This window comes from Sulfolobus acidocaldarius SUSAZ (assembly GCA_000508305.1).
GTDB classification, from domain to species: Archaea; Thermoproteota; Thermoprotei_A; order Sulfolobales; family Sulfolobaceae; genus Sulfolobus; species Sulfolobus acidocaldarius_A.
In genome coordinates this window covers 1,782,988-1,840,658 of the sequence record CP006977.1, presented here as the reverse complement: position 1 = coordinate 1,840,658, position 57,671 = coordinate 1,782,988, and the positions used below count along the sequence as shown (strand labels likewise).

Below are 57,671 nucleotides of genomic sequence, written 5' to 3'. Positions count from 1 at the left end.
TAACTTTCTATCGCGTCGTTTTCTCCTTCACTCTATTTATTAGGAAACATTATAAACCATTGTGTGAGGACAATAATTTTGTTATTTTGATATAAATTGAAATTTCTTTTTTGTGGAAAAGTATGTTTAGGACAAGTTCGTTAGTAAGAGGACATTAGCATTCAGAAGCTTAAGACTAGCAAGCTTGGAACTCAATAACAAGTTAAAAAAATATTCTTCCATATTACAGTTTACTCGAAATTGAATTTTATGGAGGTGAATGAAATTCTTGTTCACACTCAAATCTATAGGTGTTAGTTTGAATAAAATTATGGAGGTGAATGAAATTGTTGTTCACACACATAAGCTGAGTTATACTGATTTTTATACCCATATAACTGCACTCACGTTACATGAATTATTCCCATCAGACTGTAATACAATCTTTATTAATCTCTCAATCACCAATAATATCATGAGCTCTCAATCTTTATGTATCGTATACATTGCAGGTGATGTTAGTAGCTATAGGGTTGTTGACTACATTTTTAATGGAAATACATATACCAGCTTCTTTTCAGTACACGCACTATGGCTTGCCTTAAACCCAAAGAAAGTTATAGCGCTAGTTCCGGATAGTCTAATGAGGTTCGAATGTGACGATAAAGAAGTTAGTACTACTCAGGCTATTGAGGACACATACAAAAAATTGTTAAGCAATAAAGCCACCAATGTATCGTCACTAAATTCTAGATTTCAAATTTCTAGCTTTAACCAGCTACTGAATTATATAAAAGTAGAATACATACCTAACGTAGGTATTGGACGGACTTCAGTTGTCAATTGTCAAGGTCAAATTATCAAACAAGTTGACTATAGAGAATCAAGAGATCCAACTTTTATCTATAACGTAGTTTACGCAATATTGAACAAATACCATTCAGAGGAAGGATGTGAGAAGTTTATCGTAGATTTAACTCATGGCACAAACGTTTTAGTATCTACCCTTCTAGCTGCTGCTGCACATTTCGACGACTCAGATTTTTACGCAGCGCCTATAATGGGACTTCCTACGAATACTCAAAATATTCAAGTTGAAATAGTTGAACTAACAAATTTGGTAAAAGCATTAAAAGATTCGCTTAAGATAAGATTATCAATAGATAAGCTTGATGAAAGATATTCAGTCGACTATACTAAAAACTTAGGGAGTTTAAATCCAAATAATTTTAATCAGAAGCATAAAAATCTTATCGAAAAAATAAAAAGTACTAATATAAACAAGGTCAATAATCTTCTATGGTATTTGAGAAACGGCTACGTACCTAAAGCGTTAGAATCCACGGATGAGCTTAGCAATTACATAGAAAATCTTCAGAAAGACGTTAAAGATCTCACTCAGATTTACCTGAACTGGAACAATCCAGACAACGCTAGTTTTCAGAATGTGAGGTATATACTCCTTCCCAACTTCTACTCTACTCTTAAAGTTAGAGAGCTAATAGATTCAATTAAAGGCAAAAACGATATAGAAAGCATGAAAAATATATTGGACAAATATAAAGAGGTCGAGTATTATGATAAAGCCCTATCCTTAGCTAGAGAGTTGCCCGTAGTAGAATGCTTGGATAAAAAAGGAGGAGGAACTATTGATGATGATGATAAGAACTATAAGAAATGTCAAAAATCTGTTGATAATTACATAAAAGAACGTCACAATAGGATAATGACGTTCAGAAACTATCTAATGCACAGCGGGCTTTCCACGGACCTAAAGATTAAAGTTAAGGATGGAAAACTTGGGCCAAACACCGCTGGAAATAATTTTCCTGATAAAAACCGTATTAGTAATTACGTTAGAAATGAACTTAAAAAAGATGTAGAAGATGTGATAAATAATTGTTGCGCGAAAAATTCAATTTATATCAAAATAACAAAATTCTTGTCTGCACTCAAGAAGTCAGCTTCTTAATCCTTACGATAAAATACCACTCTTTTAAGTATTCATTTTTCTTGCTTTCATATTTCTATTTGTGCCTAGATTTATTTCAACAGTCTTTTGCCTAGCAGTTACTTGCCTATTGCAGATCGCTTTTCTGATATTCCTCTTTAATTTAGAAATTCTCTTTTTAATACTCCTTTCGTGGTCCTCCTCTATCCCCTTAAATACCTCAGAATAACGTCCATTAACCAGCTTACGACGTATTCCAAATCGTTCTTAGCCTCCCATGTTTTTATGCCTTGAAAGCTCAAATCCATGCTCATAAGCAACTTCAGAGCGTAATTTGTTAGCTCGTGAACGTCAATACCAATCTTCAAAGAGAGCGCGTCGATGCTGAACGTCCCTTTCTTAATAACTTTCTCTCTTCGTCTGCAGTTCACCTAACTTTTCTTCTTTCCAGCGCGAATGCGTGTGTGGACAAGAATTTCATTCTACAATTTTATTCTGACAAACGCTCATGGTTTCGAGTAATTTATGTTATATAAAATGATTTTCAATAATCTAGTTGTTGAGTTCCATGGGAAGTCCATACTAGTCTATGTTTTAAGCTTCTGAACAATTCTACTCTCTTACAAAAAGAGAGCCTCTTTTTTCCTCATAGCGATCTTGCCTAGGATTAACTTCCTCTTTCCAATAACCTGGTGGTAAGACGTGATTGGTGACGGTAATTTTTCCCTTGCTTTAGTGTGTGTGGACAACAATTTGGTTGCTTTGATATAAATTGAATTTTCTTTACTGCAAATGTATTTTTTAGGTTAGGGGCAAAGTTTTTTCATGGAACTCAACAAGAAACACAATAACAAGATGAAAGTCTTCTTCATAATATACAACATAATTTACTCGAAATCTATAAGTATAAGCCAGAATAAAATTGAATTTTATGGAGGCTAATGAAATTGTTGTCCACACAGGCTTTAGTAACGAGAAGAATGATGACCAAGTCTCATTGTTCTTCTCCAGTACAGCTTGCGCACTAACTCCTAGAATCTTCTTGTACTTTTCATAATACTTATCCCACGTGCCTCTTAGATCTACTTTCTTTTCTTGAAAGAATTGCTGTCTTCTCTCGTAATTTGTCTCATTCCACAGCTTTGAAGAATCTTCTGCTAACTTCCTCAATTTCCTCTGTTGGTATCCATTAGGAAATAGCCTTATAACGATGGTTTTGACGCTCTGGCGGGGTTAATCGGCTCTCGCTCCTCATCCTTAGTTCACCAGAAGGACATGAAAGTTGTTTTTCATGTAAAAATATTACCACGCCTTAAAAGGCGAGGTTTGTAGTTCTTTTATCAAACTTTTTCAGGCAAACTAATGCGTATACATAGTCTTTGTATACCTCATATTTCCAGTCGTTTACTATTTAAATATATATTGCTTCTTATATATGATGAACAGAATTAATCTAGCTGGCTATCTAGTTTTAATAGGCGTAAGTGAATTCCTCTTACTAATGTTATTATCAGAGTTCCTTTATCCAAATTATTCTGTAAAATATAACTACATAAGCGATTTAGGAGTAGGCAGTACGGCAATAATTTTCAATTCATCAATAATTTTCATGGGCATCTTAATAATTATTTCTGCTATACTAATAAGAAAGGAGTATCATTCAGTATCTTACATAATACTATTAACCGGATTAGGCTCCGCGCTAGTTGGAATATTCCCTGAGTATACTGGTTTCATTCACTCGATTTCAGCACTCATAGCATTTCTGTTTGGAGGGATTGGTGCGATTCTTACTTCGTTGAAGAGAAATTACTTTTGGGCAGTATTAGGAATTATAACTCTATTCAGCATTGTCCTTTACGTCTTAAAAACTTATGGACCATTAGGACCAGGTGGAATGGAGAGGTTAATTGTTTACCCAGAACTGATCTGGGGAATAAGCTTTGGAACTTACCTAATAGCTTCTAAGTAATCTTCCTATTAGCTTTTCTGCTGGGCAATGTTTTTCCTCATTTCTTACTATCCATGATGCCTCTTCTAGATGATAAGGAAAAGACAAACCTCGCTTTTTAAGGCGGGGTAAAAGTTTTTAATCAATAAAAACAATTTCCTTTTATGACGCTTCCCTCCGGTCAACTAAAGATGAGGAGCGGGAGCCGATTATTACTCCCGCAATACCAGAGGCAAGCGTCAGAACAGTCGTTATGAGGCTCTTCCCTAATGGGCATCAACAAAGAAAATTGAGAAAGTTGGCAGACCTATCTGCTAGGCTGTGGAATGAGGTAAACTACGAGAGAAGACAGCAATTCTTTCAACAAAAGAAAGTGGACTTCAAGGGCACTTGGGATAAGTATTATAAAAAGTACAAGGATGAGTTAAAAGTTAATGCTCAAGCAGTTTTACAGAAGAACAATGAGACTTGGTTATCGTTCTTCTCGTTACTAAAACAAAAACCACCATTTATTAACCACGTTACACCGCCAGGCTACTGGAAAGAGGAAGGAAAGAGGAAACTGATCCTAGTCATTAGGCAAGATCGTTATGAGGTTGATGAGGAAAAACACACTCTCTTTTTGAAGGATTGGAAGATGGAGATACCCTTTGAAGGTAGGTTAAGGTGGTTTGGTGTACAAGGTAGGCTGGAAATTCACGTTGAGGGCAACAAGTTTTATGCTCACATTCCCGTTGACGTTGGTAGGATTAATGCAAAGAAGAGTGGTAAGTCAATGAAGGACTCTCTTATCATTCACGGTTTGAGGAGTAAGATTCAAGTTGAGAAGCCTAAGGGTGAGAAGGTTGCATCAGTTGACCTTGGTATTAACATGTTGGCTACTGTTGTTGTTGATGATGGTACTATTCTATTTTATCGGGGTTCTGTAGTGAAGAGTGATTATTTCTATTTTCAGAAGAAGATTGCTGAGCTTGATAAGTTGAAGAGTGAGGCTGAGAAGGTTAATGAATTAAACGCTAGGGAAAAAGTGTTGAGGGAAAAGCTTTTCTTTAAGCTTCACCGTAGGCTTGTTCATTACTACAGAACTTTAGCCTCTCATTTGGCTAAGTATTAGTGGGATCTTGGTGTTTCGATAGTGTATTTGGGTTATCCCTATTTTATTTCTCAAGATAGGGGTAACAAGTTTACTGTGAACATTTGGTCTTATCGTAAGTTAACGCTATAGTGAATAAGCTTTACGAGTATGGTATAAAGACGTTTCTAGTTGTTGAGTATAATACTTCGCGTTTCTGTGCTTTCCATGGTGTTAAAGTTGATAGAAGGCCTAGGGGAGTCATTAATTGTCCTTTTGGTCATAAGTTACATAGTGATGTTAATGGAGGGTTAAATATTATGAAATTGGGAGTGAAGAAGATTATTAACGCGTTGAGTAAGCCTCTTTCTTTTCTTGTAAAATCTAGTGGAGTATCTCCCATAAAGGGGAGTAACGCCTTAGACCTAAGCAGAATCCTCGCAGGGCTGGGAGGGGGTCAGTTATTTAAGTGTCTGCAAATTAGTATACTATGTATTATCTTCTAGAAATACATTATGGCAAGTTAATCTATATATTTCTAGATTTTTAATATTAAAGATATTTAATTTCAAATCATATTAGAAAGGTTTTATAGTGAAAGGTTTTATAGTGACTCCCAGTATTTTATTTTATGTATTTCCCTTCTAAGCAAAAAAAGATTGTGGCCATCTTGAATCTTATAATTTCAATTTCAGCTTTAGTTGCAATAACCGTAATTACAAATACTGAATATATCCTTCCACCACTTTTAGCTACTGCTGCTACAAAATATCCTGATCCTGATTGGAGAATGCATAGAAGTATAGTAATATTATTTTCATATGTATTATGTGGGATAATAGGCGTAGTTTTCTCTCTGTTTAACCTTTATGGTATAGTTATGGCTACTATAGCATCTTTTATAGCATTTATTATAAGTGTTAGCATAAATGTTGAACATCCTCCAGCGATTTTAGCATCTTTTTTGGGAGTATTAGAAAAAGTTAATCCTCTATATATTATACATCCTATAATTACTGGCGTAATAGTAATAGAAGGGTTAAATTATCTTCTTACTAAATATGTTGAACCAAAGATAAAATAAATCTCTTGATACGCATCTTCCAATATTCTATTTGCCAAATCTTCTGGCACCTTGACCTTTACTTTGTAATTCTCATGTATTACGTTTACGAGTATGGACAAGAATTTCATTCACCTCCATAAAATTCAATTTTATTCAAACTAACACCTATAGATTTCGAATAAATTGAGTTGTAAATTAGGAAGAATATTTTCAACCACCTCATTATCGTGCTCCTTGTTGAGTTCCATGAGAAATGGAAGTCCATGCTTGCTATGCTTTAAGCTTCTGAAAATCTACCAAGTTCCTCTTGCCAAACGTTTCAACCTCATGCTTTATATTAAACCAGTTGAACGCCTTGTATGCTGATGCCTTGTCGTGTACAAAGATAACCTTATCCCTCCAATTCTCCAGGTTAACATCATTTAATATAACATATAATTATTATTGTGATAGTTATCTTACTTTTGATAAGGCGTAGATAATATCCTGAATTTTTGAGTCAAATGAAATTATTTTACTAAATTCTGAAACTTTATGACAAAACTTTAAAAACTAGTTTAGCTATATCTTTAAATAGCCATGAACAGGAGAGACGCTATTAAGATTTTAGGTGCTGGTGCAATAGCAGGCGCATTAGCTACGAGAATCCCGTTAAGTATATCACAAACACCGCCTCAAATAAACTACTCCAACTTGGTTCCCAAGGAGTTCGGCTGGGCTCCAGTAAACAACATACATATTTACTATGAGATATATGGTAGTGGGGAGCCACTTATAATGATCATGGGCTATCTGGGAAACTTAGAGAGTTGGGGACCTATAATTGTAAATGGTCTAGCATCGCAGTATGAGGTCATAATTTTCGATAATAGGGGTACAGGAAGAAGTGGTACAGTGGGTCAAGATCCTCTTCATGATGCACTAACTTATACTATTCCGTTATACGCCAGTGATACCATAGGTCTGCTGAACTATCTAGGTTACTCCAACCTAAATGTTCTAGGCTGGTCAATGGGTGGTTTCGTAGCCCAACAAATTGCCATTGACTACCCCATTTATGTGAACAAACTGGTATTACTATGTACTGCACCTAATATTTACTTATATCCTCCGAAAGTCTCCCCTCAGTCTATTATAACTGGATTTACGGCCTCTGACCCAACTGTTACGGTCGAGACTATAATTCCTTATTTAGTGCCAAGTGATTGGCTACAGGCTCACCCAGACGTAGCGAAGTATGTCTTATTTACACTGGAGAAATACCCGATAAGTTATGCAAGCGTTCTAAAGCAGACTTATGCGTTAGCTACGTTTAACTCTGTGGGACAACTTCAAAACATTACAGCACCAACACTTGTTATCGGTGGCGACAGTGATCTTTTACTGCCTCCTCAAAATAGTCAGTATTTAGCTGAGAACATACCAAATGCGCAGTTATACATCTTTAGCCCTGATGCAGGTCACGGACTAATGTACCAGTATCCTACTCAATTTATTAACTTAGTGACGTCCTTCCTGGGATAAGAGGAGATGTTTGGAAAAAAGTCAAAAAAAAGTTAAATGTATACGTTTTTTATCTCAAAAACAAGGTTATTCTTCTACACCTATATCTCTCAAATGTAGTCTCCTTACCTGTTCTGGTTTCATTTTCACTGCTCTCTCTATAACAGCATATCTCTGCTGGAACATCCTGGTGGCAAAGCTCATCACATCTTGGAAACCTTCTTCACTTTCCACGAAGTATTTGTAGAGAGGTCCCTTATCTTCTTCCGTCCAGTTATACGATAACTGGATTTTTCTATTAGCTTCAATTAATGGAAATCCTATCTCTTGGGTTAACTGCCCGAAATACCTATTGAACTCATTTAACACACTATCACCGTGCATTGCTATCATCAGTGCAGCTACATATGCACCAAATGAAATATGTCTAGCTTCATCCCTCGTGATTAACTTGACCATCTTATACAGTCCAGGTAAAACAGGTAAGATTTTCTCATAACCTTTCACATAACCGTAATATCCTGTTTCAGCTAATATGCCTTCAGCCACAAAGTTATAGGAGACTACTGCTCTTACGATATTTTCAGGAGAGGGATCATTATATAATTTTCTCATGTCTGTTGGTATTATCTCGTAGAATAGTCTCCTGTAAGGCTCATTCTTATAGGTGAAGTCATATATTCCTTCTGTCTCACCTACACTCTCAAACCACTTTCTAAAAGCTACAGTGTGATTAGCTTCGTCTCTTGCAAACTGTGTAAGATAAAGGGCTTCTTCAATTAACCCCAATTCCTCCATTGCGTTTGCTAAGGGTAATATATCTCTGGCTACGCACTCCTCTCCTGCTAGGAAATAAGACGATATAATTTTGTTCTGAGTTCTGTCAGATGGCTTCAGCTTTTTCCAGTCCTCTCGGTCTTTAGAAAAATCTAGCTCATATGCAGTCCACCTGAATTTCTCTCCAATTTCAAATAATCTCATGGGAAACGTGTTCCAGTCTAATCCCTCTACAGTTGATTTAAACTTATTGTGAAGTATTTTTCCTTCCTTGGTAGTATTTCCATACTCTGAATTAATCATATCTATTTCACCCTTAATTAATATAACTGTATTACTTCCTATTAAAAAATTTTTTCCTTTATTTTTAGCTATTTATTTTCTTTAATAAAATCAATTAAACGTATCAAACTAATAAATGAAAATTGGATAATCAATAATGTTATTGACATGGAAACTTACAATTAATATTTCACATTAAATATATAAAATTGCTAAATCTATTATACATTATGATCGATGGAGCTAAATCCACTACAAACGATGATTGGCAATTGAGCGTCCATAAAATTCTTGAATACGCGGGGAAAATTCATCCTACAACGGAGATTATTTCCGATCGGAGACTTCAAGGTGGAGAGCTACATACTCTAAACTACGGAAAGGTCTTAGACAGAGTGCGTAGCATGGCTAATGCTCTGGAGAGAGAACTCGATGTAAAACCCAGTGATGTCGTGGGTATAATAGACTGGAACGATCACAGGTTCTTTGAGTCGTATTTTTCAGTTCCTTCCATAGGAGGAGTCCTATTAGAGCTTAATTTCAGGCTTCACCCCTCTGACTTAATTTATATTGTAAAACACACTAAGGCTAGAGGTCTATTTATAGACGACTCACTGTTACTCCTTGCACAGATCTTATCTAAGGAGTACAAATTTGATTTCATTGTGGTAATGAGTGATAAGTCACTTGAGGAGATAGAGCCCCTAAAAGGGATGGATCTGTCATCTAAAGTTTACGGATATGAGGAATTAATAAAATCTCACTCGCCAAATAGAAAGTTTGAAGAAGTGAATGAAAAGAGCGCCGCTTATGCTGCTTTTACCTCAGGAACAACAGGTCTGCCTAAGGGAGTTTTCTACTCGCACAGGTCTGTAGTGCTTCATGCAATGACGGTAGCTCATGATATGAGACCCACAGACACATTACTTCAAGTTGTTCCAATGTTTCACGCCAATGGATGGGGAACTCCTTTTGCTGCCGCAATGCAGGGATGTAGACAGATATATCCTGGAAGGCCTACGCCTGAGAGTCTAACAGACTACATCTTGAACTATAAGGTCACTAGAACTGCCGCAGTGCCTACTATAATAATTGAGCTACTTAAAAGACTGGAAAAGATGGATCCTAAACCAGACCTCAAGGGCTTAAAGATCTCTATGGGAGGTCAGGAACCACCATCCAAACTAGTTTCAGAACTTGCTAAATATGGTGTGGAAGTTTATCAGGGATATGGTGCAACTGAGACTAGTCCAGTGGTATCCGTGGGTTTCGCCAAGTCAGAAATAGATAATTTACCTGCTGAGGATAAGTTCCTTAAAATGAAACAGGGATTGATCGTCTTTGGCGTTGAGGTTAAGGTTGTTGACCCAATTACTAATCAGGAGTTGCCATGGGACGGTAAGAGTGTAGGCGAGATCTGGATTAGAGGACCGTGGATAACCAGAGAGTATTATAACGACCCCAGAACATCACAATCTTTTACCCCTGATGGTTGGTGGAGGAGTGGTGATGTTGGTGTTGTTGATCCTTTGGGTTATATTAGGCTTGTTGATAGGTTAAAGGATGTTATTAAGAGTGGTGGTGAGTGGATTAGTAGTATTGATTTGGAGAACTTTTTGATGGCTCATCCTTATGTTAGGGAGGCTAGTGTTGTTGGTGTTCCTCATCCTAAGTGGGGTGAGAGACCTTTGGCTATTGTAGTGCTTAAGTCAGACTACGAGAGTTTGCCTAAGGACGAGGTAAAGAAGTTACTACTTGATCACTTGTCTAAGAAGTTTGCAAAGTGGCAGTTACCAGATGATATTGTCTTTGTTGATGAAATACCTAAAACAAGTACAGGAAAGTTTGATAAGAAATTATTAAGGGACAGATATAAGGACTTATATAATTCTTCTTAATATTACCATTTTTAAAAAAGAGGTAAAAAATTTAGTTTTTAAATTTAGTTTTTTATTACCATTTTAGCTCCTTAAGCCTAAGTTCTCCTTAACTCATATGTGATATAACCTTCAGGTTCCCTCTTCGCTACGGATAACTTAACCTTCATTCCAACCTGGATATTTTTGGGATTCTCATTTACCCATGCCAAGACATTAATTCCTTCCTTTAGTCTAGCTATACCTACTATGTAATCTTGATAGTGCATGAAACTCAGAGGTTTAACTGTTATAATAGTGTATGTTAGTAATTCTCCCTCTCCAGATAATTCTACGGTAGTGAGCCCAGACAATCTACAACTTGTACAATCGTCTTGTGGAGGGAAATATATGGTACCGCATTTTGGGCACTTTGTGCCTATTAATTTCCCTTGGTTCAAGTACTCAAAAAACTTGTATATTTTTCCAATTGGAATGACGTAACGTTGTGTTAAATCCCTAACATCAACCCACAATGGATTATTTGTTTTTGGTTCTCTTATTATGGGCATTCCAGATGTTTTAATAAGTTGATCAATCTGCTCTAACATTCTCTTATCTATTTCATTGAACTGCTTTTCCTTAATCTCTACTGTTCCCATACAAATCACGCAGATGGTTTTCTGGTTGAGTATATTGTTATGTATGCGTAGTGTCCTGTTCCTCCTACGTTGTGTGTTATTCCCATTCCGTTTCTTATATCTGCCTGTGTTCCCTTGTGTGCCCTGTATAGTAGTTGTCTTGTTATTGATACTGCCATGCTTACTCCTGTTGCCCCTATTGGGTGTCCCTTAGCCTTTAATCCTCCGTCAACGTTTACTGGTATCTTTCCCCCAATATATGTCTCCCCATTTCCTGCCATCAAATGACCTTCTCCCCTTTTTGCAAAACCCAAGTCCTCATAAGCCATTATTTCAGCAATTGTGAAACAGTCATGGACATCTGCGACATCAAAATACCTCCAAGCGTCATTAAAATCGATCTTAGCCCTCCTATAAGCCTCCTCTGTGGCAACTCTTGAGGCGTCTATAGTCAGAAACTCCTCTCTTTTAGACAAATTGATTGTACCTGAGGCAAATCCTTGTGATACTATCCATACTGGTGAGTCTGTTATCTTTCTGGCTACTTCCTCAGAGGCTAATATAAGTGCAGCTGCACCATCAGTAATTGGGCATGCATCATATAATTTTAATGGATATGCGACAACTCTTGATTTCGAATAGTCCTCCATCTTTATCTGCTTTTGGAATGTTGCATAGGGATTATAACTTCCATAATAATGATTCTTCACAGCAACACTACCTAAATCCTCTTCTTTCATTCCATACTTAGCCATTCTACGGGTCGCATACAGTGCATAGTAACCTGGGAATGTTAAGCCGAAGTTTTCGAATTCCCAGAAGTAGTTCCCAGCTCTCCCCATCATCTCTACTGCTACAGGATGAGGTGACTGATTCATTTGCTCCACTCCTATTACTAAGGCTACTTTAGCCTCACCAGACTTAATTGCCTGATAAGCTATTCTTATTGCTGCGCTTCCTGTAGCACATGCAGCCTCAACCCTCATAGTTCCCTTGGGGGCTAAATTGCAGTATTCTCCTATTGCTATTGCTGAGAGGGGTTCAGAACTCCATCCACCTGCATTACCTACCACAAACATTTCTATGTCTTTTTGTTCCAAGTTAGCTTCCTCAAGAGCTTGCTTAACTGCTTCCCACGCAAGCTCCTGAAGGTTGACATCTGTTCTTACTCCGAATTTTGTATGTCCAGTACCTACTATAGCAACATTGGACATAATTAATATTTTATGCTTAACTTAATTAGTTTTGTGGTTCAAACTAAATTTTAATATCTCACTTATTTATTTAATAATAATGTCACAAATCCTAAAAGTGGGTGTAGTAGGAGCAGGAACTATGGGTCATGGAATAGCCGAAGTTGTAGCTATAGCTGGTTTTAATGTGGTTTTAACAGACGTAAATGAAGATATCTTGAGGAACGCATTGGAAAAAATTCGATGGTCGTTAGAGAAGCTAAGGGAGAAAAGGCAAATCAAGGAGGATCCAAACACTGTGTTATCGAGAATTAAGACAACTGTTGATTTTAGGGATTTTTCTGATGTAGACTTTGTCATTGAAGCTGCAGTGGAAAGATCAGAGGTTAAAAGAAAGATTTTTTCGGAATTGGACAGAGTTGTAAAGAAAGATGCCATATTCGCAACTAATACATCAACAATTCCAATAAGTTATCTAGCGGAAGTTACTGGAAGGCAAGAGAAGTTCATAGGTTTGCACTTTATGAATCCGCCTGTATTAATGCCCCTTGTGGAAATAATTATGGGTAATAAGACTACTGAAGAGACCTTGAAGACCACTATTGATCTTGCCAAGAAGATTGGCAAGGACTACGTAGTAGTTAGGAAGGACGTGCCTGGATTCTTAATTAATAGAATAAATGGCAGGACTTTTCCTGAGGCGGTATTACTCTATGACGAGGGGTACTCCAAGGAAGATATTGATGCCATGAGCAGGTTTAGATTAGGTATGCCAATGGGATTTTTAGAGCTCATGGACTTCACAGGTATAGATGTAGCATATAATGCAGGGTTAGAGGCTATAAAGAGGGGGGAAGGGGAACCGCCACACTTTAAGGTATTAAAGAAGTTAGTTGAAGAAGGCAGATTAGGGATAAAGAGTGGCAAAGGTTTCTACGTTTACACAAGTAAGACTTATGAAAGAGCAAGAGTAGTCCCTACAGATAACATGTACTATGTCAACCCTTTGAGGATTATTGCGCCTGCTGTTAACGAGGCAGCTTGGATACTCAGGAACGATGTCTCTTCAGCTCAGGACATTGAAAAGGGTATGGTGAAAGGTATGAATTGGCCACAGGGTCCACTGACCTTTGCAGACAAATACGGTATTGACAATGTGTTGAAGTTCTTAGAGGAGAGATACGAGGTCACAAAGAACGAGTACTATAAGCCTGATCCCCTTTTAACCGAGATGGTCAGTAAGGGAAAGTTGGGTGTGAAGAGTGGAGAGGGGTTTTTCATGTGGAACTATGAGAAGACTAACTTTGGTCCTGTTAAGTACGAGAAATTACACGATTACGCTAAAATAACCATGTCAAGGGCTGATAAGCTTAACGCTTTGAATGAAGCCATGTGGAGTGGTTTAACTGAAGCCTTTAGGAAGGCTAAGGACGACTCTGAGATAAGGGCTGTGGTAATTACAGGGGAGGGAAGGGCGTTTTGTGCAGGAGACGACATCGAGATGATGAATTATTGGGGAAGTGTGGCAGGTGCCATGGAATGGAATGAGAAATTCTCTTCTCCGTTGATAAATCTACTTCTGAACTATCCTAAACCTGTAATTTCAGCGGTTAACGGTTTGGCATTTGGAGGAGGAATGGAGCTTAACATATTATTCGATATAATAATAGCAAGTGACGATGCTATGTTTGCTATACCAGAGGGTTTAATCGGTGCATTACCACCTTTAGCTTCCTCAATGGGTGTAGGTTTTCTAAGTAGGAAGATCGCTAGATATGCACTGACCGGAGATTGGATGAGTGCTAAGCAAGCTAAAGAGTTAGGTTTAGTCGACATTGTAGTACCCCATGACCAATTGGAGATTGCAACTGTGGAGATAGTTGAAAAGGCTAAGAAGATTGCGCCATTATCAAGTATGGCAATAAAGAGAGCTGTAAATTCCATAAGGAACAGCTATCTTCAGCAATTACAGTCTGCCTCTCAAGACCTTTTAATATTGTCAGCTACTGAGGACTTTAGAGAGGGAATGAGGGCGTTTGTGGAAAGAAGACAACCGAGGTACAAGGGGAAATAATTTTTTCCAATACTCCGCATAAAGACTTTTTAATTTTTTATAAAAAATAATATTATGGATATATGGTCAAAGTTTTACCCTGAAAACCTGAGTAATCTTAACATCCCTGAGATTCCAATTCATGAGGTGTTGAACAAATCTGTGAGAGAGAAAGGCGATTCAGTGCTCTTGGTCTTTGAGGGAAAAGAATTCAGTTACTCAAGTTTATACTCCTTCGCTAAACGCTTCGCAAGTTACCTAAAGGAACATGGACTGAAAAAGGGAGATGCTATCTCACTTATTATGTCTAATGCTCCACAGATTATCCCAGTGTTTTTTGGTTCCTCAATTTTAGGAGTAAGGGTAGCCTTAATTGATCCATTGTCATCAGGGAAGGACCTTGAATACCAACTTTCATTGACTGATCCAAAGATGATAGTTACTGAGGAGGAAATATACAAGAGGGAGAAAGAGGTGATGTCACGTTACAATGTCTTTTCATTTAATAGCCTAAATGAGTTAGATTCTTCCTCTAATGCTGACGAGGTAAAGATTAACCCTAAGGAAGATATAGCGGTGTCCATGCATTATGCAGGAATTATAGGAAGAACATATGAAGTTTATCATACTCATTACGGACTAATCTCCTCAAACTATGTTAGTTCCTTGGTCAGAGTTGGTGAAATAGGAGAGGAAAACACAATTCTGATATCTCTCCCCATCTCCCATATATTTGGGCTTGACGCGCTGTTAGAAACTATTATGGAGAGGGGAAAAATTGTTTTAATGAGGAGATATGATCCAAATAGGGCTCTAGATCTGATTCGAGAATATAGGGTTACTACATGGCCTGCCCCTCCTATGGTGTTTAAGGAAATATTACCAAATCTTAGGAAGGAAAAGTTTTCGCTTAAGTTATGTATAACCGGAGCAGCCCCTGTACCTCCAGACCTACAGAAGGCTTATTTTGAGGAGTTAAACCTTCCATTAGTACAAACTTATGGTCTTACAGAGGGACTAATTGTTACATACCAACCTGCAAATCTCAAGGTGTATGGTAGTGTAGGAATTCCTCTTCCTGGAGTTAAGATAAGAATTGTTGACAAGGAGACGGGTACAAGGGATGTGCCCATAGGTCAGGATGGCGAATTGATAGTCAAATCTCCTTGGAATATGAAGGGTTATGGTAGTCACGGTATCTTAGATATTCAAGAGAGCTCTAAGGCTATTAAGGACGGTTGGCTTTATACAGGGGATATCTTTATGATGGACCAGAACGGTCTCCTATACTTTAGAGGTTTAAAGAAAAGGTTCCTGAAATACAAAGCTTATCCAATATTTCCAAGAGATCTGGAGCTACTCCTTGAGGAACATCCGGCTGTAAAGAGAGCTTATGTTGATGGTGAATGGGATCCGGAGGTCGGTCACAAAGTCTTTGCTAAGGTCTTACTAAAGGAAGAATATAAGGGAAAAGTAAGTGAAGAGGAGATCATGAACTTTATCAATGATAAGGTAGCCTTCTATAAAAAAATAAGAAAAATAATCTTCGTGGATACTCTTTAGCTGAAGCTTTAATTTGGAATATGCTTCCCTATTCATTTGTGTAGTTGTTGTTTGGCATTATCTATAGCTCTAATGATCGACTCCACTATGTCATCTACTTTGACCATTGGCATCTCGAAATTCTTACTGGTGAACACACTATTTACAGTATTTGAAATCTTTTCCTTATCGTCTAAGGGGATTCCCTTAAGTTTTTGTTCAAGCTCAAATAAGTACTCTGATGGAGAGCAGTAAAAATCTCCACTTATCATGATGTCTTTAATCTCTTTACCATCTGTCAGTAAATGCGTAACTACCAACTTCCTAGCCTTATATCTGGAGAAGCCTACGACATACCCTTGAGGAATATTAGAGAATCTCTTTCCACTGGATCTAAGGAATAGGTTTTGGTCTGATTTAGCCATCTCCTTATACTTGTTAAATATTGCTTTAGCCTGATCCGAGAACTCATGGGGTTCTAACTTTATCCTTAAGGTCTCCTCTAAACTGGTTTTAAAGGCTTCATAGACTTCTTCGTCAGAGGGCTTTCTTCCCGTCTCTTCCTCTACAGACGTTAAGTAATCTTGGACGTTCTTTGAGGTTTTATCCGAGAACTTTTCGGGAGGGACTTTAATCACATTTATCATCTCCTGTACGTCTATTTTGCCTGCACCTATCACCATATTAAGTACCAGTATATCCTCTATCGTAGTGAATCCAAATCCTGTAATTTTCCTATAGGCTCTCGGGGATCCTACCCTAACATCGCCAATATGATCGTACCAAGCACCCTTTACACCTAACTTGAAATACGCATGAACGGCTGCTGATCCTATTTGACAGAAGGCTTTTTCCATATTGGTGAAGAAGTCCTTCGGGAATGTCATGAACATTGCCATACTAGATCCCTTAGAGGCATATATCGTACCACCTCCTACACCTAATCTCCTTATTACATCTACTCCCCTTCTCCTCGCCTCATCTAAGTTCACTTCAGTGTCAATATCTTGAAAGTAGCCTAAGCTAATTCCACTCTTACCCGTGCTTGTGACCACCAAAACAGGTTCATTCAGCTGCTTTGTTTCATAGATTATTGCTGCTGGTATTGCTACTGTGTCAGCTAACTCACCTTGGCTTATGAACATTGTTTTTCCTATTACACTGCTTATAGATGCCATATATAGTATAGTATTTACTCTAACTATAATAACTTTGTATAATAACTTAGAGTACCAATATTATGAGTGAAATACATGGAAAACTAATCTTCAAGTAAGTGGTATTAAAACGCCAAGCCATAGAGATATTGAAAAAGTATCATGAATTTTCGTCGAATAAAAAATATTATATACCATTTTTTATGACTGCGAGAAGGAGATAGTTAAGTATTATCTTAGTTTCAATACTGCCCTTCCAAATATCTCCCTATTGGCTAGCTTTCTATAAGCTTCGTTGATCCTCTCCAGTTCATAACTCTCATATATTATTTTAATCTTATTCCCACCAATTATCCTTATTGCCTCTTCATATTCTTCCTTAGTATAGGCTGCTGATCCTACTATTTTCTGCTGTCTCATGACAGTTAAGGCTGGTCTCAATAACGTTATTGGCTCTCCTTCCACATTCCCAATTAACACTAAAGTTCCCTCTTTCTTTAGGGATCTAAGAGAGTCATTTATAGTCTTTGAGCCCACAAGTTCAAATACCGCATCGAACTTTTCGTTCTTTATCTGTGTAATAGGAGTTACTCCAAGCTCTTTAAGTTTGTCCACCTTAGAAGTTAATCCGTAAACCTCCTTTACACCTATGTGCTTTAAATATTGAACTAAGTGAACTCCCACTCCTCCTCCTGCTCCTGTTACCAATACTTTGCTGTCCTTATTTAGATTGGCTAACTTGGCTGAATGTATAGCAGTGGCTACAGGGTCCAGTGCAGCAGCATACTTCTCCATCTCCTCAGTGGGTAAAGGTATTAAGTTCTTTTCAGGCGCGATCACTTTTTCTCCATAACCACCCGTAATCTCTCCTTCTCCTATTATTTTCGCATTTTCGCATAAGTTTTCTTTTCCAGCTTTACAATATTCACAATTTCCACAGGATAAGTTAGGATAAACAGCTACTGGTTTTCCCTTATAATAGCCTACTATCTCATGACCTAATATCAGTGGTAATTTCAGATTTCTGAATCCTCCCTTCCATACCACTAGATCTCGTCCACAAATACCTGTAGCTGCTACATCAACTATAACTCCTGATCCATTTGGCTCCACATCTTTTCTGATTTCAAAAGGCGAGTTATATGCGATAAGAACAGCTGCCTTCATACACTCTTATACTCCTAACAAGTTAATAAACTATTTATAGAGTTTTAAGAAGTTAGGTGATAAAAACCATCTAATTGTGGATCCGATGTTATTTAAAGATTTTTAAACCTAATAATTTTTCTTTTAGCAAGGATAAATCTTTGAAATATTTTTGAAACTACCTGTTGTAAATAAAAATGATATTTACCGACTTAGCCTTAGTATTGTAAATTTTTGAAAGCCATGATAATTCTCAAAAAATTACATTGCTTAAGATTGTTTTTGTTTAGCATAGATGTTCAGCGCCTCTATTAAGGCATCCTTTGGATCGGTTCTCCCGTTCAGAAGTAGTTGTATGACCTTCTCTTTAAAGTGCTTTGGAAGAAGTTCTATGGAATTGGTTGTGCTCCTATCCACTTTAGCATTTGGAAGTACTTCCACAATTCTCTTCACTATTTCCTCCTCTACCTCAATTTCCAACCTCTTCATACCTCCAAGCACCTCTTTACCATATCTGATACCAAGCTCCTCTAACTTTTTTGCAACCTCTTCACTGAGCCAAATATACACTCTCATCATACATCACTTAATTCAAATATACTCTCTCTCCTATTTAGGTATTCCTCTGTAACGAACGGTGTTCCAAATCCATACTTTTTAGCTGACTCCATGAGCACATCATAAACTTCAGATCTCATAACCATCTTTGTTGGTTTAACCTCGTCCATAATTATACTCCTTATTAGGCTTCCACTAAACTCCTGCTTATCTGAATCATGGTCACATAAGATATCATTTTCTATAGTTCCACACTTTGGACAGTAGTAATTTTCCCTTATGAAAATAGGTTTAATAAGAAGATCATCCTCATTTATTTTATCAAATATTTCATGAGCCTCGTATGGTGAATAATAATTCCCTACCCCTGCATGGTCCCTTCCAAATATGTGGTGTGTACAGCCCAGGTTAGTCCTAATAATTGCATGAAGCAAAGCCTCTCTAGGTCCAGCATATCTCATATCCCATAGCGTGAATGAGAGCTTATGAACTCTCTTGCTGATGTAACCCGCATCAACAAGTGCTTTATGTGTTAATAGTATTGCCTCATCAATGTAGTCACCTATCCTCTTCTCGCCTATGACCACATTGACCAATATTCCAGTTCTAGGCTCATCAACTCTTAATCCATCATTTGCTGCAAACCAAGCAAACTTCATTAAGTACTCATGTCCAGTGTGAGGTACATTTCTGGTCTGAAATGCAACTACTTTTTTCCATCCCATCCTTTCGAATAACTCTCTATGTTGCCTAGGTGTCAACCAAAAATCTGAATAAACTGAGGTAAACTTAGGCACGTTCACAAGGTAAACTTCACCTGAAACGAATTTCTCCTTATACGAGAGAGTTCTTTTTACTCCCGGATGCTTTACATCTCTGGTTTTATAAACTTTCTCAGCCATCTTACCCTTATCGTAACTGAATTTCTCTTCAACCTTCATTATAGCTAAAGGTTTACCCATATACGTGAATCCAATTACATCACCCTCCTTTACTTCCTCAGCTTCGCTCTCATTTAGGTCTAAAACTATTGGTATAGGCCAAAGAACACCATTTGGTAACCTCATCTCCTCTACTACACTGTCTACCTCTTCATAATTCATGAAACCTCTTAATGGCGATAAAAAGCCGTAACTTATGCTTATAATTTCATGAGCTATCTGTCTTTTCACTTCAACAGATTTTAATTCCTTAAAATCATTAATTTTTGTAATTCTCTCACTAATTTCAATCTTTCCATGCCCAATCATTACACTAAAACTACAATACATATTTATATTTCTAGTTACTTGTGCAAAAGTTGCATATATCGAAATACTAAAATTTAAACTACACTATTTTATCAGTAGTCGTTTGTAGTATGTTTAACCAGAAAGAGATCGAGGAACTAAATAATCACTTTGAGAATAGTGAACCTTTAGAAGTATTAAGATGGAGTATTCATGAGTTTTATCCAAGGATTGCACTAGCCTGTAGTTTACAGGCAGAGGATATTGTAATTCTGGATATAATGAATCAAATTGCCGATAAGCCTATAATTTTCATTATAGATACGGGAAGATTAAACCAAGAGACATATAATCTTATTGACGAATTAAGAACTAAGTATCCAAAGACTGAAATTAGGATATATTTTCCTGATAAAGAAGACGTTGAAGATATGGTGAATAGATATGGCGTTAATTTATTTTACAAGAGTGTAGAGTTTAGGAAGCTCTGTTGTGAGGTAAGAAAAGTTAAACCTCTACAAAGGGCTTTAAAGGGTTTAGATGCTTGGATAACGGGGCTTAGGAGAGAGCAGAATGTGACCAGAACTAAAATCAAAAAGATAGAGGTAGATGAGGTGAACGGTGGTATAATAAAAATCAATCCTTTAGCTGACTGGACATGGGAGCAAGTGTGGGAGTATATTAAGAGGAATAATTTGCCCTATAACAAGCTTTATGACATGGGCTATAAGAGCATAGGTTGTGAACCCTGTACTAGGGCTGTCAAGTCATGGGAGCATCCTAGAGCAGGAAGGTGGTGGTGGGAGCAGTCAGGAGATAAGGAATGTGGTTTGCATTTCAGGGAGAGGTGAACTAACATTCCTATCGAACCCCAATTTAAAACAGATCCAGGGAACTACTCTGAAGAAGAGAAGATAAAAGCTAAAACTAGGGGTCTAAAAGAAGATACCATAAACGTTAAGAACGCTCTTAAAAATTTGACGAGAGAGGATCTAGAGAATGAAGTGTCCCTAATAGCCAAAAGCTTTGGTATTTATGTGGAGTTCCACAGGGAGAAGGCTAGGATCAGTCAGGTTAAAGACTGGATCTACATGATAAGGGTTTCAATACCTGGAGGAGGTCCAATATCCTCTAGGCAATGGAGAATGTTCGATGACATAGCAAATAAGTATACTATTAGTGATGCTTACACTGCGTTCAATCAACCCAGTATAAAGTTAACAACAAGGCAAGATATACAGTTTCATCATGTTAAGAAGAGAGATTTAGTAAATGCGATTAGGGAGATAGCAGAGACAGGATACTTTACGCTTAACGGCTGTGGAGATAACGTAAGGAACACTGTAGGTTGCCCCATATCTAGTTACTATGGGATATTCAATTCCAACGATTTAGCACGTAAGATAGCTAGATATTTTAGACTTCCGTCTAATCTGTACATCCAAGTTTTTGAATTAAGTGAAGAGGCATCATCAACTTTACGAGAGGAAAATCCTGAGGGACACTACGAATATGCAGATAACTTGCTACCTAGGAAGTTCAAAATAGGAATTGCTGGAATAATGAAAATAGGAGAAGATTATTATGTGGATGACTGTATAGAAGCTAAATCCAACGACATTGGAATAGTCCCCCTTGTCTCCAGAAGTGGAAAGATAGATAAATATCAGTTATATGTTGGTGGAGGAATGGGCGAGAATAATGGTTATCCGACATTTTCTGCTTTAGCACTTCCTTTGGGTACGGTAAGCGAGGACGACCTATTGAAAGTTTTAGACTCTATAGTTAGGATACAACAGGATTGGGGGGACAGGAAGAATAGGCATTGGGCTAGGTTGAAATACGTTGTTCATAAATTTGGAATTATTTGGATGAGAGAGAGAATAAAGGAATATAGTGGTGTGGAATTAGGCCCAGTAGTTAAGGTGAATCTAATAAGGGATTTACACTTGGGTTGGCAAAAATTTGGAGATAAATGGATTTTTGGTATCTTTGTAGAGAATGGTAGACTCATAGATAACCAAAACGGTAGAATTAAATCAATGGTAAGATATATCGCTGATAAATTTGAGAACCTTAAGTTCTTTATCACTCCAAACCAGCATTTAATTATTTCGGAAATATCAGATGAGGACAAACATGAAATAGAAAACATTTTGAGGGAATTTGGTTATGGTTTAAGGAATGGCAAACCTTACTCGAAATTAAGAACTATTTCAAGTGCGTGTGTAGGTTTTCCGACGTGTAAGATGTCCTTTACAGATTCTGAGAGATTTCTACCCAAACTTATTGACGAATTAGAGGGGAGAGGATGGGGTAATAGTGATGTATCCATTGGTGTCTCTGGTTGTGTAGCACAATGTTCCAGACCCGCGTTACATCCAATAGGATGGATTGGCAGTGGGTATGAGCTATATATGCTTAAGATTGGTGGGGACAAGGAAAGAGTGGGGGAACCTCTAATTGACCACAACGAGAACGTAATTTACCTATATCAAGTTCCAGCAAGTAGATTAGCAGATGTGAATGTGGCGTTATTCCAGCTCTATGAGATGAATAAAGATTTAGGAAAGACTCCCGGTGAGGTATTTAGGAAACTAGGTAACGATAAAATAATTGAGTGGTTGAAGTCTCATGAAAAGGTCAAAGACCTAATGAAACCACATAAGTTTGATAAAAAAGTTGAGGGATATACTGAGTACCATAAGCTCCTATCCATGAGACTTGAGGAGGTGAGCAAGTTCAGTGAGTCTTAAAAAGAAAGTAATTGTAATTGGTGCAGGTCCTGGAGATCCTGAGCTATTAACCCTGAAAGGTTTAAAGTGTTTACAGGCGGCAGACGTTGTAATATATGATAAGTTGACTATTCAGGCTGTAATTTATGCTAGGGAAAACAGCGTAAAGTACATGTTGTCTTCTGACGAAGATGAAATTGAAGTGATTAGAAGGTATCTAAGAGGATATGACGTTATTGTAAGGCTAAAAAATGGGGATCCATACGTATTTGGTAGAGGTCCTCAATTATGTTACAACATGATTGCTGAGGGAATTCAGTGCGAAGTTATACCTGGAGTTTCTGCAGTAAACTCAGTTCCAGCTTATGCTGGTATACCTTTAACCTCGAATGGTTTCTCTGACATGGTTACGGTTCTTTCAGGGGTCACAGAGGGAGGAAACTTATTTGACTTCAGTAAAGTCCCAGATAAAGGGACATTAGTTGTATTAATGGCTGGTAAAAGATTGGAAGAGGTAAGTAAGGGTCTGATGTCAAGGAGATCATCTTTAGATGACGTTGCAGTAGTAGAGCATGGAACATATGTTGACCAAAGGGTTAGCGTGATGAAGTTGAAGGATTTAGTTAATGTTAGACCTTCTTCTCCGTCAATGTTGATATTAGGAGACGTTGTTAAAATGAGAAGCTTGTTATGGAAATTTTCTTAAAGTGAAGTTTAAAATCAAAAGATATTTAGTCTCTTCAGACAAGTTACTAGTATGACATGGAAATTAAAGGATAATAAAATTCTTTCTACCCCGACTGAGAGTAAAGGGTGTACGGTAGACGAGGTAATTGATAAGTTAAGGACGAAGTATAAGGGAAAGATAGACGATCAAATCCTTGTTGGTATTACCTACGATGTTCTTATTAAACATATGACCGAGAAGAAGATCAGTTTGGATGAGATAAGGAGAAAGTATAGTAGTGTTAGTAATATTGACGAGGTAATTAATGAAGTTCTGGTTTTAGCCAAAGGCAAATAATAACATAAGATTACTTTCAATGGTTAAGGTAGATAAAGGCTGAAATTTTTAGAAAAGATACAATATTTCCTAGACTTGCACATTTCTTAAAGGATTTAAACTCAGGACTAAATATTTATACTTGATCAGTATGACACAAACTACAACACAAGTAATAGTAGATTATAAATGGGTTTTAGATCATCAAAAGGATCCTAAAGTTAGGATAGCAGAGGTAGACTATGATCCAAGTACTGCATACAATGTTTGGCACATTCCTGGAGCTGTACTAATTAGGTGGAGGGAGGATCTCAGACACCCAGTTGTAAGAGACTTTATTGAGCCCTCTCAATTTGAAGAACTAATGGAATCAAAGGGGATAAACAACGACACAACTATTGTGCTTTACGGGGACTATAACAACTGGTTTGCTGTTTACGCATTCTGGCTATTCAAGGCTTACGGTCATGATGATGTAAGAGTGCTTAACGGAGGGAGAACCAAATGGGCGAAAGAAGGCTTACCAACTGAGCAAGGACCTAAGGAGCCACAATATCCTAAGGGTAGTTATAAGGTGAAGAAAGTCGATTGGGGTAGCCATAGAGCGTTCTTCTGGGAACTGTTACAGAGATTGAATAAAGGTGAGATTGGTAAATCACTAGTGTTAGTAGATGTTAGATCTCCAAAGGAATTTACAGGTGAGATAAGGGCACCACCAGAGTATGCTGATGAGCAAACCCAAGTTGGAGGTCACATACCAGGTGCTGCAAATATTCCATGGGCTCAGGCTGTGAATCCTGAGACCGGTGAGTTTAAGTCAGTGGACGAGTTAAAGAAAATATATCAAAATGCTGGTATAACACCTGAGAAGGAAGTTATAACTTACTGTAGAATAGGGGAAAGAGCTGCCCACACTTGGTTTGTGTTAAAGTACATACTGGGATATCCAGCAGTCAGAGTATATGACGGGTCATGGGCTGAATGGGGTAATGTTGTGGGTTCACCAGTGAAGAAAGGATCTGAACCATGAGAATAATAGAGACCGTAAAGTTGGATAAAATAGACAGTTGTGGAAGTAAAAGCCCCTTAATGATAATGCTAACAGCTATAAAAAAGATCCAGGAGTGTGGAGAGGCAGTAGAGATACTTATGAATGACTATGACTGGTATGTTAGCCTAAAATACATCTTACAGGTAAATGATCTTAACCTCAAGATAGAGGATAAAGGTAAAGAAAATGGTTTCATGAAAGTTGATGTAGTAAGAGAATGTTAATTTTTCCTTTCTCTCTTTCTTCCTTTTTTCTTCCTTCTTTTCTCCTTTAGACTGCTTTTCGTACATTACTGTTTCCGATCCTCAGTACTAAAATCTCATTCTACTTCATATTTTTTTATTGCCTCATCACTTACCTCTAGTCCTAGACCTCCACCCTCTGGTAGAATAGCGTAACCATCTTCTATTGTTATCTTGTTCTTTGTAATAGCAAAAAGTACATCATTGAACCACCACAGTGGATCCAAGGGAGTTTCTATATACTTTGTCAGAGATTCAGGTAGAGAGGCCGATAAGTGAAGGTTAGCCACCCAACCCATTCCTGGATCCCATGCATGTGGTAAGAATTCCAAGTTATGGCTCTCAGCTAAAGAGGCAACAACTCTACATTCTCTTATACCGTTTGAGTAAACGGCATCAGCCTGAATTATATCGAGAGCCTTAGAATCCACAAATGCCTTAAACCTACTCAAATCATATTCCAGTTCTCCCCCGCTGATCTTGATATTACTTCTCTCTCTCAGCCATCTATATCCCTCTATATCCTCCCTGTAAAGGGGTTCCTCAAGCCACTCCACATGGTACTCCTCCAGCTCTTTAGCGACCTTAAGCGCTGTCATTCTATCCCAGTATGGTGGAGTGAAACTCCATGCTTGATTAGCATCTACTGCTATTCTTATACTATCGCCAAATGTCTTCCTTATTTCTCTCAGGAGTGCCAAATCGTCCTTTATAGAATTTCTCCTAAACCTTATTTTCACAATGTCAATTCCCTTACTATAATAATCATTTATTAAGTCAATAGTTTCCTTTACATCCATTAATCTCCCGGTACTAGCATATACCTTTACTTTCTTCCTCTTTCCTCCTAACATTTTATATAGAGGTAACTGATTACTTTTAGCTATTAAGTCCCAAATAGCAACTTCTAATGCACCAGTCCTTTGTATTAGCCATGAGCCTATTTGTAAGAATCTATCGGGTATTAATTCAAGGTCTATCTGAAGATTAACCAAAAGTGGTCTCACATAGGTGTTTATAAATGCTTTGTACGTACTTCCAAGCTCTATGGCTGAATAACCTTTTACTCCATTTTCCCCTTTTAGCTCTATTAGACTGAACGTATAATCTTGATGGGGTAAAGGCTCCCATGAAAACTGTATTGGTTCAGGTAAGGGTACCTTAAGTACGTGAACCTTGACATCTTTTACCTTCATAATTTATGATCAAATTTTAACATATTTATTTTTATGAGTATACGTGGTAATGTAGGTTATGTCACCATAATTTACACATGATAATCGATATTACTGATTTATGTTGATGAGATATGATTACTGTATTTTTATTTACGAAATGAGGAAAGCTTCACCTTCAGGGCGGGGAGGAAGTCAGCTAGGTTTAGAACTTCAATGCTGTAGACGAATATGATTTTAGAAGTAGATATGATAAATACACATACTAGGACCGTAAAATGTAATTTATAATTTATAAAGTATATAATAATAATTGATGGAGTGGATACTATGCTAAAGCTAAGAACTTCAGCTGATGTATACTTGGAGGAGGCTGATGAGTTGTTGTCTAGGGGTGATGTTGTTCAGGCTTCTGAGAAGTATTATAAGGCTGCTGAGGAGTCAATAAAAATCCTATCAAGTGTTTTAGAGCTCGAAGTCATCAATAAGACCAATAATGAAGGATGGAGTGGAGAGCTATTGAACAAGTGTGTTTTCTCGTTATCGTCAATCTTAGGGAAGTGGATTATCGAGAGCTGGGGATCGGCGATCGCACTTATAACTGTAAACATGGACAGCCAACAGGTTAAAGCTTATAGAGAAAATATTGTAAAATTAGTACAGGTTGCTGACGAAAGACTCAATAACAAAGTTGCTAAAAGAAGCTGATGAGTTGTTGTCTAGGGGTGATGTTGTTCAGGCTTCTGAGAAGTATTATAAGGCTGCTGAGGAGTCAATAAAAATCCTATCCTTAAAAAATAATGTAAGCGTAGTCAGAAGAGTTAAGTCATTAAATCATTGGACATCTAAGCTCTATTTCGAGGCTGTCAGTGAGCTGGAGAAATTCTATAGTAGTATATCGTCCTTATGGTTATCAGCCTGGATATTACATATAGAAGGTTTCCATGAAGTTAATCTCTCCCAAGATCAAGTTAGGTTGCTAAGGGAGGATGTAATAAGGTTAGTTAATTTAGCTCTTGTATAATTGGTGAAACTTCAAATTAAACAATTATCTTAAACTTTGATTCTCCTTACCTTGAATTTTTATCTCCTCAAACACATTACGCTTCAACATGTTTATTATCAGGAGGAATCTTAGAGTTAGGTCACTTATTCGTAAGTTAACTATAAAGCCTTATACGAGATTTCATTCATTTTCTTTAACCTTGGCTAATATAAGTAGTTTTGTCTCGTTCATCACATCTAATTATCTAAAAATCTATTGGATGGATCACAAGAAAAAGAATATCTCTCATTGTTCCATATTCTCCAGCACAGCCATAATAGCGTCATCAGACGACATTCTATAGACCTTTAGTTCAGCATTACCTGTCAATGCAAATAGTTTTGCTATTGCTTCCCTATATACATAGACCTTACCTGATATGGTCAACTTAGCGTTTACAATGTCCCCGTTACTTATCTTTCCTACCATTTTGAAGTCATCTCCCTTCAAGACAAAGAATGTATTATTGAATTTCATTAAACCTCTAAGTTTCGCTATCAACTCATTAACGTCACCACTTGCCTTAGAGATCTCCACAAGGTTATTGTTTATTGACGGACCTAACTTACTAAGGTACCATGAGTAATGTTTAACTAATATATGCTCTGCCATGTTACCGTACCATTTAGCCTTTTTATTGAAGGATTTCCTCTTAAATAGGTCAAAGAAACCAGAACTATACTCTATGCTCATTTTCCCTATTACATTGTCATCTTTAACATCGAAGTTAATCTCCAAGCTCAACTGTTCATCGTCTGTATGTCCTGAGTAAGCTACAGTATTTGAATTAACTTGAGGACCTTGAAGAACACCATTTAAACAATATAATATACCTGACTCATCTTGGTAAAGAAAAGCTATCTTATATTTATCTCCAGGGTTATTAGCATCAGCCTGAGGCACAAAATCATTTAAAGTTGTATCAAAAATCTTGTATATTGATATGTGACCAGATATACCCACGAAAAGATGTGCATCAGTTAATAAGTTCATTATTGAAGACCTGTCAGCCCTAATCGGAATCTCTTTTACGTACTCTTCTTTCATAAGTGCAGGATAACTTTTGTGCTTATAAACTTTTTTTAAAAAAAGTTAAACATATAGATTTTTTGAATTTTCTAGAATGCAGTCTAATCTTGTAGCTTTTTGTTCTACTTGGACGAATTGTTCTGCTTCAGTTGATCCTTTCATTGCTGTTGTTGATGCGTTTCCTCCTGAGGCTATTGTTAGTACTAGGTCGAAGTATTCGGTTCCTACTTCTCTTTGGTGGCTTACTGCAGTATATCCTTCCCTTTGAGCTTGGAACTCTAACCCCCATAATCAAAGGTAACTACAAAAAGTAATGAATAAAACTAAAAGAATCACATTTCATCTAGAGAAAGCCTAATTGATATTTAACTATAGTGTGTTGTCTATACAAAATTAGATTATATATTCCTATATACAATACTTTACGTCTCAGACAAGTTTACCTAATTTATTGGTTAATGGCTACAACGGCCTATTCACACAAAAGTGAAGCCTATGAGATCTTCTTTAAGCATTCGTGCCCACATACCTCGTATGACCATTAAGTGTGTGAAATATATATACTACCCAACACTCAGCTAGGCAATAAGTAAGGTTTTTCAGTCTCAGTGATCCATGTGGTCAGATAATGCTTATTAGTAAGATTTACCAGAATGATCACATGGCAAAAGTTCTAAGAGTGGGGAGGAAATATGCGATATACATACCTAAAGAGATCGTTGACGAAATGAAAATAAAGGAGGGAGATTTACTAGTGGTTACAAGAGAAGGCGATAAAATTACCTTAGTTCCCCTCAAGAGACCAACGGGATATTGGGCAGAAATAGACGCTGATGAGGTAGAAAAGGTTGGAGAAGAAATTACTAGATCATTCGGAATTAATGGTTGATACATCACTTTTACTCCCCTTCTTAGGTATTAAAGTTAGAGGAGTTAACGAAAATTTACTAGAAGGCAAGAACATATACTACCCTTCCTTGATGCTGGTAGAGCTTATTGCAGTTGTAATAAAGGAGGCGAGGAAACTCGGGTTAGGACTAATACCGCAGGACGCAATTAAAGGTCTATCTTATATAAACCATACTGTCAACCTTGTTCTAATGGAGGAACTAGATTTAAATGTTGTATACGATATTGTAAGCAAAGGTTGGAATGATATATTTGACGCTATATTATATTCATCCCACAGTTTTACTAAAATACCTTTAGTTACTCTAGATAGAATGTTCTATGAATTTCTTAACAAGAATAGTTTCGATACCAGGGGAATAATACTTGTAACAAGATAGATGTGTTACTGATTTAATTTCATATATAATATTATTACATTTTCAAACTTTTTTGGTGAATAATCAACATCTCCTCCCCTAAAGGTATATAAAAGTATAAAAACAGTCACGATAGTTAGAGAAAGTCAGATCTGTAGCTAAAGAGCATTTATGTGTTAGTACGTTCGTCTCATCAAGCCATAATATCTATGTATTAGAGTGAGGGGTTTAAAGCTCTAAAACTAAGTCTCAAGCCAGAACTTTCTTACTTATAGCAGAAACATTCCTCCTTCTATGACGATCTGAAACATGTCATTCATGATATAGTTCATATTTGTTCAATGATTTACCTTAACCTTTAGTATCTTATATCCTATAAACGGATTTAGAAGGTGAGGAAAGCCTCGCCCTTCAAGGCGGGGAGGAAGTCAGTCTACTTATCTCATCTCAAAACCGAACTAACTAAGGTTAACTAGACGCTCATTTCCCTACTATTTTAGTTATCATCCTAAATTCTTAGAGGAGTAATTAGAAAATTAGGTAATAATATATGTAGTAATATGCTTAGCTCAGAAAAGTTAATGAATAACATACTTAACCTTTGAAGCGCTATTAGAGCATTAATCACAGGTTTGTATATAAAATTAAGTTAGTTTAGGTCAGTTGAAATAACAACCCAAAATTTTTCAGGAAAGGTTATAAAAATGTAGGGAGAGATCTTGTAAAAAAAGACTAATTAGGCTTTCATTTTCTGGCTTTTTGTTCTACTTGGACGAATTGTTCTGCTTCAGTTGATCCTTTCATTGCTGTTGTTGATGCGTTTCCTCCTGAGGCTATTGTTAGTACTAGGTCGAAGTATTCGGTTCCTACTTCTCTTTGGTGGCTTACTGCAGTATATCCTTCCCTTTGAGCTTGGAACTCCAGCTCCTGTAACCTTACGTAACCTAGCATTCCCTCGTTCTTGTAGGCTCTTGCTAGTGTAAATGTGTGGTAGTTTATCAAGTGCCAGCCTGCTAGGGTTATGAACTGGAACTTGTATCCCATGTCACCTAATTCCTCTATGAACTTACCAATCTTTGAGTCGTCCATAAACTTCTTCCAGTTGAAGGATGGAGATAAGTTATAGGCTAACATTTTTCCTGGGAAGTGAGCGTGAATGGCGTCTGCAAATTGCTTAGCTTCATCTAAGTCTGGACGTGAGGTCTCAAACCATAGTAAGTCAGCATAAGGCGCATAAGCTAATCCCCTTGCGATCGTGTATTCTATACCACCTTTAACCTCATAATAACCTTCGGGAGTTCTTTTTCCAGTCAAGAAGGCAGTATCTCTCTCATCAATATCGTTAGATAAGTATGCAGCATTTAGTGCATCTGTTCTTGCAATTAATATTGTCGGTACACCTAAGACATCTGAAGCCAGTCTGGCTGCATTCAGTACTCTTATGAATGCGCCTGTGGGAATTAATACCTTTCCGCCTAGATGACCACATTTCTTTTCGGAAGCTAACTGATCTTCAAAGTGTACACCAGCAGCACCTGCTTCAATCATAGCCTTTGTTAGTTCAAATGCGTGAATTGGACCACCAAAGCCAGCCTCTGCATCAGCCACGATAGGTAATAGATAGTCTACATCACGTTTTCCTTCACTCCATGATATTTGGTCTGCTCTTAATAACGCGTTATTTAATCTCCTAATCAGGTTCGGTACGCTATTAGAGGGGTATAAGCTTAAGTCAGGATAAGTTTGATTTGACAAGTTATTATCTGCGGCGACTTGCCATCCGCTTACATATATAGCCTTTAACCCTGCTTTTGCCATTTCCACCGCTTGGGAGCCTGTCAAGGCACCGAAGGTGGCAACATAGGGCTCAGTGTTTAATAACTTCCACAACTTTTGAGCCCCTAATTTTGCTAAAGTGTATTCAATTCTAACAGATCCTCTTAACTTTACTACGTCAGAGGCTGTGTAACTTCTCTTAATTCCTTTCCATCTAGGGTCTTCTGACCACTCCTGTTCAATTCTCCTCGTTTCCTCATTCCATATATCTCTTATATTCAAATTTTGAACCCCAACTATTATATCAATATTTTAATATATAAGTTTTAATTCAAAATGTTTAGATATAAAAGGTATTTTATTGGTTTCTTTTCAGTAAAGAGACGTAAATAAATAAAAACTAGACAATATTCTACGTATTTATAATTGTAGTGTCAAATTTACTTTACGCAAAAATCATTTTTCAAAGACCATCCATAAAATCGAGTTTTATGAGTTATTTTTATGGTAATTTTCCGTTTCATTAGATATATCTAACAAGTAATTTTATACTTTTTAGTCGGCTCTAAAATTGTGTTATTTACATTCTTAGTTTATGCTTATATTTACCTTAAAATCAACTTTAGGGAGAAAAGTGAAAACTTTTCAATTTAAAATCTTTACTTAAAAAATAATTTTGTACTACATTTACAACTTCATTGAAAAACTATTTAGAATTGTTTTCATTTGCAAGTTAAAAAAGAAATATGGGGACACTTTATCCCTACTCATCTATAATCATCGTAGATGTAGTCATATAGTTCCAATACTACTGGATCAAGCTCTCCTCTTTTTACCTTATCTTGAACCATCTCCCTGAACGAGAATATACTGTCCATTACTTTCAACCTCTTCTCTGGATCTAATGGCGAGAGTACAAATAGTATCTTTCCGCTGTTCATTATGTATTTAGGATATAGGAATTGTCTCATTAAAATTTCCATAATAACTGGTGCCATCTCCCTGTCAAATCTCGGTGCAAGCTTTATCAATTCCTCTTCAATCTTTGAAGGTTGAGTGTTAAGCAGTTTACCGATCTTCTCGGCAGCTTCCTTTGCCGACATCTGTCTAAAGGGTCCCGCGTTATATGCCTTTGATATTACATTGTATATCTCTTCAACTACTGAGCTATCATTAGTTTTTCCAAATGTCTCTACCAGTCTATTGGCAACTCTCATGTCCTGCTCCTTGTAAAATTCATTAGTCCAATCGAAATGTAACTTCCATATTTCCTCGAATATATCCTTCACTTTAGTACCTTTGGCAACTTTTAGCACATTCTCTGCAGGGATAACGCCGTCCCTTGTTAATTTAGGAGCTTTAATATATCCTTCTTTTGTAGTTATTGCATCCCTGTTCACCAGGCTCCACAGCCAAGAAGTGAATATCCTGTAAGTAGCTAAATCGTTCATGAACCTCTGCTTAACCTCATAATCGTCTATAGCCGCTGCTAAATTACCATTTAATAGCTGGAAACCGTAATTCGCTGCCATGTAGAATGCATGTTGGACATGTTCAGGCGTAATCTCCCCATCGGGTATGTCATAAAGGGCATTCCATATGCTCTTTCCTCCCCACAACTCCTTATTGTGGAGTAACTTCTCTGGCGTATCAATCATATCTTTAGTTATAACCCAGGGTGTTATCTTGCCATTTTCGTCTATTAAACCTAGTCTCTGGAATAGAGACCTCTCCTCAGGTGTGAGTCCACTGTCAACAGTGGTCATCTTAGTACCCTCTACTGTGACGTACTCAACAGGAGCATCTATCATTTTTTGTAACTCCTCTAAGCTGGCCTTTAAGGGTTTATTTCCAGCCTCAACATAAGCCTCTTCCTTTGTAGCTACCCAACTTTGTCTAAACATGTCATACAGTTTACCTTGGACTTTCCCTTTCAAGATGTCTTCAAGTGTTACCTTCCCTTTAATGTCTCCCACAAAGATAAGTCCTATTAGTCTTTCTCTGAGCTTATCCAGTTTAATTCCTCTCAATGCCTTTAAGTTATATCTATGTCTTTCAAAAGCATCACTTTGAGGATAGAGCATTACAGCAGCCATTCCTCCAACTGGTGCAGCGTCAGCCTCGCCATTTTTTGCTCCTGCAAGTAACATTATTAACGCATTATATTTCTGGTAAGCCATCATGTTCGGCGAAGTCATTGTTATGTTTTGTGGGTCAGGAAGAACCCTCTCCTGTAACCACATCTCGATGAGACTACCTAAGTAATCCCATCTACCATTGTTGGATTTTATTAATCTCTCCCTAAATATCCACAATATAACTGGAAAGTATCTTCCGGCATTAACTTCTTCATATAATAGTGCTAATTTAAGTGTTCCAATAGGTAACCCTAACTTCTCCTCAATTCTTCTGAGTATTTTTTCCACTATCAGAGCTTCTTCAGGTGTCTGTGTTTTAGGTAGGTAGAAGTAGACTCCCGAGCCAGCGTTCCTAAGGCTTATGTAATTATTAAGTGTATAGATTACAGCTGAGACTATAATTGCAGGTACTGGTTTTCCGTCCAATGTGATATCAAAGTCAAGGAGATGTAATCCTGGGAGCCTGTGGAATATAGTAGGCCATTTATCTCTAGGCTTATTCAAAGTGTACGTTTTACCCTTTTCGTAATAAGGATTGGGCGCTTTCCCTGAAAGGAAAAGTTTAACGTTCTTTCTAGCGTCCCAAACGTCAGCGATACTCTTTCCTGATCCATAGGGAGTGTACCAGGCGGGTGAGGCGTCCTCTTCATCTTCCATTGCAGATATTACATCTGTATTTACCTGGTTGTAAGCCCTGCTTAACGGATACCAAGGTCCAGTGATTTCTAGTCCAGGGTTCTTTATAGGATGGGCGTCATTTGGTATAGGTACATGATCATTTAACCTCCACCTTAAACTAGATTGTCTCTGGAGGAAATTATCTATCATTCCTTGGACTATCTCTCTAAAAGTTCTCCTATTACCATCTGCGTCCACAAAAACTTCATCCCATGAGGGAAATGACCCTTTTGATGATACTGAATCCTTTGTCTCTAACCATTTCCTCCTCTTACTAATTACTCTCTTTATCTCATCGGAAAACTCTATCGAAAGTTCCTCTATTAGTCCTTCAACGCTTACAATTCTGTCATTTATAACTTTTTCACCGAAGAGGTCTTTGTAGTTATGATATATTTCATCTGGAATTTTTAATTTGGAGGGCAAAACTATACACCAAGTTTATATTTTATTGCATGTTTTTAAAACTTTACAATACAGTTTTAATCTCACATATACATTGATTGTTTTACTCTTTATCTAATAGGGTTAGAATATTTTAGTGTTTTTAAATTAATAACGATATATCTTTAGATACAAATATTTCCTGTCAAGTATGTAAGACGAATCTACTGAATTCTTACATATATAAGATAAATTAGAGAGTGACTAAGAATCGGCAAGCCTTGTCTTTTAAGGCGGGGTGAGGTTTTTATAGTATCGTTAAGATGTTAAATTTGGTTAAATGGTGCGTGAGGAAACCTATGGAAATGGGTATATTAGTTCAATTAAGTGTCCTCATGCTGAAAAACAATATCCTTGAGTCTCAAGGAGGGTGGAATGAGGGTTTGACCAGAGGGATAGGGGTAAAGTGGCTGAAGACCTAGCCTTTGGTTTACCGCTGGATGTGTGGAGTGGGGTGGGTGATACTCACTAGTTATGAGATGATGAGGGTGAAGGCGGTAAATCATAAACCTGTGAATCGCTCTAAAGGAACCCTTTAGGGCGGGGAGTGGGTCAGCTGAGGAAACATGAATGTAGAAATTTTTTAAAGAAATAGATTTAAACTACACTCTTGAGTTAACCGAAATAGTACAGAATAGATTCCAATTTCAGTGTTTGAATATTGTCATAAAAGGTAAATCTACAGTATTGAATATTTAACCGGTTCTAGGACGTTATGATAAGAATTGAACCACTTGATTTCAGATAATTTTAAAAAAATTTTTACCATGTTAAGAGCTTATGGTAGAAGAGAAGACCCTTAATACAGATAAACAACTTAGAAGAGAGCTAACCTTAATTGATCTGGTATCATTGGCACTAGAAGGGATTATAGGATCTGCTTGGTTATTTTCAGCATTAAGTGCAGTGTCTATCGCTGGACCTTCAGCTGTCCTTTCCTAGGTAATTGGTGGTATATTAATAATATTCATTGGTCTGGCTTATGCTGAATTAGGCACCGCTGTTCCAAGAAGTGATGGAATTGTGAGATATCCTCATTATAGCCATGGAAGTTACGCTGGTTATATGTTAGCTGTATTGTACCTGATATCTGCAGTGACTACTCCTTCAATAGAGGCTGAAGCTGTTATGGAATATCTAGCCTCAATTAGCCCACTCAACTTTCTCACCACATCTGTTAATGGTGTGAATGTACTCACAGTATATGGAATTCTTTTGGCTATTTGCCTAATGGTGGTCTTCTCTTTTGTTAACTATTTCGGAATAAAAGCACTCGGTAAAACTAACACTGATATAACAATATGGAAGTTAATAGTTCCAACTGTAACTTTTATATTACTATTTTTTGCGTTTAATTCAAAGAATTTCGCATCCTATGGTTTCATACCAACTGGTAATTTAAATGGCTTAATAGATGTATTTTATGCAATACCTGCTAGCGGTATAGTATACGCTTATCTAGGATTTAGGCAACCAGTGGAGTATACGCTGGAGAGGCAAAAAATCCTCAAAGGGAAATTGGAAGGGCAATAGTTCTCTCGCTCGCCATAGCCATCATAATTTATACACTACTTCAAATAGCTTTTATTGGAGCATTAAACTGGACCTCAGCAGGTATCTCAACACCAGGTAACTGGACTGCTCTTACTTCTAGCTCATGGGCAAGTGGACCCTTCTATAACGAACTAAAGAATAGTGGAAAAGCTCTAGGTTTAGCGGTATTGGTATATTGGGGTTATGCTCTACTTGTGGACGCGGTAATTTCTCCCAGTGGTACTGGTCTAGTGTATATTGGTACAACCACAAGGACCTTCTACGGAATAGCTGCAGATAAGTACTTTCCAGAGTTCTTCCTAAGACTCAATAAGTACAAAATACCAATCTTCTCTCTCATTGCAACGCTCGTCGTAGGAATACTGTTCTTACTACCATTCCCTAGTTGGTACTTGTTTGTGAATTTTAGTTCATTAGCTACAGTTTTCACTTACGTAATGGGTGGCATAGGTCTACAGACATTGAGAAGAACTGCTCCCGATCTTAGGAGACCAGTGAGGCTAGTGGGAAGTAAGATTATCACGTCAATAGCTACTGTGTCAGCAATGCTGGTGGGATATTGTCAGGTTTTACAACCATATTTTACATACTGACATCCCTGTTCATTCTAGTGCCAATATTCTGGATATATTACGCAGTTAAGGAATTAAATATGAGTGGAGCACTGGGAGTAACTTTAGGACTACTTCAACTCTTATCTAACATGCTCTTAGCTTACTTCGCATACGTAAATGTTTTGAATTCCTCTTATAACTTAATTGGGAGCTTTATAATGTATTTCCTAGGATTTCTTGGAATGTCAATAATCCCTAGCCTAATCGGATATTTAGCTGTTAATGAAAAGGGCAGAAAGTACATAAAAAGCGGTCTTTGGTTCATAGGCATGATTCTGGCAACATATGTTATAAGTTTCATTGGTAATTTTGGACTACTCAGTACACCCCTATAATACCTTTCCCTTATGATACCATACTAGTGGTTATAATAGGGTTGGTATTCCATTACTTAGCAGTTTACAGTGGCTTCAGGACTGAGGAAATTGAAAATATAGTGAGAGAACAGGTACAACAGGATTGATATAAGAACATTCCATCAAAATTAACTGAAGAAAAGGAAAAAAATCTTAGTCTTTATTATTTCTTATTTGTCAGACCTAATCTCCTCTATTACACCTAAGTCTTTTGGCGAAAAGTTTTTGACTTGCTCAGGGGTCATCTTTAGGGCTCTCTCAATTACCATTAGCCTAGCGTTAACTAGTTGTTTCCTATTTTCTATGGTGAAATCAGGGGTCAATCCAAAAGGTAATTTAGTTAATGGTCTAGTTAGAGATTGAACTATCCCAACCAGTTTGTTGAATTGCTCTATTGCTTTTCTGTAGATACTCTCACCGTTCTCCACTATAAGCCTGGTTATCAAATAAGTTCCGTAAGCTATATGCCTAGATTCGTCTGTTGCAATTAAGTTTACGGTCTTTGATAACCCAGGCATTAAATTTAGGCTATTAAATATATGCTTAAAGGTTTTATACCCACTTTCAGCAGCTACTCCTTCAACATAAAGGTTATAAGTTGTAACTGCTACTGCTAAATTCTCAGGGGACGGATCGACTCGTAACTTCCACATTACGCTTGGTAGTTCCTCATAGAAAATTTTCTGATACCACGGATTGTACTCTGTGGTAAAAATTGTCAAGTCATCATTTATCTCTAATGAATCGCAAAATCTTCTAAATGCCTCTGCATGTTTAGCCTCCTCGAAGGCAAACTGTTCTAAATAGATTACATCTTCGACCCTTCCCTCATCAATCATGGTTGATATTAAGGGAGTAATATCAACTGCCACTGCTTCTTCCCCAGCCATGAAGAGTGAGACTATATTCAGAAGGTAATTCTTTTCATCTCTACTTAGTTTTTTCCAGTCCTCCCTGTCTTTTGAGAAATCTATCTTTGACGGATCCCAGAATAGCCTCTTGCCTATTTGATAAAGTTTCATGGGGAATGAGTTCCAGTCATATCCTACTGAAGTCGCCTTGAACTTCTTATGAATCACTCCTTCACTTCTGAATTCAAGTAATTTTTCCTTCAAACCCTCTCATTATATTATTTAAAACTTTAAATATTAAAACCTTTAGTATTTAGTTATTTTTACACAATAAAATTTCGTTATAATTTATTCAGATAATTATGCATAAAACTACTATATAATGTTGAGTAAAATGCTCTGAATGGCAGTATCATTAACAAGTAACATAAAAATCCTTCCCTTACTCCACATGCATTATGATGACCCTGAATTACTACTTGATGTTGTCTCTTCCTTTTTGTCTGCTTTACTCAATTCCTTTGGTTTGAGCAGCGATCTATTTTTCTCAGGATATATTCCTTCTGGTCTTAGAACTAACAAGACAGTCAATAAGAGTCCAAACAGAATATATTGTAGCCATACAGGGTCGAAGTTAAGTATTGATCCTAGCTGTTGTTTGTATATGTCCACTAGATGGCACAGTGTTGTATACACCAGGGTACCGATAACTGCACCTAACGTAGTCCCAGCTCCGCCTAATACTAGCATCATATAGGGCAAGAAGGACCATCTGCATACTCAGAAACTATGTCCAGCCTATGTTCCACCATTAGTATACTCATGTTCTTCTTTAGATCTGCAAGAAGGTTAAGGAGACTTTTAGCTAATTGAGGGTTAACTCCAGCCAAGGGCTCGTCCATCAGAAGAACCTTGGCGTTTGCCATCAATGCTCTGCCTATCTCAAGTAGCTTTAATTGACCTCAGCTTAACACTTTAGCCTGCTTAACCCACATTTTATCCAATTTAACTAATTTTAATATGTTAAATGCTTCCTCAACTAACATTTCCTCCTCCCTCCTCCAAAGACTCTTTATCATGGACCTAAAAACAGACTCGCTTCGTATAGGATTCCTGCCTAAAATAACGTTATCAAGTACACTCAAGTTAGGAAATACTTGAGGATTTTGAAAAGTCCTAACGATACCAAGTTTAAAGATTTCATGGGGTTTCTTACCTGTAATATCAATGTTATCTAGTACGATTTTTCCAGAGTCCGGCTTATATATGCCTGAAATAACGTTAATCAAAGTTGATTTCCCGCTACCGTTAGGACCAATGAGAAGAGTAATTTTTGAATTTTCGACCTTAAGACTCACTTCATTAAGTGCGACCAAACCACCAAAACGTTTTAAAACTGAATTAACTTCAAGAGAAGGCAAAAAATCACCTCACTTTGTATTATAGTATACTTGACCCACTGGTTTACATCCGAGGAAAGGGCTAGGGCTGTAGGACTATTTATGTCTGCCGTAGCCATATCAAATGCTGTTGCTTCACCCATAGGAGGATTTTTACTGGGTGTAGATTGGTTCGGATTATCAGGTTGGAGATGGTTATTTATTCTTGAAGGAATTCCATCAATAATTTGGGGGCTTGTAGTCTTATTTACAATGGACGACTGGCCTAAGGATGCTAAATGGTTACCTGACCATGAGAAAAAGCATTTAGAAACTGTACTAATGGCAGAGAAAGAGAGTAAGCCACAAAATTTTGTAAAGTCAATTAGAGTAGGTTTATTTCACCCTTGGGTATTAACATTAGCCTTTGTTTACTTTGCAATAGTTACATCACTCTATGGGATAACCTTCTTCTCGCCATCAACAATTAAAAGCATATTTGGGACATCCAACCTAATAGTCGGAATAATTAATGGAATACTATATACTATAGCTGCAATATCTATGATAATAGTAGGAAGACAATCAGACAGAACTAATGAAAGGTTCTTCCATAGTTCTTTACCGATGGTAGTAGCATTCATTGGATGGTTACTATTTTATTTACTTTTGGGTCACGCATCGCCAGATACCTTATTTATATCATTGGTCATAGCCGCGATAGGAATATATGCTGCGTTCCCATCATTTTGGCCAGTTCCACAGTCTGTATTAGCAGGTGAAACTAGGGCTGTAGCAGTAGGATGGGTAAATTCTATTGGAAATCTAGGTGGATTTGTCGGTCCTTATATTTTTGGATATTTTAAAGAAGTTACCGGTACTTATGCTGTTGGTGCATTATTTTTGGGCATAATGGCATTGATAGGAGGAGTCTTGCTACTAACGCTCAGGATTGCGATAAAAAGGAGTAATGTTAAGGTATGACTAATTTAGTTAGTTTCATTCCACAGTATATCAAATCTAAATAATTTTTTATTCTAAGATGTCTAAAAAGTTTAAACATCCTGAAGATCTTTGTCCTTAATCCAATTTATCTGGATAATCGACCTAAGTCTCTGATACCTTACAAGTATTTGTTACAAAATGAGGAAAGCCTCGCCCTTCAAGGCGGGGAGGAAGTCAGTCTAACGTAAAACCATTTTTATTGGCTAGACTAGATAGTTACTATGAAAATCGATACACATCAGCATCTCGGTATATACGGCGTAAATGCTAAAGAGATTAGAGACAATTTCGATTACGTCGTTTTAAACCCATCATATAAGTACTCGTGTAATTGCTGTGTTGACGGTTTCTATCAGCAATACCTCTGGAATAGAAGTAGAGATTACCTTCAACTAGGAATATACAATTTAAAGTGCAGAGTTCCTGCAAGAGTTGAACTTGGCAGACAACTAGATAAGGGAATAGTGGGAATTGTCTTAAATCCAATCAATCATGACTTTGATCTTGATAAAGCTAATGACGTTTATCAGTTCACTGAAGACCACGATTTACCCCTATTTATCTACACAGGTAGAGGTAAGGGAGATCCCTCTAAACTAACTGAAGTTCTCAAGAATTTCAGGTTAAAAGTAGTATTGATAAGTCTGGGCTATCCGAATTATGTTAATGAGGCAAGAGAACTCCTTCAACTGAATAATGTGTACGGTGACATCTCTTCTGTTCCAGAGAATGTAATTAAGACATTTCCTAGAGAAAAATTGATATTTGGAAGTCATTATCCTTATGTTCCCTTCCCAGAGATTGTGGATGAGGAAATACTAAGTAATGCGGTCAAAATCCTCAGTATTTAAGATATATTAGATGGGCTTAACAGTAAAGTTGTCCTTAGAATTTTACTTCCATAAGTCTTTCATTATTCTTATGATTACATTCTTAGACCCCACAATTCAAGACAAGTATGAGTAATTGTTGTGGATAGAACTTATTCTATATATTAAAGTTTAAAGACGGACACACAGAATAACTGAAGGTATTTATTAACAATATACTTTAATATAGGATTGTGCTACAAAAATGCTCCCTTTCTGCAATACTATAAGTAATCAATTTATTTAGAAGACCTTAAGTATGAGGCAAATAGAATTTATTACCGATCTCAATAACTATTTAAACCTAAATTTTATCAATATCTTAACATGAATCCAGATTTTTTTTTGGAATATATGTGAGAGACCTTACAAAGATATATAAGGGAAACGTAAAGGCGTTAAATGGTGTAAACCTTGATGTGGAATATGGGAAATCTTTTGCATTATTGGGACCTAATGGAGCGGGTAAAACTACGTTAATAAGAATCTTGACAACCCAGATTCCTTTCATTAGTGGAGAGGCTTATGTGAACGGGTATAATGTAGCGAAAGAGGGAGATAAAATAAGGAAAATTATAGGTTATGTCCCTCAGGAAATTAGTGTATGGGCTGATTTATCAGGCTATGAAAACCTACTAATATACTCAAAGATATACGGTATACCTTCAGATCAGAGGAAACAGAGAATTGAAGAAATCTTGGATAAAATGGGATTATATGATGTAAAGAATGACTTAGTCAGAACCTACTCCGGGGGCATGGTAAGGAGATTGGAGATAGCCTGCTCATTGTTGACTAAACCTAAGATCTTATTTCTGGACGAACCAACAATAGGTCTTGATCCCTTAACCAGAAAAACTGTATGGGACGAATTAAGGCGCTTCAAGAAGGAGAACGAGATGACGATATTCTTTACCACCCATTATATGGATGAGGCTGATGAGTACTCAGACAAAATCGCCTTGATCGACAGGGGTAAAATTGTAAAAGTAGGAACCGCAGAGAATTTGAAGAAATCAATTAATCAAGAGGTTAATATATTTCGAAATAGATGAAACGAATTTTAACGTAATAGAGAAGGAGATTAGTAGCTTAGAAGGTGTGAAGGAAATTATCTACTCTAGCGGAGAGGTAAGAATTTCAGTAGATAACGCAGATAGCCTCCTCTCGCTTGTACTAGAGAAGCTCAAAAATGCTCATATCAAGTTTGAAAGAATAGGTATAAGGAGAACAACTTTAGACGATGTATTTATAGCATATGTGGGTAAGACCATCAGTGTAAGGGGCGATGTTAAGGAAATACGTCAAGCCAGGAGTAGAATAAGGGGTGGGTGAAAATGTTAGTTAGCTCTTTTCGTTATCTAATGTCAATGTTTGAACTGGAATTAAGAAGGATAATGCATGATAGAACAGAGTTGTACATAAGAGCTGCGCAGCCAATATTTTGGTTAATAATCTATGGCACAATCATAGCCAGAACTAGAGCAATACTCGTTGGAATACCATATATAGACTACATAACTCCAGGAGTAATAATGCAGTCCACAGTGTTTGTCTCGGTATTCTACGGTTTAACTTTAGTTTGGGAGAGAGAATCGGGGATTTTGAAGAGGCTAATTACAACACCTTCTCCTAGATACGCAATAATAATAGGGAGATCATTAGCATCAGGAGTTAGAGGACTATTTCAACTCCTTATATTAGTTCCCATTGCATTACTTCTAGGTGTGAGATTTTATAGCCCCCTCTTCTTCATAGCTACAATTCCTATAATTATCGTAATATCCAGTGGTTTTGCTTCACTTTCAGTCATTATTGCTTCGTTTATGAAGACTAGGGAAAGATTTATGGGTATTGGACAAGCTATGATTCTTCCATTATTCTTTTCCAGTAACGCATTATATCCTTTACAGTTGATGCCTAAAGTTCTACAGTACGTAGCGATAATTAATCCCATGACTTATGGGGTAAACCTGTGCAGGAGCTTCATGATAACGGGGAATTTCTCGTCGACTCTCATCGATATTTTAGTTGCCATACTCTTTGATGCAGTAATGTACATCATAGCATCACTTAGGTTCAGAAAGATCATAGAGTGAAGTTACGTTATTATTCACTTTAGACTATATGTTTAGTGGAGACCATTTAAGTGTAGTAAATCCCTTTTTAACCATGTGTAATTCATGACCTTAGAGGAGTATATTCAAGATTTGTCCAAACTAATCAGGAGGAGAAGGCTCGATATAAGGAAAATCACAACTAGTCTCTTGGTTTCACCAGGGAAATATACATTATTTGTTATCTAGTTTACTACTACTTATCATTTATATGCTAATTAAAGATAAAATCTCACTTCATATGAGAATTCGTGTTTTTGCCCTGGTTTAATTACCTTAATACCCATCTTATTATGGATAGCGTCTGGAGCCCCACTCATGGGCTCAATGGCAACAGCTCCTTTAACACCAGTATATATTTGAATGTAATTCAGGTTTTTCCTCCTAGTTATTTTCAGTTTTGAATGAGTTGATTTCAAAATTATATCTCCTCTGATGATAAAACAGTCATCATATTCCCCGTGACTTAGCTTAACCTGTTTTATTTCCCCTGTTGGTATATTGTCAATACTCTCTAGTTTCCTTACCTCTCCCCTTGTAATTATTTCCCAGTCACTGGAAACCACAAAATATGGATGTGTTCCCACTGTTAAGGGTGCTCTTTTATCTCCAACATTCTGAACTACTATCTTATTCATAAAACCATTCTCGAATAGCTTATACAGGACAAGGCAATTCAGCTTTGTCGGGTAACCCTTATCCTCTAAGAGATAGTTTAGGATCACGAAGTCCCTTTCATTATGTATAACTGAAAACTCCTTATCTAAGACCAGTCCATGAATGGCGTTTCCTTCTTTGTTCTTGGGTAACTCATACTTAATCCCATCAAATGTGTACTCTCCACCCTTTATCCTGTTAGCAAAGGGTATTAGGACTGCCATACCACCTCTTGTAACTCTATCAGTATTTCCCTGGAGAACTAGATCTTTCCCATTAATTTTAAATGAGTAAAGGTAGGCTCCCTTATTTAGGATCTCAGCCTCAGCACGTCCCTTTTTTAGAATCATGTTCTTAATCTCTTTAATTTTCTAATTTATTATTTTCCTGTGTTAATTTAACACAAAGATTATTTTCCATGTAAGTAGTTGTCACGATTGTGTCATGTTAATGATTAAATAAACTAAAACTACTTAGGGCTCAATAAATCCGTACTTGGATTGCTTACAAAATATTCGAAGGCTTTGCAGAAGTCATATTTTGGGTCAAGTTTTAATGTTCTTCAGCAAGCACATAGAGACTAGATTTTGAGCAAGAAGACCTAAACTCTGAGGGTAATTGTTTATTAATTTTGTTTTCTAATAGTAAAATATGACGATTAAGGTCAAGCGAGTTTACGAGACACCTGAGACTGATGATGGAGTCAGAATCTTAATTGACAGATTATGGCCTAGAGGAGTAAAGAAAGACATAGTGGATATTTGGATGAAAGATATTGCTCCATCAGACGAGTTAAGGAAATGGTTTAATCATGAACCTGAAAAGTGGGAAGAGTTTAAGCATAAGTATATGGTGGAACTTAAAAGTAACCCTAAGGTTAAAGTCTTAGTCGAGGTAATAAGGAGAAGTGAAAATGTCACATTTTTATATGCCACTAAATCACCTTACAATAGTGCGGTAGTTTTAAAGGAGTATATTGAAAGTTTGTTAACAAAATAATCTTTTTTAGAAAGAGTTGTTACATATGGTCTTTGCCTCAAAGAGACCCATTGAAGTTACACTTCTACTGGATAAACACCCATGCGAAGTCTTAGACATATTTAGGAAATATGAAATTAGGGCTCAGATAACTAATGTTAAGTTAAGGGACCAGGTTACTGATCATATTGCCCTCCTTAAGATAGATGATGATATACTTAAGGAACTAAAGAGAAGGTCTCTTAAAACTTTAAGGATAAATGAAAATACTATTTGGATAAGGACGAACGGCTGTGGAGTTTGTAAGCTACTCTATCACTCTGACCTAATTGTGGAAAAGGTAAAGGTGCTAAGTAAAGCTACTGTTATGTATAAACTTTTATTGCCAAATCTCTCCGCATTAAAACAGTTTTTAGAGGAATTGAACAGCATAAGAGTAGAGGCTACGGTCGCTAATGTATCAGAAATTGACGAAAGTGAGTTGACAGACAGACAATTGGAAATCCTGAGATTGGCTTACAAATCTGGTTATTTTGATGTTGATAGGAGAATCTCTATGAAGGAATTAGCCAATAAATTGGGGATAAAGGCATCTACGCTAGAGGAGATACTGAGGAGAGCTCTAAAAAAGGCTGTAAAATATTATTTGGACAGAAAGAGCTAAATATATTGGAACAAGAAAAACGTGCTGGAACGAAGAGCTGATCTGTCATCCTGATACATTACCTAGTTACATAGTAAGGAAAGCCTCGCCATTTATGGTGGTGAAGAAGTCAGATTCAAAAACCTCACAAATGATTGAGCAAGAAGAGAATTATCGTCGCTGAAGATATTATCATCAATATAAGATGGTAAAAAAGGAGTATTCTCTTATACCTTTTTACACTCTCATGGGAAGGCACCTATGATCCCTCAATGGTTTCCATGACTGTGTTTCATTCTATATTTATTCTCGTTATTAGATGATAACTCTCTTGGCAAATCTATGCACGGATTTTCATCGAAGAATCCGTCAGGTCTTAACATAAATCCAGCCATTTCTACTGGCATTACTGGCCAATCTTCAACTCTCACTACATGCTCAACTCCCAATGTGTACCATAATACGATATCCTTATCCACTATACTCCTGTTTTTTTCCACGTATTTAGGTAATCCTTCACCAATCCTTTCATAGGGATAATCTCCAGTAGCATATCTTTCATTTGGATCGTATGGAGTGACCCATAGATGATAATTTATATAGCCTCCTCTCTTCCTTACAAAGGATTCTTCTGGCAATGGACATGCTACATTTTCTCTAGGGATAAATCTGTATGCAGTGGGTTCTCCTAAATAATTGGACTTTTTCGGATTAACTATTTTCCAATATCTGCCACTTTGAGGATTTACATGTCTTCTAGCCTCTAACTCATTTTTTAATAAAGTTTCCTCCGCATAAAACGCGTTACCCAATGGGTTTTCAGGTCCTATACTATCTGGTTTTAGATTAACCTCATATACCCTATTTATTTGTCCGTCAATATCTAAATCCAGTCTAATGTTAAACCAGTGTATATGAATAGGTCCATATACCTCTGGGGTAACAAGCGTTCCATACTTTCTCTTTTGTCCTTTCTGCACAGCATCGTCATTTATTATACCCGTTAATTTGACCATCAGTTCAATACTACCATCCTGATAAAAGTGCCAAAAGAATCCATAATCATAGTTAGCTAGTGTAGCCCAGAACGAGACAACAAGTCTCCTATTTCTCCTTACCTCTGATTCACCGCTTCTCAGATCAGTGTGTCTCCATATTACGTTAAAGTCCTCTTCATGTACGCATATAGCCTTTTTTATCTTTACAGGTTTACCATCTGAACCTGCTCTGACTACATCGAAATGATAAATACCCTCACCCAAACAGTCACAGTCATAGAGCTCACCATTACCATGTTTCAGGGGAACGATAAAGTTTCCTAGACCATAGTCTCCCGCGTCAAGAACCATTTTTCTGTAGTGGAATGGAGAAGGATCTCCATAAGGAACCATTAAATCTACAACGGATGCCCTGTAAATGATTTGTCTTTCTTTTCCTTTATAATTATATCTTACGTCATATAAAACAAGACCCTCCCTTGGCGTATAACCAATCCTCAACCTCCACCTATACCATTTTATTTCATAACCGTTAACCACCACACTGCTTCCTAGAGGTTGAAGTATCTCAATGGGTTTAAGGCTATCCTCTTGCACGTCTTTCCTTCTCTCAGGCGCGTAGTCACTATTGAGCTCAGGAAGAGGCGCCTCACCAAAATCGTCAATTCTAACTACTTCCATTTTATTTAGGTCAACCCATGGCATAAGTCCGTGTACTGGACGAGCATAATTATTGTCTTTTATGTCTTTTTTAATCCACATGTACCCTATAGCCAGTCTTTTATCACGTTCAGCCTCATTTACATATCCTGGAGACCAACAATCTACTATTAAAAGATTAAGGTCATTTGGAAGTATACCGCGCTTTTGTAGAGCCTCTTGAACTCGTTTATCGTTCCTTACAGCCTTTTCGCATTCTCCAAATTCATCTAAGGTTATGGGTGCATGAACATTCTTTATCTCATGAACAGAAACAATTGATCGGGACTCAATTGAAACTATTGCTTCATATACTTTACCCTCTTCTGCAGGATTGTAAAACTTGACTAATGCTTGTCTCTCGATATTTTTCTCTCCTTTTTTCCACTTTAAATAATCATCTTTCTCCGGTTCGTTTAGCATTATGGCAATGAATTTTATGCTCTCTCCTTTCTCTAGGACTATCTTTTCCCTAATTACTTGAGCTGCTATCTCTATTTCGTTATCGTCTAGGGGATCTAACGGTGACTTAACTAAACTAGAGTTTACTTTGCTTTCTTCAACCACTCCTTCTCACCCAAGGTTATATAACCAATATTACTTAAGAAAATATAACTATAAATATATATTTTGTATTATAAAGTAATACATTATAATACATTATCTTACAAAATATGATTAAATATTAGTTTTATATAATAGTTAATTCGAATTAAAATGGATGAAACTAAGGGCAAAAAGGAAGAGCAAACCGAACAAGGTGAGGGTTTAGCTAAAGGTGTAGCTCGGTATAGAGAGGTTTTAGCACAAGGTATAGCTTCAGCAGCTCCTGCAGCTGCCACTATAGGTACACTAACTGGTGCGGCTGCTTTCGTATATGGCGGATTGCCATTAGCCGTATTGATAGCATTAGTTGCTATACTGCTTGATGCTACAAGAATAAGCATAATATCTAGATACATCCAAAGCGCAGGTGGAATATATACATTTATAGAGAGAGGGTTAGGGAAAAAAGTAGCCTTCATAGCCAGTATGTCTTATATCGTTTACATATTTGCAGTTATAATATTTGTCTATCTAATAATGGGGCTAATGGTTCCTACGGGACTTCAAGAGTTAGGGTTAAATTTACCAGATTGGATATGGATACCATTTGGTCTAGCCAATGCCGCAATTGCGGTTTTTATATCGTATATGGGAATAAGACCATCTCTAAAATTTACACTTACTATGAGTTTAGCAGAAATTTCAGTTCTAATTGCCACATCGCTTCTGATATTTTCCAAAGTGCCTCCAGATCCACAAACATTTACGCTAGCTTATGTACCTGAGCCTCAGGTACTTAATCTTGGTCTCGGCGTTTCGTTTGGTATTTTAGCTTTCACTGGATATGAAACTGTCTCCGTCCTCGGAGAAGAAGCTCAAGATCCAAAAAATACGATTACAAAGGGCGTGTTCACAGCTGCACTAATAGTAGGTATTGTATATCTGATAGGCTCTGAGGCATTTACTGTAGGATGGGGTGTTAACAACATGAGCTCATATTTCAACTATCTTGCCCCAGGTTTGATAGAAGCATATAATTTCGGTGGTCCCATCTTAGCTATAATTTTAACTGCTCTTCTTATAAACAGTAATATAGCCTGTGCGTGTGGGTTTACCAATGCAGTAACTAGAGTCATGTATGCGATGAGTAGAGACGGATTATTGCCATCTAGAATTGGTGAAATACATAAAAGAAGGAGAACTCCCCATATTGCTGCTTTATTCACGTTCATATTTACAGCTGTCTATTTCGTTATAATGTCACTTATTTTTACTCCAGCCAATATATTTATTGCTACTGGGGTTACCACGACATTTGGTTTCCTAATAGCCATATTTACAGTAAACATAAGCATGTTAATTGTTGTAAAAAGGAATAATGCATTAAGCATAGGTAATATAATACTTGTAGCAGTAATTGAGGCAATTATAGGCTTCGTGTTTTACAGTCAGTTAATCACCAGCGCCATAAATATACCTGTCCTCATAGGCGTGTTAACTTTAGTGTTGTGGGTCGTAGGAGGGGCAATTTACTTAATGATATCAAGGAGACTCAAAAGATGAAAAGAGGAAGACTCTGTTAACTAGCCTAATTAGCTTAAGAGAGATTTAACACCTTTTAGCTAATCTTTTTTAAAGGTAAAGACTATACTTTTTTCCATTGGTTCTATTTTACATTTTTTGTTAACAAGTTCATGAATATTTTCTATTAATCCTTCATAATAATTTGCTATTAGGACCGAATATTTGTAGTTATAGTTGTGAGATAATATAATAGAGATACTCTCTCTATCCTCTACGATATCATATCTGAACAAATTGGAATACTTAGAAATAATATCTAGGAATCCGATGAAGATCGATAACTTATCGTATTTTGCATATTTCTTATTGTGTAACTCTTTACTCCAAATGAATAGGTACTCTTTTCCCCATTTTTTCCCTGCCTGATAGGCTTTCTCCTCTATGGAATTCAAATCATCAGTCATACAATTTAGTACAAGCTCAAAAAATCTACTAGATATCGTAATCTCTTTCTCCTTATCGAATTTACGAATTTTGTATGTAAAGAACATGTATTTTTCTAGTTCTCTAGTTATAATACTGTTAAATTTCATGTCTTCCTCCAGTGAAACTTTATCTAAAAATTCCTCCATCCTCTTAGGTATCCTTATGGTCTTTACTACGCTTAGGTCACTACCCTCGTATTCCTTTCGTTTTTCCATACAGAATAGTTGTTTTAGCTTCTATTTATCCTTTAAGATAAGAATATTAAAAATATTAAAATTCAATTCATAAAATTAAGATCATTTACTGGAAAGTATCCAACTTCAGTATGACGTCAATAGACGTAGTTTAAACACATAGATGAAGCTTGTATACAATAAATTAAGACTAAGGGAAAAACAGTTTTTCAAATTAACCCAGTCTTTACTCTTTTCTATCATCAGGAGGGACAAGTTTACCTCTAGTATATTTATACGTAGATATTTGCTCTAAGGAAAGTCCTTTCGTTTCTGGGGTAAATATTAAAGTGAATATAAATGCCATTGCACTAACTATCACCAATAGTTCAAAGAATGGTAGTTTTCCGAAAGCAGAAACGATAAATGGAAACTCGAAGGCACTCAAAAATGATACAAACCTAGTAATAGCAGTTGCTGAACCCATAGACACAGACCTTAACTTAGTTGGGAACAATTCTATTGCGTAAAGTCCCATAGTATTTCCAGGTCCAAGGTTTCCCATTCCGTACCAAAATACTAAACCTATTATACCCAAGGCGATAGCGAATAAGCCACCTATTGTAGCTCCTAAGGCAACAAAGACCATACCTAGTGTCGCAAAACCAAAGCCTAATAGCTGTAGAATTCTCCTTCCAACTGTGTCGTTAAGATATGCAGCTCCCAATGCACCCAAAAACCCTGGAATATATAGTAATGCGGAGAATAGTATAGCTAAAGCACCCTTAATACCTAGCAAATTTAGAATACTAGGCGAATAAAGACCAAATCCATAAGCTCCAATGTCATAAAGAATCCATTGGGTCCATACTATGGCAGTCCTCTTAGCCCACTCACCTTTGAATAGAGCAGTTATTGAGCCTGCACTTAACTTCTCATATTTTTGTTTCTCCTTGATAAGGTTATTAATATCCTCATCAGTCATACCAGTTTCCCTCCTCAGTAATTTAGCTTCTTCAACAGCCTTCTCTCCTTTTTGAGCAATATTCCACCTTGTAGACTCAGGAAGATTAGTCCTCAGGAGAATAGTTATTATTGCAGGAATTGCACCTAGACCTAACGCCCACCTCCAGGCAGTTATTGGGTTGATTAAGTAAAATAGGTAACCTACTGAAAACGCTACAGCTGCTCCAATACTCCAGAATGACCAAACCCAGCCATATCCCTTACCTCTCTCCATATTTGGGTACATTTCTGAAGCATATACTGGACTTAAGGCATAATCGGCACCGACTCCCCATCCTATGAAGAACCTGAAAACTATCATTTGAATAAGGTTAGTGGAGAGGGCAGATAACACGGCAAAGACTACAAAAAATATCAGGTCAAACACATACAGATATCTTCTACCAATTCGGTCAGAGTAATGCCCGAATAAAACTGCTCCTACCATAGCACCTAAAAGTGCTGATCCGCTAACCCAACCTAGAGTGAAAGAGTTATAAGGAAATATCTTATAAGTCAGTAAGATAAATGTGAACACAGATATCACACTGAGATCATATCCGTCCAAAAAATAGCCCATAGCAGATAGGACTGTATATGTAGATCTTTTAGGTATCGATTTTTGGATATAAGTTTTATCCATAGTATTAATTATGAAAACTTCTTATATAGGCTTTTCTAGGTAGAAAATAGAGCACTATGTATTTTCGGTATTTTTTAGGTTAAATCATAGTTCTTTATTGCTCAGAAGCAGCCTATTAGTAAAATTTTTGCATTTATTAGAAGCTCAGGAGAATAGAACGTCGATGCTTATTTTACGTAAACGAGAATTCTGTTTATCATTAAAGAGTGAATACGGGTAGAGTTTATTGGTTGGAAATGAAAATAAACAGTTATGTAGAAATATGTACAGTCTACAAAAAACTCAGATATTTCTGAATAACAGCCCAATAACTTAACATCTTTTATTTCTTTCTGTCTCATTCCATCAGATCTATCCCTACCTTATCTAGCTTGTCTAACCAGTTAATGAACTTCTTTACATTATCTCCCTCAAATATGGAACCGTGTTGTGGTGCAATGATCTTTATATCTAATTCCTTAACCCTTTTCAGCCAAATGTCTAAGGCTTTTCTTGTGGGCAAGTATCTCTTATGGAACCACTCCATGTACTTCACATGTTCATCAAAGTTTTGTACATAAAGACTCCATTTTCCTTTAGGGAATACCGCTGCCCCTATATCTCCTGAAAAGTAAACCTTAGATTTAACGTCATAAACGTGGAAGTTTCCTTCGGAGTGGAGGAAGTGAGCAGGAATGGCTCTCACTTCGTTTTTCTCTATCTTAAACTGCATACCTTTGTCTGGTATTTTTATAATTCTTTCTGCACTACTTGGATCTGAGATACCTAGATGAGGTAAAAATCTCTCCCAGATCTCTGATATGTACACTTTAGCGTTAGGGCAGGTATCTAGCCAGAGGTTCATTGCTCCTACTACGTCTGGATCTTGATGGGAATAGAACAGCCCAATAATATTCTCAGGTTTTACGAAATCTTTTAAGTTCTTAAATACCCTTTCAAATACAAAATACCCACCTGGATCCAATAATATACCTTTGTCCCCGTCTACAATTAAATACTGATTCGTCAGTAAACCTTTTTCGTAATCAGACTCATCAAGCCCTAGCCAGACAAATTTGTGGTCCTTATCCTCATGAATAATATATGGCTTATGGATCCTCACTCTCTAATTCCCTCCAAAAGCTTTGGTGAGACCATTACGTATACCTGAGTCTTATAGTTGCCTGAAAGAGTGTTTAAAATGTCTTCCTTTCCAAAATACTCCTTTCCGTCTTTCATCACATACACTCCCTTTACCTCTCCATTTATATATAATACCCTAAAAGCCGATGGTCCGCTTCCTGAGATATATACAACAGGATATTCTGATAACTGTGAAACTACCTCTTGCAGATAATCAACCACGCCACCTACATTTAAAGCTACGTTCTGCGTTCTCACCATTTTGGATTTCATTACCAACTTGGACAGATAAGATAGCTTTGAGAGGTTTTGTGAATAATCCTCTTCATTTTCACCATTTTCCTTTATCTCGTACATTTCAGCCTTATCCATGTCATTTAGAATACCTTTTCTTATCTCTTCCAACACTTTATTTAGATTCCTTCCAACAATCCACTCCTTCTCACCCTTGTAAGTTAACGTGACTCTTAACATGTCCTCTGTCTCGTGGTAAAATCCTATTCCGAATGTGTTACCCTTATCATCTACTGCAGACCACTCAACTGAATCTGATGAAATAACTGGAGTTTGGATCTTAAATCTCGAGGTTAGTCTGAAGAACCATAGTATTCTAAATCTTAATATCATGTACCCATCTTCAACACCAACAACACTGGGTATAACACCTAAAACATTGTCAGGATTTTTTGCCCACTCTAAAGCATGATCGATATTGTCCACGCCTATTACTACTGTTTCTGACCTCATGGAAACAAAACCGTATTTGATCATATATAAATATATTTATACTCTCATCGGTATTAGTTTTAGATATATCTTGATATAAATTGAGAAAGATAAAATAGTAATTGTATTAGGAAAATTCAGTTAATTTCTAAAAAGTAAAATATAATACGTTTTCTTCACTCAACAAGCGGGTAAATATTAAGGGTGAAAGTAATTAGTATTTCACTTGTTATATCAGGAAAGCCTATGATTATCTCAGGACAAATATCATTTTACAAAATGACGAAAGCCTCGCCCTTTAGGGCGGGGAAGAAGTCAGCTAGATCGTCACACGTCATTCGGAATAAGCCGTACATTTTTAAGTTATTTATTATAAAGCTAGCACAGGAGTTTTAGGTAAGTGGATGAAAAGGTCTCAAGCACGATTAATGGTCTACGATTGCTCTGAAATACGATACTATAACAGGAGGAAGGCAAATATTAGGAAGTAGTTTGATTTTTTCGAACACATTTTTATATTGATTGTGGTCTTATCTAAAGTCAAGTATTACTAAGATCTTATAATATATATAGTATATGAGTAATTTTCTAAATAGGTTACTAATGTAATATAATTCAAATTGTAATAGTATTACTGTGACTGGAAGGTAATACTCAGCTAGTCCAAATTTTAATAACTATACACCAACGACTTGTTCTAAACTCAAGTTCATGAAGTCATACTTATATTGAAAGCTTCAATTCTCTTTGATATTTATAACTTAATATACAGGATTAAGATGGTTTGATTATGCTCTCGGATTTCATTGACTTTAAACTAAAAACTCATTATACACCAATTTTCCTAAATTATCATCAATTCCAAGGCTGATTATCAAGGTTCTTGAAATAATTCCTGTCATGGTTAACTTATCTTTTATAGAATTCTGAAGTATATTAAGTATGTTGTTAATGAATATAATATGTATGAGGCTAAGAATATAACCAGACCACTAGTCCAAGCTAGGATGGCAGTTTTGCATTTGGCACATACTTTTCCCGCAAGCGTACTTAAAACGTAAATGACCAATATGCTTAGTATCTTTATAGTAAACAACATCATTATGCCAACATAATACGCATTAATATTATCGTATGGCTGGAGAAATATGTTATAGTCTGACGCATCAAAGTTTATCCATGCAATACTTGAAACTACAGCGTCTATGAGGTTACCTCCTATTATGATAATCCAGAAGATTCTACTTAACGTTAAATTGCCCTTAAACACCTCTGTTATACCTTTTCTGACCCCGTTATCGAAATATAACACCAGACCGGTGAATATTAGTGAAAAAGAGAAGACTAAGAATTCATAAGGGAACTCCCTAATAACATTAGTTAAAGAATTGATGGGAAAATTTGCCGTTATTATTTTGTCGTAGTTGTAGCTAGTTGCTTTGTAGTTTTCTATAAAGGGAAGTGTTCCAACCATCTATTTCTTTCATGTATACAATAGATAGATATTTAAAATCTACACCTAAGTTCTTAGGGTATAATATTAAATAGTTGAAAAACAGATATAGTCAATTCAAAAAGGGATAGATAGAAAATTTTTATTTAGTTTTGTGCTATTTGTTAAAAATGAAAAATTCGTATATTTCCTCTCAAAGTTTGAAAGATAAAATTTTGTGTGTAACCTGAAGAGTTTAAAGTATTTTCAAATTAAAAAGCTATTTATATAATAGCTTTTCAATATGTTTAAATAATATGAAAGGACTAAGTACAAGAAACTAGGATTAGACTTGCGGAGTCGATGAACGTGGCTAAAATTATTATTTCACGTAAAACTTAAAGTAAAATAGTGAGTAGACCTGAGGTTAAGAGCTTTTGTCTCCGCTGATCATGATCAGAGAATAAGACTGAAAAAGTTAACATCAGCATTTTAAAACCATAGTCATCCATAAATCTATTCTTCAATTATGTAATAAAAACTCAAATGATGTTAAGATTTTGAGAGACGTAGAATTAAAAATAGTATAATTCTATGAGTTTAGCATGTTAAAAGATTAAACTTTGATAGAGCGGTGTTAGCAATCATATATAACGCAATTTACCATTTTAGGTTGTAAGACAAATATATTCTCTTAGGATCATAAGCTCGGAATTTAAACATTTTGGTCTTCAGTACGTGTTAACGAGAAGTACCTCAAAAATTTTGAATACTCTGACCTCAAAAAAGACTCCCTTCATTCTTTATCTATTAACATTTAATTCTATATATTTATGAATACGATCAAAATTCTTTTATTTTGCGATATTAGCTATTTTAAATAATGCCTAGAGGAAGATTTTATGGACCTAAGGAAATAAAGACGGGACTATTTAGAGTAGGACTGTTTTATGTTTTCTTCATAATATTTTCTCTTTATTACACTTATTTGATAATGCAGGGTGGGTATCAGGATATATTAATAAGCTACCTGTCCAATCCTCTGTCAGTTACTATTCTAGCCTGTTTTGAGACTGGGGGAATAATAGGTCTAGAAACGTCATTGCTATTTATTGCAACAATTCCTGATAAAAGTGGAAACCCTTATGGACTATACTTTAGTAGTGTAGTTCTTATAACTTATGTAGCGCTAGCGTTTTATGTGATACCGGGAATTGTTAAAATTAGGAGAGGATTCACAAATTATCCTAAAGAAGTGAGAATCGGTAGAGTAGGTACAAGCCTAATATTAATCTGTATCTTACTTTATATGATGTCCTTTGGATACTTAGTGCTCTCCTTGAATTATATCGTCCCTTCAGTTGACTTTTCACTCTTTACATACTCTTTTTTGCTACTTACGCTACTTTACACGATAGGGCAACTGCTCCTCGGTATCGGTTTATATAGAGTAGGGAGAATCTATAGGAGTGGTTTATTAAAGGTAGGAGGAGTACTTATAGCCATACCTGTTACTCATTTCATACCGTTTATAGGGTATATCTTATCAAGACTCGGAATAGAAGAAGTAATGGATAATGGGAGGGGCACGTCTATTAATAGAAGACATCACAGACGGTTTTCCATAAATACAATTTATTTAGTGTATTAAGGACTAGAGAGAGCAGACAATAAGCTATTTGTCTATATGTAAATTTTCAGTGAATTAAACGAAATATACGGAGAATTTTGTTGCCTAGGATTTTCCATAGCTGGATTTTATTCATAAATTGGTCTGTTTATTGCACTATAGGCTCATTGTCTCATCTCAAGAGCTCTATGAATGGCTAAGTCAAAGATACTTGCTTATTCTTTAATTTCCTCTAATATTTTGGGTGATGCTATAGCGTAAATTTGAACCTTAAAAGCTCCAGATAAGGTATTCAAAATGTCTTCATTGCCAAAGTACTCTTTTCCCTCCTTTAGAACATAAATCCCCTTAACTTCATTATTTATGAACAAAATCCTGAATGCTGATCCACCGCTTCCTGATATATATATAACAGGGTACTCTGAGTACTGGTTCACTATATCTTGCAAATAGTCCACCAGTCCCCCTACGTTAATTGCCACAGTCTGAGTCTTAGTGAACTTACTCTTCAAGGTGAGCTTTGAAAGGTAGGATAATCTAGAAAGGTTTTTTGAGTAATCATTTGGAATAGTAGTGGTTTCATTATTGTTTCCCAATTGTGGACGTGTTTCAGGTATATCTGAAACATCTCTTAATATACCTGCCCTTATTTCCTCTAAAATACTATCAAATTCTCCTTCTACTATCCACTCTCTTTCCCCGAAATAAGATATAACTACTCTTATTGTACTCTTACCTTCAGCTACGAAAGTTACCCTGAAGTTATTTCCCTTATTATCTCTGAAATTATATTCCACAACATCATCTGAGATCAAAGACGGTTCAACAAGAAATTCTGATTCAAAGTTGAGCATAAGTCTAGAGAATTTCATCTTCACTGTAGTACCCTGTGACTCAACAATATTAGGTATGAGTGGAAGGACGTTGTCCAAGTTTTTAACCCACTGGATCACAACATAATTGTTCTTTACTGCAACAGTAATTGACTCTGATGCCATAATTCTTCTTAACACCGAAACGAATAAAAAGTTTATTATTGAAATAACGAGTTATAGCTTGTATTGAATAAAATTTAGTTTTACTTAGAGATAAAATAAATTCGTTTCAAGATTGTTATTAAACAC

General features: G+C 36.6%; 51 protein-coding genes and 4 pseudogenes. 29 read left to right on the top strand and 26 right to left on the bottom strand.

The window, feature by feature from the left end; all coding sequences use genetic code 11:
- The first annotated feature begins 259 nt into the window (after positions 1-259).
- Positions 260-1,951: a hypothetical protein gene (locus SUSAZ_10210; GenBank protein ID AHC52226.1), complete on the top strand. Its 1,692-nt coding sequence runs from the start codon at positions 260-262 to the stop codon at positions 1,949-1,951.
- 182 nt (positions 1,952-2,133) lie between these two features.
- On the opposite strand, the gene SUSAZ_10205 is transcribed toward SUSAZ_10210, so the two are convergent.
- Together SUSAZ_10205 and SUSAZ_10200 are read right to left on the bottom strand one after the other, a co-directional pair.
- On the bottom strand, positions 2,134-2,298 hold the full coding sequence (locus SUSAZ_10205) for a hypothetical protein (protein ID AHC52645.1): 165 nt from the start codon (positions 2,296-2,298) through the stop codon (positions 2,134-2,136).
- Positions 2,299-2,731: 433 nt separating this feature from the next.
- Positions 2,732-3,100: a hypothetical protein gene (locus SUSAZ_10200; GenBank protein ID AHC52644.1), complete on the bottom strand. Its 369-nt coding sequence runs from the start codon at positions 3,098-3,100 to the stop codon at positions 2,732-2,734.
- A 268-nt stretch (positions 3,101-3,368) separates the two neighbouring features.
- Here SUSAZ_10200 and SUSAZ_10195 point away from each other — a divergent pair, with 268 nt between their 5' ends.
- The 3 genes and pseudogenes from SUSAZ_10195 to SUSAZ_10185 all read left to right on the top strand — a co-directional run bounded on the left by SUSAZ_10195 (position 3,369) and on the right by SUSAZ_10185 (position 6,037).
- Positions 3,369-3,902, top strand: a complete 534-nt coding sequence (locus tag SUSAZ_10195; GenBank protein AHC52225.1) for a membrane protein — start codon at positions 3,369-3,371, stop codon at positions 3,900-3,902.
- Positions 3,903-4,170: 268 nt separating this feature from the next.
- A pseudogene (locus tag SUSAZ_10190) lies at positions 4,171-5,459 on the top strand (transposase ISC1476).
- 125 nt (positions 5,460-5,584) lie between these two features.
- Positions 5,585-6,037, top strand: coding sequence for a hypothetical protein (locus SUSAZ_10185; GenBank protein AHC52224.1), 453 nt, complete (start codon positions 5,585-5,587; stop codon positions 6,035-6,037).
- Here the strand turns inward: SUSAZ_10185 and SUSAZ_10180 are convergent.
- Together SUSAZ_10180 and SUSAZ_10175 are read right to left on the bottom strand one after the other, a co-directional pair.
- Positions 5,998-6,147, bottom strand: coding sequence for a hypothetical protein (locus tag SUSAZ_10180; GenBank protein AHC52643.1), 150 nt, complete (start codon positions 6,145-6,147; stop codon positions 5,998-6,000). The two genes, SUSAZ_10185 and SUSAZ_10180, sit on opposite strands and share 40 nt — an antisense overlap.
- A complete protein-coding gene (locus SUSAZ_10175) occupies positions 6,144-6,284 on the bottom strand; it encodes a hypothetical protein (GenBank protein AHC52642.1) in 141 nt (46 codons plus the stop codon). Before SUSAZ_10175 ends, SUSAZ_10180 begins: the two co-directional genes overlap by 4 nt.
- Before the next feature lie 314 nt (positions 6,285-6,598).
- Between SUSAZ_10175 and SUSAZ_10170 the strand changes: the two genes are divergently transcribed.
- Positions 6,599-7,543 carry an alpha/beta hydrolase gene (locus tag SUSAZ_10170; protein AHC52223.1) on the top strand — a complete coding sequence of 315 codons (945 nt, stop codon included), beginning with the start codon at positions 6,599-6,601 and terminating at the stop codon, positions 7,541-7,543.
- A 66-nt stretch (positions 7,544-7,609) separates the two neighbouring features.
- Here SUSAZ_10170 and SUSAZ_10165 read toward each other — a convergent pair whose 3' ends face one another.
- On the bottom strand, positions 7,610-8,602 hold the full coding sequence (locus tag SUSAZ_10165; GenBank protein AHC52222.1) for a ribonucleotide-diphosphate reductase subunit beta: 993 nt from the start codon (positions 8,600-8,602) through the stop codon (positions 7,610-7,612).
- A gap of 209 nt (positions 8,603-8,811) precedes the next feature.
- Between SUSAZ_10165 and SUSAZ_10160 the strand changes: the two genes are divergently transcribed.
- Positions 8,812-10,479 (top strand): fatty-acid-CoA ligase, encoded by a 1,668-nt coding sequence (locus tag SUSAZ_10160; GenBank protein AHC52221.1) that lies wholly within the window; start codon positions 8,812-8,814, stop codon positions 10,477-10,479.
- 77 nt (positions 10,480-10,556) lie between these two features.
- Here the strand turns inward: SUSAZ_10160 and SUSAZ_10155 are convergent, their stop codons facing one another.
- Both SUSAZ_10155 and SUSAZ_10150 read right to left on the bottom strand, forming a co-directional pair.
- Positions 10,557-11,099: a 3-hydroxybutyryl-CoA epimerase gene (locus SUSAZ_10155; protein AHC52220.1), complete on the bottom strand. Its 543-nt coding sequence runs from the start codon at positions 11,097-11,099 to the stop codon at positions 10,557-10,559.
- Positions 11,100-11,104: 5 nt separating this feature from the next.
- Positions 11,105-12,292 carry an acetyl-CoA acetyltransferase gene (locus tag SUSAZ_10150; protein ID AHC52219.1) on the bottom strand — a complete coding sequence of 396 codons (1,188 nt, stop codon included), beginning with the start codon at positions 12,290-12,292 and terminating at the stop codon, positions 11,105-11,107.
- Between the two features lie 79 nt (positions 12,293-12,371).
- Here SUSAZ_10150 and SUSAZ_10145 point away from each other — a divergent pair, with 79 nt between their 5' ends.
- Together SUSAZ_10145 and SUSAZ_10140 are read left to right on the top strand one after the other, a co-directional pair.
- The gene (locus SUSAZ_10145) at positions 12,372-14,345 is read left to right on the top strand and encodes a 3-hydroxyacyl-CoA dehydrogenase (GenBank protein ID AHC52218.1); all 1,974 of its coding nucleotides are present in this window, start codon (positions 12,372-12,374) and stop codon (positions 14,343-14,345) included.
- A gap of 54 nt (positions 14,346-14,399) precedes the next feature.
- Positions 14,400-15,887 (top strand): acyl-CoA synthetase, encoded by a 1,488-nt coding sequence (locus SUSAZ_10140; protein ID AHC52217.1) that lies wholly within the window; start codon positions 14,400-14,402, stop codon positions 15,885-15,887.
- A 32-nt stretch (positions 15,888-15,919) separates the two neighbouring features.
- Here the strand turns inward: SUSAZ_10140 and SUSAZ_10135 are convergent, their stop codons facing one another.
- The 4 genes from SUSAZ_10135 to SUSAZ_10120 all read right to left on the bottom strand — a co-directional run bounded on the left by SUSAZ_10135 (position 15,920) and on the right by SUSAZ_10120 (position 19,977).
- A complete protein-coding gene (locus tag SUSAZ_10135; GenBank protein ID AHC52216.1) occupies positions 15,920-17,035 on the bottom strand; it encodes a ligase in 1,116 nt (371 codons plus the stop codon).
- Positions 17,036-17,254: 219 nt separating this feature from the next.
- Positions 17,255-18,190, bottom strand: coding sequence for an alcohol dehydrogenase (locus SUSAZ_10130; protein ID AHC52215.1), 936 nt, complete (start codon positions 18,188-18,190; stop codon positions 17,255-17,257).
- Between the two features lie 249 nt (positions 18,191-18,439).
- Positions 18,440-18,745 carry a hypothetical protein gene (locus tag SUSAZ_10125; GenBank protein AHC52214.1) on the bottom strand — a complete coding sequence of 102 codons (306 nt, stop codon included), beginning with the start codon at positions 18,743-18,745 and terminating at the stop codon, positions 18,440-18,442.
- Positions 18,745-19,977 (bottom strand): sulfate adenylyltransferase, encoded by a 1,233-nt coding sequence (locus SUSAZ_10120; GenBank protein ID AHC52213.1) that lies wholly within the window; start codon positions 19,975-19,977, stop codon positions 18,745-18,747. The genes SUSAZ_10125 and SUSAZ_10120 overlap by 1 nt, the downstream gene beginning before the upstream one ends.
- A gap of 110 nt (positions 19,978-20,087) precedes the next feature.
- Here SUSAZ_10120 and SUSAZ_10115 point away from each other — a divergent pair, with 110 nt between their 5' ends.
- The 6 genes from SUSAZ_10115 to SUSAZ_10090 all read left to right on the top strand — a co-directional run bounded on the left by SUSAZ_10115 (position 20,088) and on the right by SUSAZ_10090 (position 24,969).
- Entirely contained in the window at positions 20,088-20,807 is a 720-nt protein-coding gene (locus tag SUSAZ_10115; GenBank protein ID AHC52212.1) for a phosphoadenosine phosphosulfate reductase, read from the top strand.
- A 6-nt stretch (positions 20,808-20,813) separates the two neighbouring features.
- Positions 20,814-22,712 (top strand): nitrite reductase, encoded by a 1,899-nt coding sequence (locus SUSAZ_10110; GenBank protein AHC52211.1) that lies wholly within the window; start codon positions 20,814-20,816, stop codon positions 22,710-22,712.
- Positions 22,702-23,397 (top strand): uroporphyrin-III C-methyltransferase, encoded by a 696-nt coding sequence (locus SUSAZ_10105; GenBank protein AHC52210.1) that lies wholly within the window; start codon positions 22,702-22,704, stop codon positions 23,395-23,397. The genes SUSAZ_10110 and SUSAZ_10105 overlap by 11 nt, the downstream gene beginning before the upstream one ends.
- 51 nt (positions 23,398-23,448) lie before the next feature.
- Entirely contained in the window at positions 23,449-23,715 is a 267-nt protein-coding gene (locus tag SUSAZ_10100) for a hypothetical protein (GenBank protein ID AHC52209.1), read from the top strand.
- Between the two features lie 130 nt (positions 23,716-23,845).
- Positions 23,846-24,724, top strand: coding sequence for a thiosulfate sulfurtransferase (locus SUSAZ_10095; protein AHC52208.1), 879 nt, complete (start codon positions 23,846-23,848; stop codon positions 24,722-24,724).
- Positions 24,721-24,969: a hypothetical protein gene (locus tag SUSAZ_10090; GenBank protein AHC52207.1), complete on the top strand. Its 249-nt coding sequence runs from the start codon at positions 24,721-24,723 to the stop codon at positions 24,967-24,969. The genes SUSAZ_10095 and SUSAZ_10090 overlap by 4 nt, the downstream gene beginning before the upstream one ends.
- A gap of 95 nt (positions 24,970-25,064) precedes the next feature.
- On the opposite strand, the gene SUSAZ_10085 is transcribed toward SUSAZ_10090, so the two are convergent.
- Positions 25,065-26,183, bottom strand: coding sequence for a mandelate racemase (locus SUSAZ_10085; protein ID AHC52206.1), 1,119 nt, complete (start codon positions 26,181-26,183; stop codon positions 25,065-25,067).
- 309 nt (positions 26,184-26,492) lie between these two features.
- Here SUSAZ_10085 and SUSAZ_10080 point away from each other — a divergent pair, with 309 nt between their 5' ends.
- Positions 26,493-26,870, top strand: coding sequence for a hypothetical protein (locus SUSAZ_10080; protein AHC52205.1), 378 nt, complete (start codon positions 26,493-26,495; stop codon positions 26,868-26,870).
- Positions 26,827-27,186, top strand: a complete 360-nt coding sequence (locus SUSAZ_10075; GenBank protein AHC52204.1) for a hypothetical protein — start codon at positions 26,827-26,829, stop codon at positions 27,184-27,186. Before SUSAZ_10080 ends, SUSAZ_10075 begins: the two co-directional genes overlap by 44 nt.
- A 267-nt stretch (positions 27,187-27,453) precedes the next feature.
- Here SUSAZ_10075 and SUSAZ_10070 read toward each other — a convergent pair whose 3' ends face one another.
- Positions 27,454-28,254: a hypothetical protein gene (locus SUSAZ_10070; GenBank protein ID AHC52641.1), complete on the bottom strand. Its 801-nt coding sequence runs from the start codon at positions 28,252-28,254 to the stop codon at positions 27,454-27,456.
- Positions 28,255-28,330: 76 nt separating this feature from the next.
- Here SUSAZ_10070 and SUSAZ_10065 point away from each other — a divergent pair, with 76 nt between their 5' ends.
- The 3 genes from SUSAZ_10065 (at position 28,331) to SUSAZ_10055 (ending at position 29,525) form a co-directional block, all read left to right on the top strand.
- Positions 28,331-28,504 carry a hypothetical protein gene (locus SUSAZ_10065; protein ID AHC52640.1) on the top strand — a complete coding sequence of 58 codons (174 nt, stop codon included), beginning with the start codon at positions 28,331-28,333 and terminating at the stop codon, positions 28,502-28,504.
- A gap of 393 nt (positions 28,505-28,897) precedes the next feature.
- A complete protein-coding gene (locus SUSAZ_10060; GenBank protein AHC52203.1) occupies positions 28,898-29,125 on the top strand; it encodes an AbrB family transcriptional regulator in 228 nt (75 codons plus the stop codon).
- Positions 29,085-29,525 (top strand): VapC-type toxin, encoded by a 441-nt coding sequence (locus SUSAZ_10055; protein AHC52202.1) that lies wholly within the window; start codon positions 29,085-29,087, stop codon positions 29,523-29,525. The genes SUSAZ_10060 and SUSAZ_10055 overlap by 41 nt, the downstream gene beginning before the upstream one ends.
- A 723-nt stretch (positions 29,526-30,248) precedes the next feature.
- Here the strand turns inward: SUSAZ_10055 and SUSAZ_10050 are convergent.
- Positions 30,249-31,562 carry an isocitrate lyase gene (locus SUSAZ_10050; protein AHC52201.1) on the bottom strand — a complete coding sequence of 438 codons (1,314 nt, stop codon included), beginning with the start codon at positions 31,560-31,562 and terminating at the stop codon, positions 30,249-30,251.
- A gap of 485 nt (positions 31,563-32,047) precedes the next feature.
- Complete coding sequence (locus SUSAZ_10045) at positions 32,048-34,522, bottom strand: malate synthase (protein ID AHC52200.1); 2,475 nt, start codon at positions 34,520-34,522, stop codon at positions 32,048-32,050.
- A 281-nt stretch (positions 34,523-34,803) separates the two neighbouring features.
- Here SUSAZ_10045 and SUSAZ_10040 point away from each other — a divergent pair, with 281 nt between their 5' ends.
- Positions 34,804-34,962, top strand: coding sequence for a hypothetical protein (locus SUSAZ_10040; GenBank protein ID AHC52639.1), 159 nt, complete (start codon positions 34,804-34,806; stop codon positions 34,960-34,962).
- Positions 34,963-35,320: 358 nt separating this feature from the next.
- Positions 35,321-37,171, top strand: a pseudogene (locus SUSAZ_10035) (amino acid permease).
- 63 nt (positions 37,172-37,234) lie between these two features.
- On the opposite strand, the gene SUSAZ_10030 reads toward SUSAZ_10035, so the two are convergent.
- The 3 genes and pseudogenes from SUSAZ_10030 to SUSAZ_10020 form a co-directional block, all read right to left on the bottom strand.
- Positions 37,235-38,143 carry a ribonucleotide-diphosphate reductase gene (locus SUSAZ_10030; protein ID AHC52199.1) on the bottom strand — a complete coding sequence of 303 codons (909 nt, stop codon included), beginning with the start codon at positions 38,141-38,143 and terminating at the stop codon, positions 37,235-37,237.
- A gap of 228 nt (positions 38,144-38,371) precedes the next feature.
- Positions 38,372-38,665, bottom strand: coding sequence for a hypothetical protein (locus SUSAZ_10025; protein AHC52638.1), 294 nt, complete (start codon positions 38,663-38,665; stop codon positions 38,372-38,374).
- A pseudogene (locus SUSAZ_10020) lies at positions 38,665-39,336 on the bottom strand (branched-chain amino acid ABC transporter ATP-binding protein). Before SUSAZ_10020 ends, SUSAZ_10025 begins: the two are co-directional and overlap by 1 nt.
- Before the next feature lie 18 nt (positions 39,337-39,354).
- Between SUSAZ_10020 and SUSAZ_10015 the strand changes: the two are divergent.
- The 4 genes and pseudogenes from SUSAZ_10015 to SUSAZ_10000 all read left to right on the top strand — a co-directional run bounded on the left by SUSAZ_10015 (position 39,355) and on the right by SUSAZ_10000 (position 43,267).
- Entirely contained in the window at positions 39,355-40,278 is a 924-nt protein-coding gene (locus SUSAZ_10015) for a membrane protein (GenBank protein AHC52198.1), read from the top strand.
- Positions 40,279-40,520: 242 nt separating this feature from the next.
- Positions 40,521-41,150, top strand: coding sequence for a hypothetical protein (locus SUSAZ_10010; protein ID AHC52197.1), 630 nt, complete (start codon positions 40,521-40,523; stop codon positions 41,148-41,150).
- A gap of 368 nt (positions 41,151-41,518) precedes the next feature.
- Positions 41,519-42,503, top strand: a pseudogene (locus SUSAZ_10005) (ABC transporter).
- A gap of 29 nt (positions 42,504-42,532) precedes the next feature.
- Positions 42,533-43,267 carry a multidrug ABC transporter permease gene (locus SUSAZ_10000; GenBank protein AHC52196.1) on the top strand — a complete coding sequence of 245 codons (735 nt, stop codon included), beginning with the start codon at positions 42,533-42,535 and terminating at the stop codon, positions 43,265-43,267.
- Between the two features lie 236 nt (positions 43,268-43,503).
- On the opposite strand, the gene SUSAZ_09995 is transcribed toward SUSAZ_10000, so the two are convergent.
- Positions 43,504-44,292 carry an aldose 1-epimerase gene (locus SUSAZ_09995; protein ID AHC52195.1) on the bottom strand — a complete coding sequence of 263 codons (789 nt, stop codon included), beginning with the start codon at positions 44,290-44,292 and terminating at the stop codon, positions 43,504-43,506.
- A 307-nt stretch (positions 44,293-44,599) separates the two neighbouring features.
- Between SUSAZ_09995 and SUSAZ_09990 the strand changes: the two genes are divergently transcribed.
- On the top strand, positions 44,600-44,941 hold the full coding sequence (locus tag SUSAZ_09990) for a uroporphyrin-III C-methyltransferase (protein AHC52194.1): 342 nt from the start codon (positions 44,600-44,602) through the stop codon (positions 44,939-44,941).
- Between the two features lie 25 nt (positions 44,942-44,966).
- Complete coding sequence (locus SUSAZ_09985; GenBank protein ID AHC52193.1) at positions 44,967-45,584, top strand: RNA polymerase sigma70; 618 nt, start codon at positions 44,967-44,969, stop codon at positions 45,582-45,584.
- A gap of 248 nt (positions 45,585-45,832) precedes the next feature.
- On the opposite strand, the gene SUSAZ_09980 is transcribed toward SUSAZ_09985, so the two are convergent.
- Positions 45,833-47,827, bottom strand: a complete 1,995-nt coding sequence (locus SUSAZ_09980) for a tyramine oxidase (protein ID AHC52192.1) — start codon at positions 47,825-47,827, stop codon at positions 45,833-45,835.
- A 150-nt stretch (positions 47,828-47,977) separates the two neighbouring features.
- On the opposite strand from SUSAZ_09980, the gene SUSAZ_09975 reads away from it, so the two are divergent.
- The gene (locus tag SUSAZ_09975; GenBank protein ID AHC52191.1) at positions 47,978-49,369 is read left to right on the top strand and encodes an amino acid transporter; all 1,392 of its coding nucleotides are present in this window, start codon (positions 47,978-47,980) and stop codon (positions 49,367-49,369) included.
- Positions 49,370-49,428: 59 nt separating this feature from the next.
- On the opposite strand, the gene SUSAZ_09970 is transcribed toward SUSAZ_09975, so the two are convergent.
- From SUSAZ_09970 to SUSAZ_09950, 5 genes are all read right to left on the bottom strand, one after another.
- Positions 49,429-50,031 carry a hypothetical protein gene (locus SUSAZ_09970; protein ID AHC52190.1) on the bottom strand — a complete coding sequence of 201 codons (603 nt, stop codon included), beginning with the start codon at positions 50,029-50,031 and terminating at the stop codon, positions 49,429-49,431.
- 205 nt (positions 50,032-50,236) lie between these two features.
- Positions 50,237-51,637 carry a sugar transporter gene (locus SUSAZ_09965; protein ID AHC52189.1) on the bottom strand — a complete coding sequence of 467 codons (1,401 nt, stop codon included), beginning with the start codon at positions 51,635-51,637 and terminating at the stop codon, positions 50,237-50,239.
- A 337-nt stretch (positions 51,638-51,974) separates the two neighbouring features.
- Positions 51,975-52,739, bottom strand: coding sequence for a beta-lactamase (locus SUSAZ_09960; protein AHC52188.1), 765 nt, complete (start codon positions 52,737-52,739; stop codon positions 51,975-51,977).
- Positions 52,736-53,479 (bottom strand): hypothetical protein, encoded by a 744-nt coding sequence (locus SUSAZ_09955; GenBank protein ID AHC52187.1) that lies wholly within the window; start codon positions 53,477-53,479, stop codon positions 52,736-52,738. Before SUSAZ_09955 ends, SUSAZ_09960 begins: the two co-directional genes overlap by 4 nt.
- 922 nt (positions 53,480-54,401) lie before the next feature.
- Entirely contained in the window at positions 54,402-54,959 is a 558-nt protein-coding gene (locus SUSAZ_09950) for a hypothetical protein (protein AHC52637.1), read from the bottom strand.
- 841 nt (positions 54,960-55,800) lie between these two features.
- Between SUSAZ_09950 and SUSAZ_09945 the strand changes: the two genes are divergently transcribed.
- Positions 55,801-56,568, top strand: a complete 768-nt coding sequence (locus SUSAZ_09945; protein AHC52636.1) for a hypothetical protein — start codon at positions 55,801-55,803, stop codon at positions 56,566-56,568.
- A 194-nt stretch (positions 56,569-56,762) separates the two neighbouring features.
- On the opposite strand, the gene SUSAZ_09940 is transcribed toward SUSAZ_09945, so the two are convergent.
- On the bottom strand, positions 56,763-57,497 hold the full coding sequence (locus tag SUSAZ_09940; GenBank protein AHC52186.1) for a hypothetical protein: 735 nt from the start codon (positions 57,495-57,497) through the stop codon (positions 56,763-56,765).
- Between the last annotated feature and the right edge of the window lie 174 nt (positions 57,498-57,671).

Coding starts and splice junctions, on each gene's coding strand:
- SUSAZ_10210 (AHC52226.1), top strand. CDS start 260: ATGAAATTCTTGTTCACACTCAAATCTATAGGTGTTAGTTTGAATAAA.
- SUSAZ_10195 (AHC52225.1), top strand. CDS start 3,369: ATGAACAGAATTAATCTAGCTGGCTATCTAGTTTTAATAGGCGTAAGT.
- SUSAZ_10185 (AHC52224.1), top strand. CDS start 5,585: ATGTATTTCCCTTCTAAGCAAAAAAAGATTGTGGCCATCTTGAATCTT.
- SUSAZ_10180 (AHC52643.1), bottom strand. CDS start 6,147: ATGAAATTCTTGTCCATACTCGTAAACGTAATACATGAGAATTACAAA.
- SUSAZ_10175 (AHC52642.1), bottom strand. CDS start 6,284: ATGGACTTCCATTTCTCATGGAACTCAACAAGGAGCACGATAATGAGG.
- SUSAZ_10170 (AHC52223.1), top strand. CDS start 6,599: ATGAACAGGAGAGACGCTATTAAGATTTTAGGTGCTGGTGCAATAGCA.
- SUSAZ_10165 (AHC52222.1), bottom strand. CDS start 8,602: ATGATTAATTCAGAGTATGGAAATACTACCAAGGAAGGAAAAATACTT.
- SUSAZ_10160 (AHC52221.1), top strand. CDS start 8,812: ATGATCGATGGAGCTAAATCCACTACAAACGATGATTGGCAATTGAGC.
- SUSAZ_10155 (AHC52220.1), bottom strand. CDS start 11,099: ATGGGAACAGTAGAGATTAAGGAAAAGCAGTTCAATGAAATAGATAAG.
- SUSAZ_10150 (AHC52219.1), bottom strand. CDS start 12,292: ATGTCCAATGTTGCTATAGTAGGTACTGGACATACAAAATTCGGAGTA.
- SUSAZ_10145 (AHC52218.1), top strand. CDS start 12,372: ATGTCACAAATCCTAAAAGTGGGTGTAGTAGGAGCAGGAACTATGGGT.
- SUSAZ_10140 (AHC52217.1), top strand. CDS start 14,400: ATGGATATATGGTCAAAGTTTTACCCTGAAAACCTGAGTAATCTTAAC.
- SUSAZ_10130 (AHC52215.1), bottom strand. CDS start 18,190: ATGAAGGCAGCTGTTCTTATCGCATATAACTCGCCTTTTGAAATCAGA.
- SUSAZ_10125 (AHC52214.1), bottom strand. CDS start 18,745: ATGAGAGTGTATATTTGGCTCAGTGAAGAGGTTGCAAAAAAGTTAGAG.
- SUSAZ_10120 (AHC52213.1), bottom strand. CDS start 19,977: ATGATTGGGCATGGAAAGATTGAAATTAGTGAGAGAATTACAAAAATT.
- SUSAZ_10115 (AHC52212.1), top strand. CDS start 20,088: ATGTTTAACCAGAAAGAGATCGAGGAACTAAATAATCACTTTGAGAAT.
- SUSAZ_10100 (AHC52209.1), top strand. CDS start 23,449: ATGACATGGAAATTAAAGGATAATAAAATTCTTTCTACCCCGACTGAG.
- SUSAZ_10095 (AHC52208.1), top strand. CDS start 23,846: ATGACACAAACTACAACACAAGTAATAGTAGATTATAAATGGGTTTTA.
- SUSAZ_10090 (AHC52207.1), top strand. CDS start 24,721: ATGAGAATAATAGAGACCGTAAAGTTGGATAAAATAGACAGTTGTGGA.
- SUSAZ_10085 (AHC52206.1), bottom strand. CDS start 26,183: ATGAAGGTAAAAGATGTCAAGGTTCACGTACTTAAGGTACCCTTACCT.
- SUSAZ_10080 (AHC52205.1), top strand. CDS start 26,493: ATGCTAAAGCTAAGAACTTCAGCTGATGTATACTTGGAGGAGGCTGAT.
- SUSAZ_10070 (AHC52641.1), bottom strand. CDS start 28,254: ATGAAAGAAGAGTACGTAAAAGAGATTCCGATTAGGGCTGACAGGTCT.
- SUSAZ_10065 (AHC52640.1), top strand. CDS start 28,331: ATGCAGTCTAATCTTGTAGCTTTTTGTTCTACTTGGACGAATTGTTCT.
- SUSAZ_10060 (AHC52203.1), top strand. CDS start 28,898: ATGGCAAAAGTTCTAAGAGTGGGGAGGAAATATGCGATATACATACCT.
- SUSAZ_10040 (AHC52639.1), top strand. CDS start 34,804: ATGTTAAATTTGGTTAAATGGTGCGTGAGGAAACCTATGGAAATGGGT.
- SUSAZ_10025 (AHC52638.1), bottom strand. CDS start 38,665: ATGCTAGTATTAGGCGGAGCTGGGACTACGTTAGGTGCAGTTATCGGT.
- SUSAZ_10010 (AHC52197.1), top strand. CDS start 40,521: ATGAAAATCGATACACATCAGCATCTCGGTATATACGGCGTAAATGCT.
- SUSAZ_10000 (AHC52196.1), top strand. CDS start 42,533: ATGTCAATGTTTGAACTGGAATTAAGAAGGATAATGCATGATAGAACA.
- SUSAZ_09995 (AHC52195.1), bottom strand. CDS start 44,292: ATGATTCTAAAAAAGGGACGTGCTGAGGCTGAGATCCTAAATAAGGGA.
- SUSAZ_09985 (AHC52193.1), top strand. CDS start 44,967: ATGGTCTTTGCCTCAAAGAGACCCATTGAAGTTACACTTCTACTGGAT.
- SUSAZ_09975 (AHC52191.1), top strand. CDS start 47,978: ATGGATGAAACTAAGGGCAAAAAGGAAGAGCAAACCGAACAAGGTGAG.
- SUSAZ_09970 (AHC52190.1), bottom strand. CDS start 50,031: ATGGAAAAACGAAAGGAATACGAGGGTAGTGACCTAAGCGTAGTAAAG.
- SUSAZ_09965 (AHC52189.1), bottom strand. CDS start 51,637: ATGGATAAAACTTATATCCAAAAATCGATACCTAAAAGATCTACATAT.
- SUSAZ_09950 (AHC52637.1), bottom strand. CDS start 54,959: ATGGTTGGAACACTTCCCTTTATAGAAAACTACAAAGCAACTAGCTAC.
- SUSAZ_09945 (AHC52636.1), top strand. CDS start 55,801: ATGCCTAGAGGAAGATTTTATGGACCTAAGGAAATAAAGACGGGACTA.